At 64.2% G+C, this 56206-nt stretch carries 54 protein-coding genes, 1 pseudogene and 1 riboswitch (2 of these 56 cut by a window edge); of the genes and pseudogenes, 24 read left to right on the top strand and 31 right to left on the bottom strand.

Features of this window, described 5'->3' with window-relative positions; genetic code table 11:
* On the top strand, positions 1-630 hold the 3' portion of the coding sequence (locus tag DIC66_RS09885) for an alpha/beta hydrolase (protein WP_117176576.1). 234 nt of this gene lie to the left of the window's left edge; the window shows 630 of its 864 coding nt (coding positions 235-864); its start codon lies beyond the left edge, outside the window; the stop codon is at positions 628-630.
* A gap of 15 nt (positions 631-645) precedes the next feature.
* Positions 646-1527: a DUF6279 family lipoprotein gene (locus DIC66_RS09880; RefSeq protein WP_147321283.1), complete on the top strand. Its 882-nt coding sequence runs from the start codon at positions 646-648 to the stop codon at positions 1525-1527.
* Here DIC66_RS09880 and DIC66_RS09875 read toward each other — a convergent pair.
* The 6 genes from DIC66_RS09875 to DIC66_RS09850 form a co-directional block, all read right to left on the bottom strand.
* Positions 1524-2264: an aspartate/glutamate racemase family protein gene (locus tag DIC66_RS09875; protein WP_117176572.1), complete on the bottom strand. Its 741-nt coding sequence runs from the start codon at positions 2262-2264 to the stop codon at positions 1524-1526. The genes DIC66_RS09880 and DIC66_RS09875 overlap by 4 nt on opposite strands.
* Before the next feature lie 9 nt (positions 2265-2273).
* On the bottom strand, positions 2274-3011 hold the full coding sequence (locus tag DIC66_RS09870) for a GntR family transcriptional regulator (RefSeq protein WP_117176570.1): 738 nt from the start codon (positions 3009-3011) through the stop codon (positions 2274-2276).
* On the bottom strand, positions 3008-3892 hold the full coding sequence (locus DIC66_RS09865) for an ABC transporter permease (RefSeq protein ID WP_117176568.1): 885 nt from the start codon (positions 3890-3892) through the stop codon (positions 3008-3010). Before DIC66_RS09865 ends, DIC66_RS09870 begins: the two co-directional genes overlap by 4 nt.
* 2 nt (positions 3893-3894) lie before the next feature.
* Positions 3895-4806 (bottom strand): ABC transporter permease, encoded by a 912-nt coding sequence (locus DIC66_RS09860; protein WP_117176566.1) that lies wholly within the window; start codon positions 4804-4806, stop codon positions 3895-3897.
* 171 nt (positions 4807-4977) lie between these two features.
* A complete protein-coding gene (locus DIC66_RS09855; protein WP_117176564.1) occupies positions 4978-6258 on the bottom strand; it encodes an ABC transporter substrate-binding protein in 1281 nt (426 codons plus the stop codon).
* A gap of 76 nt (positions 6259-6334) precedes the next feature.
* Positions 6335-7372 (bottom strand): ABC transporter ATP-binding protein, encoded by a 1038-nt coding sequence (locus tag DIC66_RS09850; RefSeq protein ID WP_117176562.1) that lies wholly within the window; start codon positions 7370-7372, stop codon positions 6335-6337.
* Positions 7373-7591: 219 nt separating this feature from the next.
* On the opposite strand from DIC66_RS09850, the gene DIC66_RS09845 reads away from it, so the two are divergent.
* Genes DIC66_RS09845 through ggt form a run of 3 tightly spaced genes read left to right on the top strand, consistent with a single transcriptional unit; the run spans position 7592 to position 10508 of the window.
* The gene (locus DIC66_RS09845; RefSeq protein ID WP_117176659.1) at positions 7592-8005 is read left to right on the top strand and encodes a nuclear transport factor 2-like protein; all 414 of its coding nucleotides are present in this window, start codon (positions 7592-7594) and stop codon (positions 8003-8005) included.
* 11 nt (positions 8006-8016) lie between these two features.
* Positions 8017-8931 (top strand): polysaccharide deacetylase family protein, encoded by a 915-nt coding sequence (locus tag DIC66_RS09840; RefSeq protein ID WP_117176560.1) that lies wholly within the window; start codon positions 8017-8019, stop codon positions 8929-8931.
* A complete protein-coding gene (gene ggt / locus DIC66_RS09835) occupies positions 8928-10508 on the top strand; it encodes a gamma-glutamyltransferase (RefSeq protein ID WP_233505862.1) in 1581 nt (526 codons plus the stop codon). Before DIC66_RS09840 ends, ggt begins: the two co-directional genes overlap by 4 nt.
* Before the next feature lie 19 nt (positions 10509-10527).
* Here the strand turns inward: ggt and DIC66_RS09830 are convergent, their stop codons facing one another.
* Both DIC66_RS09830 and DIC66_RS09825 read right to left on the bottom strand, forming a co-directional pair.
* Complete coding sequence (locus DIC66_RS09830; protein ID WP_233505861.1) at positions 10528-11436, bottom strand: DMT family transporter; 909 nt, start codon at positions 11434-11436, stop codon at positions 10528-10530.
* Positions 11433-12140, bottom strand: coding sequence for a glutathione binding-like protein (locus DIC66_RS09825; RefSeq protein WP_117176653.1), 708 nt, complete (start codon positions 12138-12140; stop codon positions 11433-11435). Before DIC66_RS09825 ends, DIC66_RS09830 begins: the two co-directional genes overlap by 4 nt.
* 304 nt (positions 12141-12444) lie before the next feature.
* On the opposite strand from DIC66_RS09825, the gene DIC66_RS09820 reads away from it, so the two are divergent.
* The 4 genes from DIC66_RS09820 (at position 12445) to DIC66_RS09805 (ending at position 15967) form a co-directional block, all read left to right on the top strand.
* The gene (locus DIC66_RS09820) at positions 12445-14463 is read left to right on the top strand and encodes a multiheme c-type cytochrome (protein WP_117176558.1); all 2019 of its coding nucleotides are present in this window, start codon (positions 12445-12447) and stop codon (positions 14461-14463) included.
* Positions 14464-14524: 61 nt separating this feature from the next.
* Complete coding sequence (rquA, locus tag DIC66_RS09815; protein ID WP_233505860.1) at positions 14525-15271, top strand: rhodoquinone biosynthesis methyltransferase RquA; 747 nt, start codon at positions 14525-14527, stop codon at positions 15269-15271.
* Between the two features lie 82 nt (positions 15272-15353).
* A complete protein-coding gene (locus DIC66_RS09810; RefSeq protein WP_117176554.1) occupies positions 15354-15635 on the top strand; it encodes a type II toxin-antitoxin system ParD family antitoxin in 282 nt (93 codons plus the stop codon).
* Positions 15632-15967, top strand: a complete 336-nt coding sequence (locus DIC66_RS09805; protein WP_199534699.1) for a type II toxin-antitoxin system RelE/ParE family toxin — start codon at positions 15632-15634, stop codon at positions 15965-15967. Before DIC66_RS09810 ends, DIC66_RS09805 begins: the two co-directional genes overlap by 4 nt.
* 9 nt (positions 15968-15976) lie before the next feature.
* Here the strand turns inward: DIC66_RS09805 and icmF are convergent, their stop codons facing one another.
* Entirely contained in the window at positions 15977-19273 is a 3297-nt protein-coding gene (gene icmF / locus DIC66_RS09800; protein ID WP_117176551.1) for a fused isobutyryl-CoA mutase/GTPase IcmF, read from the bottom strand.
* Between the two features lie 174 nt (positions 19274-19447).
* Here icmF and DIC66_RS09795 point away from each other — a divergent pair, with 174 nt between their 5' ends.
* Both DIC66_RS09795 and DIC66_RS09790 read left to right on the top strand, forming a co-directional pair.
* Positions 19448-20773 carry a hypothetical protein gene (locus tag DIC66_RS09795; protein WP_117176549.1) on the top strand — a complete coding sequence of 442 codons (1326 nt, stop codon included), beginning with the start codon at positions 19448-19450 and terminating at the stop codon, positions 20771-20773.
* A gap of 10 nt (positions 20774-20783) precedes the next feature.
* Complete coding sequence (locus DIC66_RS09790) at positions 20784-22553, top strand: MORN repeat-containing protein (RefSeq protein WP_147321282.1); 1770 nt, start codon at positions 20784-20786, stop codon at positions 22551-22553.
* Between the two features lies 1 nt (position 22554).
* Here DIC66_RS09790 and DIC66_RS09785 read toward each other — a convergent pair whose 3' ends face one another.
* Positions 22555-22797, bottom strand: a complete 243-nt coding sequence (locus DIC66_RS09785; protein ID WP_338052487.1) for a hypothetical protein — start codon at positions 22795-22797, stop codon at positions 22555-22557.
* Positions 22798-22827: 30 nt separating this feature from the next.
* Positions 22828-24288, bottom strand: coding sequence for a cytochrome c oxidase accessory protein CcoG (ccoG, locus tag DIC66_RS09780; protein ID WP_420820487.1), 1461 nt, complete (start codon positions 24286-24288; stop codon positions 22828-22830).
* Positions 24289-24585: 297 nt separating this feature from the next.
* Between ccoG and DIC66_RS09775 the strand changes: the two genes are divergently transcribed.
* The 4 genes and pseudogenes from DIC66_RS09775 (at position 24586) to DIC66_RS09765 (ending at position 26861) form a co-directional block, all read left to right on the top strand.
* Complete coding sequence (locus DIC66_RS09775; protein WP_117176543.1) at positions 24586-24876, top strand: metal-sensing transcriptional repressor; 291 nt, start codon at positions 24586-24588, stop codon at positions 24874-24876.
* 98 nt (positions 24877-24974) lie between these two features.
* Positions 24975-25475, top strand: a pseudogene (locus tag DIC66_RS23705) (MBL fold metallo-hydrolase); the annotation flags it as partial.
* A gap of 174 nt (positions 25476-25649) precedes the next feature.
* A complete protein-coding gene (locus DIC66_RS23700) occupies positions 25650-26084 on the top strand; it encodes a rhodanese-like domain-containing protein (RefSeq protein WP_338052489.1) in 435 nt (144 codons plus the stop codon).
* A gap of 9 nt (positions 26085-26093) precedes the next feature.
* Complete coding sequence (locus DIC66_RS09765; RefSeq protein ID WP_117176539.1) at positions 26094-26861, top strand: type III pantothenate kinase; 768 nt, start codon at positions 26094-26096, stop codon at positions 26859-26861.
* A gap of 7 nt (positions 26862-26868) precedes the next feature.
* On the opposite strand, the gene DIC66_RS09760 is transcribed toward DIC66_RS09765, so the two are convergent.
* Positions 26869-27261, bottom strand: coding sequence for a hypothetical protein (locus tag DIC66_RS09760; RefSeq protein WP_117176537.1), 393 nt, complete (start codon positions 27259-27261; stop codon positions 26869-26871).
* Positions 27262-27493: 232 nt separating this feature from the next.
* On the opposite strand from DIC66_RS09760, the gene speB reads away from it, so the two are divergent.
* Positions 27494-28543, top strand: coding sequence for an agmatinase (gene speB, locus DIC66_RS09755; protein WP_117176535.1), 1050 nt, complete (start codon positions 27494-27496; stop codon positions 28541-28543).
* Positions 28544-28624: 81 nt separating this feature from the next.
* Here the strand turns inward: speB and DIC66_RS09750 are convergent, their stop codons facing one another.
* The 7 genes from DIC66_RS09750 to DIC66_RS09715 all read right to left on the bottom strand — a co-directional run bounded on the left by DIC66_RS09750 (position 28625) and on the right by DIC66_RS09715 (position 34275).
* Positions 28625-29134 carry a DUF1993 domain-containing protein gene (locus DIC66_RS09750; RefSeq protein ID WP_117176533.1) on the bottom strand — a complete coding sequence of 170 codons (510 nt, stop codon included), beginning with the start codon at positions 29132-29134 and terminating at the stop codon, positions 28625-28627.
* A 213-nt stretch (positions 29135-29347) separates the two neighbouring features.
* Entirely contained in the window at positions 29348-29608 is a 261-nt protein-coding gene (locus DIC66_RS09745) for an ACT domain-containing protein (RefSeq protein WP_338052486.1), read from the bottom strand.
* 318 nt (positions 29609-29926) lie between these two features.
* Positions 29927-31192: an MgtC/SapB family protein gene (locus DIC66_RS09735; protein ID WP_117176531.1), complete on the bottom strand. Its 1266-nt coding sequence runs from the start codon at positions 31190-31192 to the stop codon at positions 29927-29929.
* Between the two features lie 26 nt (positions 31193-31218).
* Positions 31219-31926 (bottom strand): cytochrome c3 family protein, encoded by a 708-nt coding sequence (locus tag DIC66_RS09730; protein WP_117176529.1) that lies wholly within the window; start codon positions 31924-31926, stop codon positions 31219-31221.
* Positions 31923-32501: a hypothetical protein gene (locus DIC66_RS09725; protein ID WP_117176527.1), complete on the bottom strand. Its 579-nt coding sequence runs from the start codon at positions 32499-32501 to the stop codon at positions 31923-31925. The genes DIC66_RS09730 and DIC66_RS09725 overlap by 4 nt, the downstream gene beginning before the upstream one ends.
* A 5-nt stretch (positions 32502-32506) precedes the next feature.
* Positions 32507-33748, bottom strand: a complete 1242-nt coding sequence (locus DIC66_RS09720) for a 2Fe-2S iron-sulfur cluster-binding protein (protein ID WP_117176525.1) — start codon at positions 33746-33748, stop codon at positions 32507-32509.
* 83 nt (positions 33749-33831) lie between these two features.
* Positions 33832-34275: a hypothetical protein gene (locus DIC66_RS09715; RefSeq protein WP_117176523.1), complete on the bottom strand. Its 444-nt coding sequence runs from the start codon at positions 34273-34275 to the stop codon at positions 33832-33834.
* Between the two features lie 269 nt (positions 34276-34544).
* Here DIC66_RS09715 and DIC66_RS09710 point away from each other — a divergent pair, with 269 nt between their 5' ends.
* Positions 34545-34679, top strand: a complete 135-nt coding sequence (locus DIC66_RS09710; protein ID WP_117176521.1) for a DUF3149 domain-containing protein — start codon at positions 34545-34547, stop codon at positions 34677-34679.
* 11 nt (positions 34680-34690) lie between these two features.
* Here the strand turns inward: DIC66_RS09710 and DIC66_RS09705 are convergent, their stop codons facing one another.
* Positions 34691-35392, bottom strand: a complete 702-nt coding sequence (locus tag DIC66_RS09705; RefSeq protein WP_117176519.1) for a Crp/Fnr family transcriptional regulator — start codon at positions 35390-35392, stop codon at positions 34691-34693.
* 113 nt (positions 35393-35505) lie between these two features.
* Between DIC66_RS09705 and DIC66_RS09700 the strand changes: the two genes are divergently transcribed.
* On the top strand, positions 35506-35856 hold the full coding sequence (locus DIC66_RS09700; protein WP_117176517.1) for a carboxymuconolactone decarboxylase family protein: 351 nt from the start codon (positions 35506-35508) through the stop codon (positions 35854-35856).
* Positions 35857-35902: 46 nt separating this feature from the next.
* On the opposite strand, the gene DIC66_RS09695 is transcribed toward DIC66_RS09700, so the two are convergent.
* Both DIC66_RS09695 and DIC66_RS09690 read right to left on the bottom strand, forming a co-directional pair.
* Complete coding sequence (locus DIC66_RS09695) at positions 35903-36637, bottom strand: SDR family oxidoreductase (RefSeq protein WP_117176515.1); 735 nt, start codon at positions 36635-36637, stop codon at positions 35903-35905.
* Positions 36634-38145: a Do family serine endopeptidase gene (locus tag DIC66_RS09690; RefSeq protein ID WP_117176649.1), complete on the bottom strand. Its 1512-nt coding sequence runs from the start codon at positions 38143-38145 to the stop codon at positions 36634-36636. Before DIC66_RS09690 ends, DIC66_RS09695 begins: the two co-directional genes overlap by 4 nt.
* A 142-nt stretch (positions 38146-38287) precedes the next feature.
* On the opposite strand from DIC66_RS09690, the gene DIC66_RS09685 reads away from it, so the two are divergent.
* The 3 genes from DIC66_RS09685 (at position 38288) to DIC66_RS09675 (ending at position 40685) form a co-directional block, all read left to right on the top strand.
* On the top strand, positions 38288-38749 hold the full coding sequence (locus DIC66_RS09685; protein ID WP_117176513.1) for an RT0821/Lpp0805 family surface protein: 462 nt from the start codon (positions 38288-38290) through the stop codon (positions 38747-38749).
* Positions 38746-39318 carry a nitroreductase family protein gene (locus tag DIC66_RS09680; RefSeq protein WP_117176511.1) on the top strand — a complete coding sequence of 191 codons (573 nt, stop codon included), beginning with the start codon at positions 38746-38748 and terminating at the stop codon, positions 39316-39318. Before DIC66_RS09685 ends, DIC66_RS09680 begins: the two co-directional genes overlap by 4 nt.
* A gap of 176 nt (positions 39319-39494) precedes the next feature.
* Positions 39495-40685 (top strand): MFS transporter, encoded by a 1191-nt coding sequence (locus DIC66_RS09675; RefSeq protein ID WP_158558887.1) that lies wholly within the window; start codon positions 39495-39497, stop codon positions 40683-40685.
* On the opposite strand, the gene DIC66_RS09670 is transcribed toward DIC66_RS09675, so the two are convergent.
* Together DIC66_RS09670 and DIC66_RS09665 are read right to left on the bottom strand one after the other, a co-directional pair.
* Positions 40682-41905: a tetratricopeptide repeat protein gene (locus tag DIC66_RS09670; RefSeq protein WP_117176507.1), complete on the bottom strand. Its 1224-nt coding sequence runs from the start codon at positions 41903-41905 to the stop codon at positions 40682-40684. The genes DIC66_RS09675 and DIC66_RS09670 overlap by 4 nt on opposite strands.
* Before the next feature lie 56 nt (positions 41906-41961).
* On the bottom strand, positions 41962-43149 hold the full coding sequence (locus DIC66_RS09665; RefSeq protein WP_117176505.1) for a M20 aminoacylase family protein: 1188 nt from the start codon (positions 43147-43149) through the stop codon (positions 41962-41964).
* A gap of 37 nt (positions 43150-43186) precedes the next feature.
* On the opposite strand from DIC66_RS09665, the gene DIC66_RS09660 reads away from it, so the two are divergent.
* Both DIC66_RS09660 and DIC66_RS09655 read left to right on the top strand, forming a co-directional pair.
* On the top strand, positions 43187-45265 hold the full coding sequence (locus tag DIC66_RS09660) for a molybdopterin-containing oxidoreductase family protein (protein ID WP_117176503.1): 2079 nt from the start codon (positions 43187-43189) through the stop codon (positions 45263-45265).
* On the top strand, positions 45262-46674 hold the full coding sequence (locus DIC66_RS09655) for a hypothetical protein (RefSeq protein WP_117176501.1): 1413 nt from the start codon (positions 45262-45264) through the stop codon (positions 46672-46674). Before DIC66_RS09660 ends, DIC66_RS09655 begins: the two co-directional genes overlap by 4 nt.
* On the opposite strand, the gene DIC66_RS09650 is transcribed toward DIC66_RS09655, so the two are convergent.
* The 5 genes from DIC66_RS09650 to DIC66_RS09630 form a co-directional block, all read right to left on the bottom strand.
* Positions 46671-47759, bottom strand: a complete 1089-nt coding sequence (locus tag DIC66_RS09650) for an FAD-binding oxidoreductase (RefSeq protein ID WP_199534698.1) — start codon at positions 47757-47759, stop codon at positions 46671-46673. The genes DIC66_RS09655 and DIC66_RS09650 overlap by 4 nt on opposite strands.
* Positions 47760-47769: 10 nt before the next feature.
* Complete coding sequence (locus tag DIC66_RS09645) at positions 47770-49041, bottom strand: aromatic ring-hydroxylating oxygenase subunit alpha (protein WP_233505859.1); 1272 nt, start codon at positions 49039-49041, stop codon at positions 47770-47772.
* Positions 49042-49172: 131 nt separating this feature from the next.
* Positions 49173-49382, bottom strand: a riboswitch (cobalamin riboswitch).
* Between the two features lie 97 nt (positions 49383-49479).
* Complete coding sequence (locus DIC66_RS09640) at positions 49480-50472, bottom strand: LLM class flavin-dependent oxidoreductase (RefSeq protein WP_233505858.1); 993 nt, start codon at positions 50470-50472, stop codon at positions 49480-49482.
* Positions 50469-51131 carry an EcsC family protein gene (locus DIC66_RS09635; RefSeq protein WP_117176499.1) on the bottom strand — a complete coding sequence of 221 codons (663 nt, stop codon included), beginning with the start codon at positions 51129-51131 and terminating at the stop codon, positions 50469-50471. Before DIC66_RS09635 ends, DIC66_RS09640 begins: the two co-directional genes overlap by 4 nt.
* 22 nt (positions 51132-51153) lie before the next feature.
* Positions 51154-51474: a single-stranded DNA-binding protein gene (locus DIC66_RS09630; protein WP_117176497.1), complete on the bottom strand. Its 321-nt coding sequence runs from the start codon at positions 51472-51474 to the stop codon at positions 51154-51156.
* A 148-nt stretch (positions 51475-51622) separates the two neighbouring features.
* Between DIC66_RS09630 and DIC66_RS09625 the strand changes: the two genes are divergently transcribed.
* On the top strand, positions 51623-52741 hold the full coding sequence (locus DIC66_RS09625; protein ID WP_117176495.1) for an S-(hydroxymethyl)glutathione dehydrogenase/class III alcohol dehydrogenase: 1119 nt from the start codon (positions 51623-51625) through the stop codon (positions 52739-52741).
* 177 nt (positions 52742-52918) lie between these two features.
* Here DIC66_RS09625 and DIC66_RS23610 read toward each other — a convergent pair whose 3' ends face one another.
* Both DIC66_RS23610 and DIC66_RS09615 read right to left on the bottom strand, forming a co-directional pair.
* Positions 52919-54727 carry a methyl-accepting chemotaxis protein gene (locus DIC66_RS23610; RefSeq protein ID WP_117176493.1) on the bottom strand — a complete coding sequence of 603 codons (1809 nt, stop codon included), beginning with the start codon at positions 54725-54727 and terminating at the stop codon, positions 52919-52921.
* A 159-nt stretch (positions 54728-54886) separates the two neighbouring features.
* On the bottom strand, positions 54887-56206 hold the 3' portion of the coding sequence (locus DIC66_RS09615) for a DUF3422 family protein (protein WP_117176491.1). Its footprint extends 24 nt past the window's final position; the window shows 1320 of its 1344 coding nt (coding positions 25-1344); its start codon lies off the right edge, out of view; the stop codon is at positions 54887-54889.

Genomic DNA, 56206 nt, shown 5'->3' with positions numbered 1-56206 from the left:
GGCGGCTACTGGCGCGCCCTCTCCAGCAAAACCTTCAGCGGCGTGGCACTCGGCCTGCAGGCCTGTGGCATCACCACCGTGGTCATCAACTACGCGCTGTGCCCGTACGTCACCATCGACGAGATCGTGCGCCAGACCCGTTCTGCACTGGCCTGGACGCTGCGCAACATCCAAACCTATGGCGGCGACCCGGCGCGTGTGGCCCTTGGCGGCCACTCGGCCGGTGGCCACCTCACCGCCATGGCCTTGCAAACCCCATGGGCCCAAGACTACGGGCTGCCGCAGGACCCGTTTGTGGCGGCCATTCCCTTCAGCGGCCTGTTTGACCTGGAACCCCTGCGCTACAGCTACCTGCAGCCCGCCATCCAGCTCGACGACGGCACCATCCGCCGCAACTCACCTGCCTTCGGCGTGCGCGCCTGCAAGACGCCACTCTGGATCACCTGGGGTGGCGCTGAGACCACCGAGTTTGCGCGCCAGTCCAGCATCTACCACCAGGCCTGGCTGGCAGCGGGCAACCACGCGGAACTGCGTGACGTGCCGGGTGCGAACCACTTCACGGTGATTGCGGGCCTGGAGGACAGCAAGAGCAATGTCTGCCGCTGGCTGGCGGACAAGCTGCAAGCCTGAGTGTCGGCAAACCACGTGCCCTTGCTCCCCCCGCACAGACGCCTGTCCACAGCGAAGATCGCCGCCCTGGCCTTGCTGCTGGTGTTGCTGCAGGCCTGCAGTGCGGTGAAGGTGGCCTACGGTCAGGCACCGGCGCTGCTGTCCTGGCAGCTGGACAGCTACCTGGACCTCAGCAGCCTGCAAAAGGCCCGGCTCGCAGGCGATATGGATCAGTTGCATGCCTGGCACCGCAAAACCCAGCTGCCGCTGTATGCAGAATTTTTGGCGAAGAACCGGCCCCGGTTTGCGCAAGATTGGTCCAAGGCGCAAGCCTGCACCGCCTTCTCCGAGGCCAAGACCCAGTTGCAACCCGCCCTGGACCAATTGGAGTCGGTGGGCAGTTGGCTGCTGCCCGACCTGTCCAAAAAACAGCTGGCCTATCTGGAGAACAAGCTGGCGGACAGCAATGCCAAATGGCGCGACGAGTGGCTGGACGTCTCGGCCGAGGCACTGCTAAAGACGCGCTACAAGCAACTGCTGTCCCGCAGCGAGTTTCTGTATGGCGACCTGGCCGCAGAGCAGAAGAAAGCCATCCGCTCGCTGCTGGAGAAGTCCAGCTTTGATGCACGCAAAAGTTATGCGTTGCGTATCGCCCGCCAGACGGAGTTTCTGGAGTTGGTGCGCCAGGCAAGCCCCGCCACCGCAGAAGCAGACCGCTTAAAGGCACAGGCGCTGGTGCAATCCCTGCTGGCCCGGGATGCGCAAACCACCACGCCCTACCAGGCCGACCTGCGCGATGAAGGCTGTGCGCTGTTTGCAGATATCCACAACCTGACCACGCCCGCGCAACGCCTGAGGGCCGTTTCCACGCTCAAGGCCTACGAGGAAGACCTGCTGGCTTTGGCAGTGCGCGGTTAGTCCCGACCGGTGGCTGCCAGTTCGCTGGTAACACCGCCCCAGGCAAAACCAAACACCTTGGGCGCTTGCAGAGTCTCCTGCTGCGCTTCGCGCAAAGCATGGGCCACACCGGCCAGCACGCTGTCGATCACCGGCACGGCCACTACGGACTGTATCTGCGCGGCCATGCCAGCCAGGCCCGCGCCACCCAGAATCACAGCACCCACACCAAACTTTCGCACCGCCTCATTGCAGGCACGCGCCAGCAGCACCTGTGCGGCCAGCGGGTCGGCGGCGAGTTCGGCGCCGGTGGCCTCCACCGTGTGGATACCGGCCAGTTGTTCACCAAAGCCCAGGCTGTGGGCCAGGCGCTCCAGTATGGGCTTCCAGCGCGCGCCACCCGTGACGATGGCAAAGCGGCCTTGCGCGGCGGCAGCAGCAAATGCGGCTTCGGCCAGGCCGGTGACCGGCAACTGGCTGACCTGGCGCAGTGCCAGCAGACCAGGGTCACCAAAGCAGCCAATCAGCACGGCATCAAAACGTGGCTGGCCGGGTGCGATGGCACAGGCCCAGGCGTCCAGCACCGCGTGCGCGGCCACGGCGTAGCTGGCCTCGCAGGCAATATAGGGCGCGCCAAAGCGCGCAGTCACCGTGGTGATTTCCACCTGGGGCCCGGCTGCGGCCTGTGCGTGCCTCTGCATCAGCGCGGTAATGGAAGGCGAGGTGTTCGGGTTGATGAGCAGCAGGCGGCGTGACATGTTCTGAGCTTATCGGTTCAGCGTTGGCCAGGCCTGTTCCAGATGCACAGGCTCAGAGCCAAACAGCGATAGCAGATCCGGCACATCCGCATCGGCCTGGCTGAATTGCAGCTGCGACTCCAACTGCGCCAGGTGCTCCTGCATCAGGCGTGTGGCCTCTTTGGCATCGCGCAGACGAATCGCGTCCAGCAGAGCGCGGTGCTCCTGGCAACCGCAGCGGCTGGCATCGGACTGGGGCTGCACATCGGCGCGGTAGGTCATGAGAATCAGCGAGGTGCGTGACACCAGCTTGCGCAGGATGCGCCCCAGCGTTTCGTGTTGGGATGCTTTGGCGATGTGCAAGTGGAAATCGCCCGAGAGGCGGATCGCGCGGCGCATGTCACCGGCACGGCGCGCTTCCTCTTCCTGCTCAATGCACTGCGACAGCACGGCAATGTCGGCGGCGCTGGCCTTGGCAATAAAGCAGGCCACCAGCGTGGGCTCAATCAGGCGCCGCACCTCGAACACCTCGCGTGCCTCGGTCTCGGTGGGCTGGGCCACGGTGGCGCCGCGGTTGAGCGTGAGCGTGACGATTTGTTCATTGGCCAGGCGCACCAGCACCGGCCGTATGCGGGTGCGCGACACGCCAAAGGCCGTGGCCAGCCGGTCTTCAATCAGCTTGGTGCCGGGCGGCAGGCGGTGGTCGAGAATGGTCTCGACCATGCGCTCATAGATCTCGTTCTCGGTGAGAACGGCTGGCTCACTCATGGGGACTGCCTGGCTTTCTGGCGTGCGGCCAACAGGCCCGACAGGCCCACGGCCAGGCCCATGACCACAAAGGACACCACCATGGTGACCGTCCCCAGCGCGTAGATGGAAGGCGTGGTGACCGTGGTGGTCAGGCCCTGCAGCTCCAGCGGCAAAGTGTTCACGTCACCAATGGCCTGCGAGGTGCGGGCAATCTCGTCCCAACTGAGCGTGAAGCCGAACATGCCAATACCCACGACCGACGGCGCAATCAGCGGCAGCACCACGTGCCTGAAACCCTGCCAGGGTGTGGCACCCAGGTCGCGCGCGGCCTCTTCATAGGCCGGGTTGAAACGGTTGAAGATGGCAAACATGATGAGCAGGCCAAACGGCAGCGTCCAGGTCAGATGCGCACCCAGGGCCGAGGTGTAAATCCCTAGGGCTGTGCCATAGTTGTCCAGCGTGTCCTGCAGGCCAAAGACTTCCAGCACTTTCTTGATGGCGGTGTCGAGCAGGCGGAACTCCAGACCAATGCCCAGCGACACAATGATCGAAGGCATGATCAGGCTGGCCACCACCACAAAGAACAGAATGCTGCCGCCTGTGAGCTTCTTGCGAAAGGCCAGACCTGCCAGCACTGAGAACACCACGGTGAACGCCATCACGGTCAGGCCCAGGCCCAGCGAACGCCAGAGGGCCGAGCCAATGTCCACCACGCCCAGGCCGTCGGCCAGTTTATAGAACCAGTGCAGCGACCAGCCCCGCATCGGGAAGGTCAGCCCGCCCTCAGGGCCTTGAAAACTCAGCACCACAATCACCAGCATGGGGCCGTAGAGGAACAGCACATAGGCGGCGAAGAAGATGGCCAGGGGCCAGAAACCGGCGGCGCGTTTGGTATCCATGATCAAAGCTCCTTGCGGATGTCGACCATACGGGTCAGTGCCCAGATGATCATCAGCACAATCGACAGCAGGATGACCGCATTGGCCGCCGCCAGCGGGAACTGCAAATAGGAAGTCTGCACCTGGATGATCTTGCCCACCGAGGCAATCTGCTGGCCTCCCATCACACCGATGGTGACGAAATCGCCCATCACGATGGTGATGACAAAGATGGAGCCGATGATGATGCCGGTGCGGCACAACGGCACGATCACATTCCACAGCGTCTGCCAGGCGGTGGCGCCACTGTCCGCTGCGGCCTCCAACAGGCTGCGGTCAATGCGCATCATGGAGTTGAAAATGGGCACGATCATGAAGGTGGAAAACAGGTGCACAAAGGCCAGCACCACCGAAAACTGCGAAAACAGCAACCACTCCACCGGCTGATTGACCGCACCCAGGCGCATCAATGCGTCATTGACCAGCCCATTGCGGCCCAAGAGCGGCACCCAGGCAATCATGCGAATCACATTCGATGTCCAGAAGGGGATCGTGCACAGCACAAACAGCACCACCTGCATGCCGCTGGACTTCACATGGAAGGCCAAAAAATAGGACACGGTAAAGCCCACCAGGAGGGTGAGCAACCAGACCAGCACGCTGAACTTGAGCGTGGACAAATAGGTCTTGAAGGTGACGCACATGTCGTCACCCGAGAGGCAGCCGTCAAACACGGCCACGTAATTCTTGGAGGTGAAGTCCGGCAGCATTTCGTACTGGTTGTAGTCCCAGAAGCTGACCATCAGCACCAGCGCGAGCGGTATCAAAAAGAACAGCACAAAAACAGTCGTGAGCGGCAAAGCCTGCCACCAGGCGGCAATGCTGCGACCCGGCGCGGAGCCCGTAGGCGGCAATGAAGTTGCAGGTGCGCTCATAAAAATAAATAGTTAACTACAACAGCAGGCCCACCCACCCCCCAACAGGGTGAGCGAAGCGAAACCCCTACCAGGAACACCGCGGGACCGGCTTCGCCGGACCGCTGGTGTTGCCCCCTGCAAGGGGGGAACAGGCGACACGCAGTGCGCCTGGACGGGGGTGTTCAACAGTTACGCTGCGACGAACTCATTCCACTTTTGGATCATGTAGGCGTTCTCGTCCATCACCGCATTCCAGCAGGCGATGCCGCCCATGCGCTGCTCGTAGCTGCCGCCGTCACGGCTTTCGCCCTTCTTGGCCAGCAGGTCGCCATGCGGGCTCTTGATGTCTTGGCTTGCTGGCTTGCCTTCCATCCAGTAGGCCCACTCGTAGGCTTCCATCTTGGACTTGGCGGTATCCAGCACAGCGCTGTAGTAACCCTGGCGGTTCAAGTAGGCACCAGCCCAGCCGTCCAGGAACCAGTTGATGAATTCATAGGCGCCGTCGAGCTTCTTGCCAGACAGGGTTGCGGGCAGGCCAAAGCCGGAAGCCCAGGCGCGATAGCCCTCTTTGAGCGGCTGGAAGGTGCATGCAATGCCCTTGGTGCGCACGGCCGTCACAGCAGGCGACCACATGGACTGGATCACCACTTCACCGGAGGCCATCAGGTTGACCGACTCATTGAAATCTTTCCACAGGCTGCGGAACTGGCCTTGCTTCTTGGCTTCAATCAGGGTCTTGATGGTCAGGTCAATTTCCTTCTTGGTCATGTTGCCCTTGTCGGGGTACTTGTAGATGCCCATGGCTTCCACGACCATGGCAGCGTCCATGATGCCAATCGACGGGATGTTCAGGATGGAAGCCTTGCCCTTGAATTCGGGGTTCAGCAGTTCGGCCCAGGAAGAGATGGGGCGCTTGATCAGGTCGGGGCGGATGCCCAGGGTGTCGGCGTTGTACACGGTGGGGATCAGCGACATGAACTGGGTGGGCGTGGCCGAGAACTTCTTGCTGCGCTCGCCTTCCAGGTAGATCACCTTCTTGGGCGCAGTGCCCTGGTCGCCCACGGCCTTGCCAGCCACCTTGCCGGTGGTAAACAGGGTGGTGATCTTGTCAGCATTCTTGATGCGCTTGGTGTCAATGCCCTTCAGGTTGCCGGTGGGCACAATGTTCTTCAGCGAGAAGTACTCGGAGTCGATCAGGTCGAAACTGTTGGGGGCGGTGACAGCGCGCTTGGTGACGTCGTCGGTGGTGACGGCCACGTACTGGATCTCGATGCCGGTGTCGGCCTTGAATTTTTCGGCAATGTCCTTGTCCTGGTTCACTGCCGTGCCCAGGTAGCGCAGCACGATGGGTTCGGCTGCGTGGATGGACGGGAACACGCCCGCGGCCAAAATGCCGGCCGTACCTTTGAGGACCGAACGGCGCTGCAGGGTGAGCGCATCAAGCGCTGAGTCTTTATTGACGTCTGACATGGGAGTAACTCCTTTTTGGGGGGGTGGTGAGACTTCTTGCGAAGGTTGGGGGAAACGGGGTGTAGGGGCGCGGGCTTCAGGCCTGCAGGGCGTGGGCGGACTCGGGCGTCCAGGCCAGTTGCACGGCGTCGCCCACGGCGAAGGGCGTGGCGGCGAACTGTTGCTCGGACAGCATCACCGAGTACTCGGCGCTGCTGACCACAGCATGTGCGGCGTTGGGGTTTTGCAGACCCAGCAACACATAGGTGCCCTGGTATTCCACATCGCTGACCAGCGCGCCAATGCTGGGCAGGCCCGCGATGTGCGCGGCGTCAGCCTTGGCCACACGCGTCTGGTCGGTGCGCACACCGATCTTGCCGGCAGGCGTTTCAATCACGTTGTGGCCACCCATGAAGCGCGCCACGAATTCGTTGAGCGGCTTGTTGTACACCGTGTGCGGCGAGCCGCTTTGTTCGATGATTCCGTGGTTCATCACCACCATGGTGTCGGCCAGGGCCATGGCCTCTTCCTGCGAGTGGGTCACATGGATGAAGGTCAGGCCCAGTTCCTTTTGCCAGCGGCGCAGCTCGGCGCGCATCTGGATGCGCAGGAAAGGGTCCAGCGCCGACAGCGGTTCGTCCAGCAGCAGGGCGCGGGGCTGGGTGATCAGGGCACGCGCCAGGGCCACGCGCTGTTGCTGGCCGCCAGACAACTCGCCGGGTTTGCGTGCAGCCAAGTGACCCATGGCCACACGCTCCAGCAGGTCCTGCGCCTTGGCCTGGCGCGCGGCTTTGTCCACGCCCTTCATCTTCAGACTGAAGGCCACGTTGTCCAGCGCGCTCAGGTGCGGGAACAGGGCAAAGCTCTGGAACATCATGGCCGTGCCGCGCTCGGCTGCCGGCAGGTTGGTGATGTTGCGGTTCTCCAGCAGCACGTCGCCGCTGCTCACCGACTCGTGGCCGGCAATCATGCGCAGCGTGGTGCTCTTGCCGCAGCCCGAGGGGCCGAGCAGACAGCAGTAGCTGCCGCTGGCAATGCGCAGGTTGATGTTGTCGACCGCCGGCTTGCCCGCGCCATAGCGCTTGGTCAAACCAACAACTTCAATGGCACTGGGGATGGGGGCGTCTGCATTCATATGCCCATCCCTTACGCAAACCCCGTGCCAGCACTTTGTACGCAATCCGTGGCGGAACTGTATGCAAAATGCACTGCCGTTGTGCGGTGCGCGCCGCTGTGCATCGCCATGCAGCGTGCGCTGCGCTCAAAGCGGTGCGCCCGCAAGCTCACACCGGTGCAGGGCACCATGGAACAAAATCTGCTTGGAAACAGTGCACACCACCACGAAAGAACCCGCATGTCCCAAGACAAGAACCCCGGCCCCAAGGAAATCGTGGAGGAGTTTCTGCGCATCGTCATGATTCCCGACCCGGTGGCCGCGCGCGCCTTCACCTCGCCCGACTTGCGCATCCGCTTTACCGGTGGGCGCCCCATGCGCGACCCAGCAGAAGCCAGCGCCTTCAACGCAGCCCGCTATGCCTGGGTGAAGAAGCGCTTTGAGCAAACTGACCTGGTGGCAGGTGCTACCGAGGACGAGGCCATCGTCTACAACATAGGCACCCTGTATGGCGAATGGCTGGATGGCACGCCCTTCGAGGGCAACCGCTATGTGGACCGCTATGTGGTGCAGCGCGGCAAGATCACCAAGATGGAGGTGTGGAACGACAGCGCCGAGTGGATGCTGGTGCGTGCCGGCCTGGCCACGCTGTGAATGCATTTGCCATGAACACCTTCCCCGCCATTCCCGCCAGCGGCCGTTTTGGCTACAGCGCCATCCACCAGCGCCCGGACTTCAGCTGGCCAGAAGGTAAACGGCTGGCGGTCTATATAGGCCTCAATCTGGAGCACTTTGCCTTTGGCGAGGGCCTGGGCGCAGGCATTGGCCCGGCTTCGCCCCAGCCCGACGTGCTGAACTACAGCTGGCGCGAGTACGGCAACCGCGTGGGCGCCTGGCGCTGCCTGGAACTGTTTGACCAGCTCTGCCTGCCCACGGCCGCCCTCATCAACACCGCGCTCATAGACCACTGCCCGGAACTGCTGCAGGCCGTAGTAGAACGGGGCGACGAACTGGTGGGCCACGGTCACAGCAATTCCTGGCGCCAGTCTGACTACAGCGAGGAGCAGGAAGCTGCGCTGCTGGCCGGCTGCCGTGACCGCATCACCCAGCTGCAGGGCAAGCCGCCTGCGGGCTGGCTTTCGCCCTGGATTTCCGAGAGCCGGGCGACACCCGACCTGCTGGCTGAGACGGGCTACAGCTACAACCTGAACTGGTGCCACGACGACCAGCCCACGCGCATGCACACGCGCAGCGGCCAGGCACTCTGGTCCATCCCCTACCCGCAGGAGCTCAATGACATCCCCATGGTCATGGGCCGCCATCTGGACGCTTGTGCCTTTGCCGACCTGGTGATCGACAATTTTGATGAGATGCTGCAGCAAAGCCAGGGCCAAAGCCTGGTGATGGGCATTGCCCTGCACCCCTACATCGTGGGCCAGCCCTACCGCCTGCGCCACCTGCGCCGCGCGCTGCAGCACATTGCCGCCGCACGCGATGCCGGCTCCATCTGGGTGACTACACCGGGGCAGATTTGCGCGCACATGCAGGGCCTGCGAGGCCCGCACGGCACTGCCGCATGAAGGAATCTGCCCGCTCCAGCCGGGGCATGGTCACCAGCCCGCATGCACTGGCTACCCAATGCGGTGTGGACGTGCTGGCCAGCGGTGGCAATGCGATTGAAGCGGCGATTGCCACGGTGCTCAGCCTGTGTGTGACCTACCCGCACTTCTGCGGGCTGGCGGGTGATGCCTTCCTGCTCATCGGGGACGCACAGGGCCAGGTGCAAACCATCTCCGGCATAGGCCAGGCCGCAGCCGATGTCAGCGGCTACCAAGGCAGCATTCCCGTGCGCGGTGCGCGCTCAGCACTGAGCAGCGCGGCCACGGTGGATGCTTTGGGCCAGGCCCTGGAGATCAGCCGCAGCCAGCTGGCGGGCCGCAAAAGCTGGGGCGAGTTGCTGGCGCCGGCCATCCGCCTGGCGCGCGAGGGCTTTGAGATCAGTGCCTCCGAGCGCTTCTGGCTGAACTTCCGCCTGCCCGAGGCAGAGGCTCTGCCCGACGTGTACCGCGCCTTTTTGCACGACGGCCAGGTGCCGCCCGCAGGCTTTGTGCGCCAGCAAGCCGCCCTGGCCCACACCTTGGAGACACTGGCCGAGCGCGGCCCGCGCGATTTCTATGAAGGGGCCTTGGCCCAGCGCATCGCCCAGGGCCTGCGGGAAGCCGGTTCGCCCCTCACCGCTCACGACGTGGCGGCTACGCGCGCCCGCATCGAGCCCCCTTTGTGCATGCCCTACCGCGGCGGCGAGCTGCTGGCACACCAACCGCCCACCCAGGGCCTGAGCACCCTGCAAATCATGGGCCTGCTGGAGCGCTTTGACCTGCAGGCCGTGGCCGAGGGCAGCGCCGACCACTACCACCTGCTGGTGGAGGCGGTGAAGCAGGCCTTTATGGACCGCAACCGCCATGTGGCCGATCCGGATTTTTCCCAGGTGCCGGTGGCCCGCCTGCTCTCGCCCGCGCACCTGGACACGCGTGCGAAGGCCATCGACATGGCCCACGCCCTGCCCTGGCCGCATGTATTTCAGACGGGTGACACGGTGTACGTGGGCGCGGCCGATGCGGCGGGCAACACGGTGTCACTGCTGGCCACGGTGTATTACGACTGGGGCAGCGGCGTGCTGGTGGGCGACACCGGCATGCTGTGGCACAACCGCGGCGCCTCGTTTTCGCTGGACCCGGCGCACCCGAATGCGCTGGCACCGGGCAAGCGCCCTTTTCACACCCTGAACCCCGGCATGTACCGCAAGGACGGCCGGGTGCAGCTGCTGTATGGCACGCAAGGCGCCGATGGCCAGCCGCAAACCCTGGCTGCCGTGCTCACCCGCCTGATTGACTACGGCATGAACCCGATGGACGCGCTGAGCAGGCCCCGCTTTCTGCTGGGCAAGACTTTTTCCGATGGCAGTGATTCGCTCAAGCTGGAAGAGGATGTGGCACCCGACGTGGTGGCAGAGTTGCGCCACCGCGGCCACGCCCTGAGCCTGCTGACCGCCCACAACCCGCTGATGGGCCACCCAGGCGCCATCCGCATAGATGCCGGGGGCCACATGACGGGCGCGCACGACCCGCGCAGCGACGGCCTGGCGCTGGGGCTGTAGGCAGGCCTGCGCCTGGGCCTCAGGCCTGGCGCAGCTCGCCCCGGCGCAGCCGCGCCTCATGCAGCGTCAGCAGCGCCCCGGCAATGCCGCAGGCCGCCACCATCCCCATGCCCACGGCGGCCCAGTGGTCCGGCACATGGTCAAACACCAGCCAGCCGCCCAGAATGCCAAAGCCAATCTGCAAATACATATAGGGCATCAGCGTGGCCGCCGGTGCGCGCTCAAAAGCCAGGATGAAGAGCAGGTTGCCGCCGGCAGCCGCCAGCCCCATCAGCAAGAGGCCGCCCCACAGGCTGGCGCTCCCCACCGCAACCCACACCCAGGGCAGCGACAGGCTGATCAACAGCAGTGCGGTCAGGCTGGAAAAAAACAGGGTGGTGACGGCGTCTTCCGTGCGCGCCATCTTGCTGGCCAGCAGCTGGTAGGCCGAGTTGACCAGCACCAGGCCCAGGGGCAGCAGAATGGCCCAGCCCAGGCTGTTGCCGCCGGGACGCACGATCACCAGCGTGCCGGCCAGGCCACCGCCCACCAACAGCAGGCGCAGAGGCGACACATGCTCGCCCAGTACGCGCGAGGCCAACAGCGTCACCAGCAAGGGCGTGGTCATGGCCAGTGCCGTGAACTCACCCACCGGCAAGACCATCAGGCTGAAGAAGGCCAGCATTTGTACCGCCAGCAGCAGACTGCCGCGCACCATGTGCAGCCCCAGGCGCGTACTGCGCAGGCTGCCCACCCCACGGGCTGCCAGCAGGTAGCCGCCGCTGGCCAGCGCCTGCACACCAAACAGCACCCACAGGGCCATGAGGGGCGGCACCTCGGCGGTCACCACCTTGGTGGTGGTGTCCAGCACCGCGAAACAGGCCAGCGCGGCCATCAACAGGAACAAGCCGCCCAGTGCCGAATGCGGGACGCGCCGCTCTGCCTTCAAGCTGCAGCCTTCGGTATCTCCAGGCCGGCCACCACGGCGGGGCGCGCTACAAAGCTCGCCAACACCCGCTGCACCTCGGGGAAGTTGTCAAAGCCCACCAGATCACCGGCGCCGTAAAAGCCCACGAGGTTGCGCACCCAGGGGAAGATGGCAATGTCGGCAATGCTGTAGGCATCGCCCACCATCCATTGGCGCCCCGTCAGGTGCTGGTTCAACACCGACAGCAGGCGCGTGCTCTCGGCCACATAACGGTCACGCGGCCGCTTGTCCTCATAGTCTTTGCCAGCGAACTTGTGGAAGAAGCCCAACTGGCCAAACATGGGGCCAATGCCGCCCATCTGGAACATCAGCCACTGCAGCGTCTCGTAGCGCTGCGCCGGGTCTTGGGACAGCAACTGGCCGGTCTTCTCGGCCAGGTAGATCAGGATGGCGCCGGACTCAAACAGGGCCAGCGGGCGGCCGCCCGGGCCAGCGGGGTCCAGGATGGCCGGTATCTTGTTGTTGGGGTTGAGTGACAGAAAGGCAGGCGAGGTCTGGTCATTCGTGGCAAAGCTCACCAGATGGGCATCGTAGGGCAGGCCAATCTCTTCGAGCATGATGGACACCTTCACGCCATTGGGTGTGGCCAGTGAATACAGTTGCAGGCGCTCGGGGTGTTGGGCGGGCCATTTCTGGGTAATGGCAAATTCAGAAAGCTGGGTCATGGGGCGGGATGGTTGGAAAATGGGGCTGCGAATCAGGCCAGCACCGATTTTGGCACCCAATGCCAGGGCCTGCCGCGCAGCAGCCAGCCGACCCCTGGGGCCTCGGGACTCTTGCCGTAACTTGATGTACCTCAAGCAGCACGCAATGCCCTGGTTGCAGATGGCCACACTAAACCCATAATGTGCGAAGGGCCATGTACGGTCGTATTCAACGTACAGTAGGTCAAGGGCTGGCGGGTGCGATGGAATGTCCGGCGGACCCACAAAGAATGTGCATAACAACACCGATCCAAGAACAAATACCATGCAAATACACAACGCCCTGCTGCGGTTTCTTCTGAAGTGCCTGTTCGCGGTCTGCCTGCTTCCTGGACTGCACGCACAAACCCCACCTCCCGCAGCGGCCACGGCCCTGGACAACGCCAGTTGCCAGACCTGCCATGACGGTGCCAAAGGCAAGCTCAAGATGGCCGACGCCGATGGCAAGACCCGCGACCTGCACAGCGTGGCGCCAGACGCCTTTGCAAAGGGCGTGCACGGCAAGATGCAGTGCGTGGCCTGCCACACCGACATCAGCGACCTGGCCGCCACAGGCAACGCCCACCAGAAAAACACCGCCCAGCCCTTGAAGAAGGTGGACTGCGCCAGCTGCCACCAGGCGCTCTGGGACAAGGTACAAAAAGACGGCAAAACCGCCGAGCACCCGCGCCTGGGTGTGGTGGTGCAGAACATCGAGCTGTACAAGAAGTCCTTCCACGCGCGCCCCAACGCGGACGACGAGACCAAACCCAACGCCTCCTGCGACAACTGCCACGACACGCACAGCTTCAACGTGCCCTCGGCCAGCCTGCCCAAGGAATCCCCTGAGCGCGCGGCCTGGCGTTTGGGGCTTGCACAACAATGCGGCAGCTGCCACGAGGACCAACTGGAGGCCTACACCGGCTCCATCCACGGCCAGGAAGTGCTGGAAAAGCACAACCCCAAGGCGGCGGTCTGCAGCGACTGCCACAACGCGCACGCAGTGGCCAACACCTCGGGTGATGCATTCAAGCAGACCATCTCGGCCCAGTGCGGCTCCTGCCACGAGGCCAACCTGGCTTCCTACAAGGCCACCTACCATGGCCAGATCAGCACCCTGGGCTACACCTACACCGCCAAGTGCTACAACTGCCACGGCAGCCACGACATCCTGAAGGCGGACGACCCGAACTCCAAGGTGCATGCCGACAACCGCATGAAGACCTGCAAGAGCTGCCACAGCGGCAAGAAGGACCTGCCCGAGGCCCCCGCAGGCTTTATCTCGTTCCAGCCGCACGGCAACCACCACGACTTCAACAAGTACCCGCAAATCTGGATTGCCTTCCAGATCATGGTGCAGTTGTTGGTGGGCACCTTTGGCTTCTTCTGGCTGCATACCCTGCTGTGGTTCTTCCGCGAGTACAAGGAACGCAAGCAGCGCATGAGCCAGCCGCACATCGCGGCCGAGCCCTTGCCGGCCGGCATGGCGGGCAAGCACATCCAGCGCTTCAGCCCGATCTGGCGCCTGGCCCACATCACCTTTGCGCTGAGCCTGATGATCCTCACGCTCACTGGCATGCCGCTGTTCTATCCGGATGCGCCCTGGGCCTCGCACCTGATGGGCGCGCTGGGCGGGCCCCACATTGCAGGCAGCATCCACCGTGTCTGTGCCGTGATCTTTGCCGCGGTGTTCTTCTGGCACCTGGCCTACATTGCCTGGCGCATTGCGCGGGACTGGAAGAACTTCAAGTTCTTCGGACCCAACTCCATGATCCCCAACCTGAAGGACGGCCGCGACATGGTCGGCATGTTCAAGTGGTTCTTTGGCAAGGGTCCGCGTCCGAAATTCGACCGCTGGACCTATTGGGAAAAGTTTGACTACTGGGCTCCGTTCTGGGGTGTGACCATCATCGGCGTGAGTGGCCTGGTGATGTGGCTGCCCAACTTCTTCGGCACCTTCCTGCCGGGCTGGGTGTTCAATGTGGCGGCCATCTTCCACGGTGAAGAAGCCTTCCTGGCGGTGGTGTTCCTGTTCACCGTGCACTTCTTCAACAACCATTTCCGGCCCGACAAGTTCCCGCTGGAGGTGGTGATGTTCACCGGCACCTTCTCGCTCGAAGAGTTCAAGCACGAGCATCCGCTGGAATACCAGCGCCTGCTCGACAGTGGTGAGTTGCAAGGCCGTCTGGTGGATGCACCGTCGCCCGCCAAGATGAAGGCATCGCGCATACTCGGCTTTACCCTCATCGTGTTTGGCCTGTCCCTGCTGACCATGGTCGGTATCGGCTTCTTCACCAGCCTGTGAGCAAGCTGCCATGTTTTTGCCGGGGTGTAACCCACCCCGGCCTCCTTTTGAAGGTCTATCTGTGAGTCCCAAGCAATCCGCAGCCGTCGTGGAAACCCAGGCCCTGCATGTCCGTGCACCGGCCAGCATTCCCGCTTATTTGCAGAACACCTATTGGTGGGCCTATCTGCACCCCCGAGCGGTGCATATTTTTGAGCGCCAATGGCTGGTCAACCTGATCCTGTGGGGCAACTTTGCGCGCCTGCGCGACGCGGCCCTGGCCGAGATGGGCCCCGTGGTCAACGGCCGGGTGCTGCAGGTGGCCTGCGTGTATGGCGACTTCACCGAACACCTGGTGCGCCGCCTGGGCCCCAAGGGCAGCGTGGATGTGATTGATGTGGCCCCCATCCAGATCCAGAACCTGCACACCAAGCTGCGGCAAGCCGGCTGCGATGCCAGCCGCGCCAACGCCCTGCTGCAGGACTCCAGCGATCTGCACTTTGCCGATGGCAGCCACGACGACGTGGTGGTGTTCTTCCTGCTGCACGAGATGCCCGCCGACGTGCGCCGCAAAACCATTGCCGAGGCCCTGCGCGTGACCAAGCCCGGTGGCAAGCTGATCTTTGTGGACTACCACAAGCCCAAAGCCTGGAGTCCCTTCCGCTACCTCATGGTGCCGGTGCTCACCTACCTCGAGCCCTTCGCCATGGACCTGTGGAATGGCCAGATTGTCGACTGGCTGCCGCAGAACGCAGGCATCGCCAAGATCGAGAAGCAGACCTATTTTGCGGGGCTTTACCAGAAAGTGGTGCTGACCAAGGCGGGTTAGGCAGCAACGCGCTTGCTTGTCTCCCGTGGCGTACCCGAGTCACGATTGGCATAATGTGCCAATCAACCTTCAGGAGTTGCCCATGCCCACCCGCAACATCGTTTTGACAGACCACCAGTCCAGCTTTGTGGAGGGCTTGGTGGCGTCGGGGCGCTACCAAAACGCCAGCGAAGTACTGCGTGAGGGTTTGCGACTCATGGAGCATCGCGAGGACGAAACCACTGCCAGGCTGCTCGCATTGAGGGCACAGGTACAAGTGGGCTTGGAGGACATGGCTTCGGGCCACTTCACAGAGTTCGCCTCAACCGAGGCGCTGAGTGCCCACCTGCAGGCACTGGCAGACCGCATCACCAGCATTGCATGATGCCGCGCTGGTCGGTTCGACTGGCACGCGCCGCAGAACAGGACTATGAAGACATCCTGCTCTGGACACATCAGCAATTTGGCCCGATCCAGGCGCAAGCGTATGCGGCAACGCTATCCCAAGCCATCAGTGCCCTGGTCGATGGCCCCAAGATAGCTGGAGTCAAACCCCGCGAAGACATTGGCCCAGCCATCCACACCTTGCACGTGGCACGGTTGGGTCGCAAAGGCCGTCACTTCGTGGTATTCCAATGCACGGGCAACAGCAGCATCGACATCCTGAGACTGCTGCATGACAGCATGGATTTGCCGCAACACGACCTGGGCGAATGATTCATCCTGCTACATATTCCTGCGGTACTGCCCACCCACCTCGAACAGCGCATCCGTAATCTGGCCGAGTGAGCACACGCGCACCGCATCCATCAGCACAGCGAACACGTTCTGGTTGTCGATCACGGCCTTCTGCAGGGTCTTGAGCATGGCCGGGGCCTTGTCTGCATTGCGGGCGTGGAAGTCTTGCAGGCGCTTCAACTGGCTTTGCTTTTCATCGTCGGTGGAGCGGGCCAGTTCCAGCTTGTCCTGCACCTGGTCGCCATGCGGGTTGCGGAAGGTGTTGACGCCGATGATGGGCAGCTCGCCAGTGTGCTTGAGCATCTCGTAGGTCATGCTCTCGTCCTGGATCTTGCCGCGCTGGTAGCCGGTCTCCATCGCACCCAGCACGCCGCCGCGCTCGGCAATGGCTTCGAATTCTTTCAGCACGGCTTCCTCTACCAGTTCGGTGAGTTCTTCGATGATGAAGGCGCCCTGGCCGGGGTTCTCGTTCTTGGCCAGGCCCCACTCGCGGTTGATGATGAGCTGGATGGCCATGGCCCGGCGCACGCTGTCTTCGGTGGGCGTGGTGATGGCTTCATCAAACGCATTGGTGTGCAGGCTGTTGCAGTTGTCGTAGATGGCAATCAGGGCCTGCAGCGTGGTGCGGATGTCGTTGAACTGGATTTCCTGCGCGTGCAGGCTGCGGCCACTGGTCTGGATGTGGTACTTCAGCTTTTGGCTGCGCTCGTTGGCGCCGTAGCGCTCCTTCATGGCCACGGCCCAGATGCGGCGGGCCACGCGGCCCATGACGGTGTATTCCGGGTCCATGCCGTTGCTGAAGAAGAACGAGAGGTTAGGCGCGAAGTCGTCAATGTGCATGCCACGCGCTAGGTACGCCTCCACAAAGGTGAAGCCGTTGGACAGCGTGAAGGCCAGCTGGCTGATGGGGTTGGCACCCGCCTCGGCAATGTGGTAACCGCTGATGCTCACCGAGTAGAAATTGCGCACGTCGTGGTGCACAAAATACTCGGCGATATCGCCCATCACTTTCAAGGAAAACTCGGTCGAAAAAATACAGGTGTTCTGGCCCTGGTCTTCCTTCAGAATGTCGGCCTGCACCGTGCCGCGCACATTGGCCAGCACCCATTCGCGGATTTTTTCAATCTCGGTATCCGTGGGTTCGCGGCCGTTGTCGGTCTTGAATTTCTCGATGTTCTGGTCAATGGCCGCGTTCATGAACATGGCCAGAATGCTGGGCGCCGGGCCGTTGATGGTCATGCTCACGCTGGTGGCGGGGTTGCACAGATCGAAGCCGCTGTACAGCACCTTCAGGTCGTCGATCGTGGCAATGCTCACACCGCTGTTGCCTACCTTGCCGTAGATGTCCGGACGCGGGTCGGGGTCGTTACCGTACAGCGTGACCGAGTCAAAGGCGGTGGACAGGCGCTTGGCCGCCATGCCGGAGCTGAGCAGCTTGAAACGCTTGTTGGTGCGGAAGGCATCGCCCTCGCCGGCGAACATGCGCGTGGGGTCCTCGCCCTCGCGCTTGAAGGCAAAGGTGCCGGCGGTGTAGGGGTAGCTGCCGGGCACGTTGTCGAGCATCAGCCACTTCAATATTTCGCCATGGTCTTCGTACTGCGGCAGGGCCACCTTGCGGATGGTGGTGCCACTCAGCGACTTGGTGGTGAGCGCGGTGCGGATTTCCTTGTCGCGGATCTTCACCACGTATTCGTCACCGGCGTAGGCCTTTTGCATCTCCGGCCACTGCACCAGCAACTTGCGGGCTGCAGCGTCCTGGTTGGCTTCGCGCTGTACGGCCAGGTCAATGGCGGCCTCGGACGCCCGGGCCTTGCCGGGCTTGCCCACTTCCAGCATGGCCGCTGCTGCGCGCAGTTGCTGGATCTCGCGGGCCAGCGTGGCCTGGGCGCGGGCACGCGCCTTGTAGCCGCGCACGGTGTCGCTGATGTCGGCCAGGTAGCGGGTGCGTGCTGCGGGCACCACCGGGGTCTGGTTGGAGCTGAAGCGCACCGCCACGCGCGGCAGCAGGCCTTCTGCGCGGGTCTGCAGGCCCAGTGCCTGCAGGCGCAGCAGCATCGCCTGGTACAGGGCGGTCACGCCGTCGTCGTTGAAACGCGCGGCCATGGTGCCAAACACGGGCATCTGTTCGGTGGGCGTGTTCCAGGCTTCCTGGTTGCGTTGCACCTGCTTGGCCACATCGCGCAACGCATCGGCCGAGCCCTTGCGGTCGAACTTGTTGATGGCCACAAACTCGGCAAAGTCGAGCATGTCGATTTTTTCCAGCTGGCTGGCCGCGCCAAACTCGGGCGTCATCACATACAGGGGCACATCCACCAGCGGGACAATGGCCGCATCGCCCTGGCCAATGCCCGAGGTCTCCACCACGATCAAGTCGAAACCCGCAGCCTTGCAGGCGGCAATCACATCGGGCAGGGCTTTGCTGATTTCGCTGCCAAAGTCGCGCGTGGCCAATGAGCGCATGAAGACACGCGGACCTGATTTCCAGGGAGAAATGGCATTCATGCGGATGCGGTCACCCAGAAGCGCGCCACCACTCTTGCGGCGCGAGGGGTCAATCGAGATCACGGCCACGCGCAGGCTGTCGTCCTGGTCCAGGCGCAGGCGGCGAATCAGCTCGTCGGTCAGCGACGATTTGCCCGCGCCGCCCGTGCCGGTGATGCCGACCACCGGAATGCTGCGGGTGGCGCCTTGCGCCCGCAGCGCGTCCAGCAGCGCGGCATCGGCCTTGCCCGCTTCCACGGCGGTCAGCAACTGCGCCAGGGCGCGCCAACTGGCCTCGGTGTGGCCCTGGATGGCCGTGAGGTCTTTGGGTGCCAGGGCGGTGATGTCCTGGTCGCAGCGCATCACCATCTCGCCAATCATGCCGGCCAGGCCCATCTTCTGGCCGTCTTCGGGGCTGTAGATGCGGGCCACACCATAGGCGTGCAGCTCGCGGATCTCGGGCGGCACGATCACACCACCACCGCCACCAAACACCTGGATGTGCGCGCCACCCCGGCTCTTGAGCAGGTCCACCATGTACTTGAAGTACTCCACATGCCCGCCCTGGTAGGAGCTGATCGCAATGCCCTGCACGTCTTCCTGCAGCGCGGCGGTGACCACCTCTTCCACGCTGCGGTTGTGGCCCAGGTGGATGACTTCGGCGCCCATGCCCTGCAGGATGCGGCGCATGATGTTGATGGCCGCGTCATGCCCGTCAAACAGGCTGGCAGCGGTGACAAAGCGCACCTTGTGGGTGGGGCGGTAGTTGGCTAGGGCCTTGAATTCGGCGGACAGGTCGGTCATGGTCTTCCTCGGGTGGCTTGGGGGACGTGGGGATGCGTCTGGTGCGCACTTGACGTTTACGTAAACGTCAACTGTAAACGATTTACGCCAACACGGCGTTTACGCCCGGAACCGTCATCCCGGACTGCAATAATCAAACCGTTCGTAACAAAATAAATTGCCAGGGGTAGGACCATGCGTCAACTTGTCGCACTTTTTTTCATCGCCTTGCTGGCCGCCTGTGCCGGGCCGAAGTACACCGTGGACGATGGCCGCAAGGTGGACGAGGTTTTGCTGGGCAACATCCGCAGCTACGGCTCGGGCGAGCGCGCCATGCGCGCTGCCATTGGGCGCGCAGCCACCCTCAAGGACCCGGATTGCAGCACCCAATGGGAACTGCCCTTCTCCGTGGAGTCCAGCTACAACATGGCGACCGATGACCGGGTGGCCTGGGTGCGCGCCCTGGGCGTGGACGAACGCCTGACCGTGGTGGGCGCGGCCTACAACAGCGCCCTGAAAATAGGCGACAAAATCCAGGAGCTTGACGGTTACTCCCGCGAGAACGCGGAGAAGATGATGCTGCGCCTGGCCGAACTGCGGGACGATGGCGACCCCTTCAAGGTCAAGCTGTTTGGCGGCAAGACAGTGACCGTCACCCCCTTGAAGGTCTGCCGCGGCTATGCCCGCCTGGCCCCTCCGGCCACACCGCTGGCGCAGGACTACCACTGGCTGCTCGCCGTGCACCCGCTGGAAGTGGCCCGCGCCGACCTGACCGACGATGAAGCCCTGTGGGCCGTGCTGTGGAGCGAAGGCGTATCGGAGGAAGGCGGCGCCCGCATGAAGACCTATGCCTATGGCACCAAGGTGGCCAACACGCTGTACCAGCTTTTCACCATCGCCTCCGGCATCCAGGGTGCGGCCGTAGCGGCCAATGCAGCGGTGCAGGCCGCCCAGACCGCGGCCAGCAGCGTGGCCACCGAGGTGATCAAACGCCAGTTGCTGGACCAGGCCACGGCAGCCGCCACCAACCGCATCCGGGACGAAGCCACCGGCGTAGTGCGCAAGCTGACGCAGGCCCAGGTAGCCAATGCCATGCAGCAGGCCGCTGCCAACCGGGGTTCGCTCTCGGGCGTGGCCTGGGTGGCCTCCACGATTTTCGAGAAGGCCGACGCCTGGGCCTATGCCCGCATGGAGCAACTCAAGGCCGACCCGCTGGCCAGTTTCACCCTGCACCAAAAGCTCATTGAGCGCGGCCTGACCACCAACTCCATGGCACTGGACCCGGACCGGCTGAACGCCCTCAACACCCTTGCCGAATCCCGCGGACGCCGCGAGGACGTGGTGGCCATCCTGCAGGGCCTGCGCCCGGAAGACCTGCAGGTGGCCATGGCCGACATGCCGGTGGCCTCCGCGCCCGGCGCTTTTTCGTACGAATCAGAGGATGACCCGGCGCAGCGCCTGCAACCCTTTGCCCGTGGTCTGGTCGATGGCATGTTGAACATGCCGGTGCAATCCCATTGAAGGAAATGTTGTGCGTTTGAATCTTGCTGCCCTGTGTTTGTTGTTTCCCTTGTGCGCCCTGGCGCAGTCCCCGGCGGCAGGGGTACCCGCCCCGGCGACGGCACCTGCCGCTGCGCCAACAGATACACCCTCTGATGCCACCGCCGCCGTGCCTGCCGAAGCTGCAGCGCCGCCGGAGCCGGTGGCGCTGGAGAGTTGCCGCTCGCTAACCGACAAGGCTATGGCCGCCGACCTGCGCGCCTTGACCGCGCAGGCAGAAAAGCAGGAAGGCACGGCCCTGCTGCCCCTGCATGCCGCAGCCCAGGCGCTGTGGAGCCAGGCCATCGAGCGCTGCGAGGGCCGCGCCAAAGACCGGGCCCAGCGCAACCTGGCCGAGAGCCAAAAGGCCAGCGCGGTTCTGAACGAGCAACTGGGCGACGGCCCTGAATGCACGGCCGCCCACAAGGACGCAGCGACCCTGCAAAACCTGGCCCGCACGGCACTGGGCGAGCGGCGCTGGAATGACGCAGCCACGCTGTTTCACAAGTCCGAAGACATGTGGGACGTCGCCAGCGAGCGCTGCACCGGCTCGCAAAAGGAGCTGGCCATCAAACGCCAGGAGCAGTCCGAGATCGACGGCTTCAACGCCGAGTTCTGTGCGCCCCAATTTGACCGGGCCCGCGAGCAGACCCAGAAGCTGCGCGCAAGTGCTGCCGGCATGACACGCGAAGACAAGCAGGACGGCCTGATGGTGGCCGAGACCCTGTGGCGCGAGGCCCTGGCGCAGTGCAAGGGTGCTGCCGCACAGGACTCGGCCCGCAACAACGCCCAGGCCCTGGCCCGCGAACGCGGCACGCCGTGGGTGGCGCGCAGCCCGGCCGTGGCGGCAGCGGCTGTGCCGTTGAACAAGCCCGCCACTGCGGCCGCCGCCAGCACCCCGGCCAAGGCCGTGGCGCAGGCCGCAGCCCCCGTGGGCTCCACAGCGCTGGCGGCAGCAGCATCCACCACCTCAACCGCGTCCACTGCGGCAGCCAGCACCGCCAGCAGCACTTCCTCGTTGGGCGCCACACTCAGCGGTGCCTTTGCCTCTGTGACGGCAGCCGTGCAGCAAGCCGCAGCACCTGCCAAGCCCCAGGCCCAACCCGAAGATTTCGCGGTGGGCGACATGCACTTCAAGGGCCAGTTCGTACGCGATGTGGACACCCCCACCTACACCGGAAGTGGCAAGCTCACCTGGGCCAATGGCGATGTGTTTGAGGGCAGCCTGCTGAATGGCAAGCGCCACGGCAAGGGCCGCTTTGCCTGGGCCAACGGCCACCGCTACCAGGGCGACTGGGTCAACGACGTGGCCACTGGCCAGGCCGTGGTGGACTTTGCCAACGGCAACCACTTTGAGGGCGCAGTGGAAAACGGCGTCCCCAAGGGCACAGGCAGCATGGCCTATGCCTCGGGCGACCGCTACACCGGCCGCTTCATCGCCGGCGAACCCCATGGCAATGGCAGCTACACCTGGAAGAACGGCCAGAAATTTGAAGGTGACTGGAAGGCCGGCAAACCCGAGGGCCAGGGCACGCTGCTGTTTGCCAATGGCGACCGCTACGAAGGCCAGGTGACAGGCGGTGTGCCCCACCAGACCGGCACCTTCACCTGGGCCAGTGGCGACCGCTACGCCGGCCAATGGAAAGCCGGCGCCAAACACGGCCAGGGCACTTTCACATGGACCAGCGGCGACCGCTGGGAAGGCCTGTATGAGGCCGATGTGCAGACCAGCAGCGGTACGCTGATCCGCAAAAATCCTTAGTTCAGAGGGGGCTCTGGTTCACCTCGTTGGGTGGCAGGGACAAAAAAAGCGTGAGCGCACCGGCCAGTGCGTTCACGAACCAGAACACAAAAAACCCCAGGGTGTACACCGTCTGGCGCGACATTTCGAAGGCATGTCCAAACCAGTTCAGGTCTTGCGGGTCCACCACGGCAAACACCAGCAGTTCCAGCACCCCGGCCATCAGGAAGGCGGGCCACACTATCCACATCGTCTTCTTCATCATTGTTGTCTCCTGTCGTCTCTTTATGGCTGCCTAACGGGGAACAATAAAGACGGACTTTTCAGTCACGCTCTTGCCCAGTTCAGTGGCTGCTATCTTGAAGTGGATGGTGTGCGAGCCCGGCTCAGCACCCTCGTAGGGCAACTGCAGGCGCACCGGCACCCAGCGTGACTGGGTGGACTCCACGCTGATATCGGGATCGGACGCGATGGAAAGGCCCGGCATGCCCTCCACCGAAACGTGAAAACGCTGCGTGGACTCGGACGCATTCATCACCTGGATGCGGAACACGTTCTCGATACGGCCGCCCTCGGCAATGCGCGCCAGCGATCCGCGGTCGCGGTCCACGTCCACCTTGAAGGGCAGGCGCAATGCCAGGCTGGTCGCCATGGACAGCACCACCACCGCCAGAATGCCGGTGTAAATCAGCACGCGCGGCCGGAACACGTGGCTGATGGTTTGCGCCTTGGTCCACTTCTGCTCCAGCGCATGTTCGGTGGTGTACTTCACCAGGCCGCGGGGGTAGCCCACCTTGTCCATCACCGTGTCGCAGACATCGGCGCAGGCACCGCAGCCTATGCACTCGTACTGCAGGCCATTGCGGATATCGATGCCGGTGGGGCAGACCTGCACGCACAGGCTGCAGTCCACACAGGCACCCAGGTTCAGGGTGGACAGGTCGGCCTTCTTGCTGCGTGCACCGCGCGGCTCGCCCCGGTCCTTGTCATAGGTGACGATGAGCGTGTCCTTGTCGAACATGGCGCTCTGGAAGCGGGCATAGGGGCACATGTACTTGCACACCTGTTCGCGCATGAAGCCGGCGTTGCCGTAGGTGGCAAAGGCGTAGAAGAAGGTCCAGAAAATTTCCCAGGAACCCAGATTCCACTGGATGAACTCCAGGGCCAGCAAATGGATGGGCGTGAAGTAGCCCACAAAGGTAAAGCCGGTCCACAGCGCCAGCACAACCCACATGAACTGCTTGGCCGCCTTGCGGCCAAACTTCTCAAAAGTCCAGGGTGCGGCGTCGCGGCGCATGCGCATGGAGCGGTCGCCCTCGGCCAGCTTCTCCAGCCACAGGAACATCTCGGTATACACGGTTTGCGGACAGGCGTAGCCACACCACAGGCGCCCGGCCACCGCAGTGAACAGGAACAGTGAATAGGCCGCAATCACCAGGATGCCGGTGAGGTAGATGAAGTCCTGCGGGTACAGCACCAAGCCAAAGATATAGAAGCGCCGCGCACCCAGGTCAAACAGCACCGCCTGGCGCTGGCCCCACTCCAGCCAGGGCAGGCCGTAGAACACAATTTGGGTCAGAAACACCAGCGCCCAGCGCCAGCGCGAGAACAACCCGCTGACACTGCGCGGGTAAATCTTCTTGTGCGCCTGGTACAGCGACACCATTTCCGCATCCGCTCCGGGTGGCGGCTCTATGGGTGCCTTGGAAACGGTAATGGGAATGTTCTTGAGAACCGTGGGTTTTGAATCAGACACGTAAAACTTCCAACCTTTCGCTTGTTACTTTCATCATACACATACCCCCATTCAAGCGAATGACTTAAATCAACGCGTTGCCAATGGTAAGTAACGCATCAAACATACCCATACCTGTATTGAACAACACAAAAAAGGCTAAACTGCGGGCATGCTTATGCTTCTCTTGCCTCTATTGTGCGCGCGAGTGCCACTGCGCGCTGCCGCGACTGCAATGGCGTTTTTCCAGGCATGTAGCCCAATGGGACAAGGCGTCCCGTTTGTCCTTGGTAGCCCCGTTTTTTGGAGACCCACGCCATGAGCGTTTTAAAAGACCAACTGGCCAGAACCGATGTGCTCAACCGTTTGCGCCGGGCCGAAGGCCAGCTGCGCGGCATCCAGCGCATGGTGGAAGAAGGCGAGAACTGCCTCAAGATAGGCCAGCAGTTCTCGGCCGTGCGCAAGGCACTCGACAGCACCTATCTGCGCATGACGGTGTGCTTTCTGGAGCAGGAGCTCAACACCCGCATCCAGCCCGATGCAGCCCAGAAGACGGATCTGGACCTGATGCTCAAGGACATGGAAACCCTGCTGGCACGCATCGGCTAGGCATAGTTCGAACAGAGCGAGGGTTAACCGCAGGTCGATATCCCGTTCACCCGGGTTTTTGATGCCTGCAAGTGGCTACACTGCCTACCGAATCAGCCATGCAACCTATTCAGCTTTTTGACCCCCCATCCAGCACCTACACCTACGTGCTGGTGGATCCGCTCACGCGTGAGGCCTTGCTGATTGACCCGGTGGACGAGCAGCTTGAGCGGGACCTGCAACTGCTGCAAACCCAGGGCCTGCGCCTGCTGTGGACAGTGGAAACCCATGCCCATGCCGACCACATCACCAGCGCTGGCCTGCTGGCCGAACACACCGGAGCCCAAACCGCCGTGCCCGCAGACTGCGGCATCCACAACGCGGCCGTGCAGTTGCAGGACGGCGATACGCTGCGCTTTGGCGGCGAGACCCTCCAGGCCCTGCACACCCCCGGGCACACCCGGGGCAGCATGAGCTACCTCTGGCGCGACCATGTGTTTACCGGTGATACGCTGCTGATCAATGGCTGTGGCCGCACCGACTTCCAGTCCGGCAGCGCCGCTGATCTGTACCACAGCCTCACGCAGATTCTGTTTCAGCTCCCCGCCAGCACCACGGTCTGGCCGGGCCACGACTACCATGGACGCAGCCACTCCAGCATTGGCGCCGAGAAGACGCATAACGCCCGCGTGGCCGGCAAAACACAAGAGGAATTCATAGCCACCATGGACGCACTCCATCTCCCCAAGCCCAAACGCATAGACGAGGCCGTCCCGGCCAACCTCAACTCCGGCCTGCGCCACGATGCCGAGTCCCAAACCGGCACCGCGGTGCGCGCCGCAGAAGGCTATGCCGGCGACATCTCCAACACCCTGGCCCACGCCTGGTGGCAGGCCGGTGAAGCCGTGCTGGTCGATGTGCGCACCGATGCCGAGCGCGAGTGGGTGGGCTTTGTACCCGGCGCCGTGCCTGCGGCCTGGAAGCAGTGGCCCGGCATGGCCATGAACCCCGACTTTGACGAAGCCGTCAAGGCGGCTGCGGGCAACAAGAAGGTGCTGTTGCTGTGCCGCAGCGGCGTGCGCTCGATTGCCGCAGCCAAACGTGCCACCGAACTCGGCCTGGAGGCCTACAACATTCTGGAAGGCTTTGAGGGCGACGCCGACAGCAACGCACAGCGCGGCAACAAGGGCGGCTGGCGCCTGGCCGGTCTGCCCTGGCGCCAGGGCTGAAAAGCAGCCATGACCTTTCTTGCACTGGACATTGGCAACACACGCCTGAAGTGGGCGCTGTACGACGCCGCCCACCGTGACGCCAAGCTGTTGGACAGCGGCGCCGAGTTCCTGGAAAACATCGACAAATTGGCCGAAGGCCCGTGGAGCTGCATCCAGGCGCCCACCCATGTGCTGGGTTGTGCTGTGGCCAGCGACGTGATCCGCCGCCGCGTGGAAGAGCAGATGGAAGCCTGGGACGTGGCACCCCAATGGGTGGTGGCCAGCGAGGCCGAGGCGGGTTTGCGCAACGGCTACGACCACCCGGCCCGCCTGGGTGCCGACCGCTGGATCGCCATGATTGGCGCCTACCAGCACATGCTCACGCAAGGTGCGGCGCAACCCATGGTCGTGGTGATGGTGGGCACCGCCGTCACCGTGGAAGCGGTGGACGCCAGTGGCAAATTTCTGGGCGGGCTGATCCTGCCCGGCCACGGCATCATGCTGCGCGCGCTCGAGTCGGGTACCGCCGGCTTGCACGTGCCCACCGGCGAAGTCACGCCCTTCCCCACCAATACCAGCGACGCCCTCACCAGCGGTGGCACCTACGCCATTGCCGGTGCGGTGGAACGCATGGTGCAGCATGTGCGTGCGCACTGCGGCGCCGAGCCCAAATGCATCATGACCGGGGGTGCTGCCTGGAAGATGGCACCCAGCATGACGCGGCCTTTCGAGCTGGTGGACAACCTGATTTTTGACGGCCTGCTGTTTATTGCACAAAAGCGGTTTCCCGCCTGACGCCGGTTCAATGCCAATAGGCGCTGGAGGTCAGGCAGGGGTCAATCTTGCGGTGCTTGCGCTGCGTCACCGCCACTGCCGGACGCTGGGCTGAAGCTGCACCACCCGTCGCACGCGACATCGCAAAGGACTCGCCGCGCCCGGTCACACTGGCCCGGGCTATGGCGGTTTCCACATCCTCGAAGTTCAGCGTCTGCGCCTCCGACCCGTTGATGCGCACGTAATCGCCCGCGTGCGTCCTGGCCAACAGGCCAAACTCCATGCCCCAGCGCACGATACCCATCACGTACACATCCTTGGGCGCTGTGACAAAGGCCTTGATGGTATGGCTGCCGAGTACGACTTCGAGCTTTTGACGGGGAGCTGTGCGCGGTTTGGCGAAGGTGAAGGTATGGGGCATCTGTGTGGCTGGGTCTTGAAGACCGTCTCCTGAAATCTGATGGAATCCATTGGAGCAGGCCGGGCTCCGTTGCCGATGTCCCGTGTGTCTTGGCTTTGTGAAGAAATGTGGCTTCCCTGTAAGCAAGCCCCTCACGCCTTGGAATGCCAAAACGTAACCGAGGATTGCGGAATTGGAATGTGTCACGTTACTTGCTTGCACTCCCGTTTTGTCCAACTTCCGAAAGTCCCACATGGCCCTCACCCCCGAACAGCTCGAAGCCCTGCGCAGCCGCTACACCGGCGACGCCTCCCAGATGCACGACCCGCGCTTTGCGCAGGTGGCCTCCACCATCTTTTCCGAAGGCGGCAAGCGCGCCGCACCCTATGCGGGCATTCCCACCCTGCTCTCGGCCCCCAGCCTGCCGGTGGACCCGCGCGCTCCTGACTTCGGCAACCTGCAAGTCGCCCTGATGGGCGCACCCATGGACCTGGGTGCGAGCAACCGGCCCGGTGCGCGCTTCGGGCCGCGCGCCCTGCGCACCATCGAGCGCATAGGCCCCTACAACCATGTGCTGGACGTGGCGCCCGTGCACAGCCTGCGCGTGGCCGATGTGGGCGACGTGCCCTTTCGCAGCCGCTACAGCCTGCCCCTGTGCATAGAAGACATCGAGGCCTGGTACCACCACGTGGTGGACCAGGGCGTGCTGCCGCTCACCGCGGGTGGCGACCACTCCATCACCTACCCTATCCTCAAGGCCGTGGGCCGCAAGGCGCCAGTGGGCATGATCCACATTGACGCCCACTGCGACACCGGCGGCGCCTTTGACCAGACCCGCTTTCACCACGGCGGCCCGTTCCGCCTGGCCGTGCTGGACGGCGTGCTGGACCCCACGCGCTGCATCCAGATTGGCATCCGTGGCTCCTCCGAATATCTGTGGGAGTTCTCCAAGGACTCGGGCATGACCGTGGTGCATGCCGAAGACATCAACAAGCTCGGTATCGAGGAAATCATCCGCATGGCCCGCGCCGTGGTGGGCGATGGCCCGACCTATCTGACCTTTGATGTGGACGGGCTGGACCCGGTGTTTGCGCCCGGCACCGGCACGCCCGAGATCGGCGGCCTGAGCACGCGCGAGGCGCTGGCCATCTACCATGGCCTCAAGGGCCTGAACATCTGCGGCGGCGACGTGGTGGAGGTGTCACCCCAGTACGACAGCACCACCAACACCGCGCAGGCCGGGGCACAAATGCTGTTTGAGACACTGAGTTTGATGGCGTTCAGCCCGGCGCTCAAGCGCTGAGGGGCCGCAACCTGCTGTCCGCTGCAGCGGCGAAGGCTTGCGCTGCCTCGCCCGTCTGCGGTGATGCGTCGCAGCTCGGGCTCAGTAGGTGCCCATGAAGTCGCGCTTGCCGATATCCAAACCGTTGTGGCGCAGCAGCGTGTAAGTGGTGGTGACATGGAAGAAAAACTGCGGCAGTCCGTAGTTGGACAGATAGGCCTGGCCGCTGAGCTTCTTTTCCTTGGGGGTACCTGGGCGCAGCACCACTTCCTTGATTTCGCTGCCCTCGAATTGTGCGGGGTCCAGCCCGTCGATAAAGGCCAGCGTCTGGTCCAGCAGGATATCCAGGTCGGCGAAGCTTTGCTCCTTGCCCTCAAAAACCGGAACAGCCACGCCCGCAAGCCTGGCCGAAATGCCGCGCGCAAAGTCGGCAGCAATTTGCACCTGCTTGATCATCGGAAACATGTCGGGAAACAGGCGTGCGCGCAACAGCGCCTCGGGCTCTATCGATTTGGCAGCCAGGTGTGCGTCAGCACGCGCCAGGATGGCTTTTAGGGCTGTCAGCATTTGCTTGAGGACGGGAACGCTGTGGGCATACATCGGGCTTGTCATGGGTGTTTCCTGGGGATATGAAGATCGGCGTGAAGGGGCAAGACGGTTGTCTGCCGCGGCGGTCATGGTACATGGCATTGCTCCGGAGCCAATGCCCGGCCCTGCACTCGCCGCCCCCTCTGCGCGATGGCCACCCGTGCGACTTATGCGTTTTGCAATTTCTTCAAGACCGCCAAGGACTTGTCTGCCAGTTCGGCGGGGTCAAAGATGTGGTCATGATAGGCCCCTGCAACGACGTTGCAGCTGATTGCCTCCTGCGCCAGCGCAGCGGAAAAGAATCGACCATCCGTTGGCAAGTGCTTGGCGTTCGGGAACAACCAGCGTAAGCCCCTCGGCTTCACGGACCGTGGCAATGCAAGGCACCATGGACGTGTCGGTTCCCTGCGGGACCGAGGTGTAGACGTAGAAGCCCTCATTCAAGACGGGCTCCATGCCCGAAATCATCAGTTGGAGGTCAGAAACGGGGCGGTTCATGCGCGCACTTTATCGTGAGGAGCCGGGTCAGCCTGGCTGAGCCGATGGTGCGTTACGCGCACGGAGCGCCCGGTGACATGTTGCACATCGGCACCACGAAGCTCGGGCGTACCGTGCGCCCCAGCCACCGGGTCACAAGCAACCGGCGTGAAAGCCTGGAGGGGCTGGCTGGGAGGTGCTGCTCGTGGCCATTGATGACCCCGCCTGGGACCACTGGAATCACCATAGCAACTGGCACCGTCCGCATCAAGGCCTTGGTGGTGCAACACCCAGGTCCCGTCTCGACCAATCAAGAAACAAGCTCTTGACTCTTCACACCTAACGCACGAGCAAGAACCCAAACCAGCAAGCCCCCACCATCAGAACCAGGCCCGGCACGATCTTGCTGGCAAAGCGCAGGCCCCCCGCATGGAAGGCCAGCACCGCCTTGGTTACGGCATTGGTCGTCAGGCCCAGCAGGATGGGCGCCATCGCCTGGCCCCCTGCAATCTTGCCAGCGGCTACCAGGGACGCGGCAGACGCAGCCGTTGCATGCGCATCGGCCAGGCCGGCCACAGCAGCACCCAGTAACAGGCCCGCATTCCCCAGCCAGGCGTTGAGGCCGGCTGCCACCACCATCACCCCGCCCAGCAAACCGGCAAACCCGATGGAGGCCTTGAGGTCAAAGGCCCGGCCAGCCTCCACCGCCTCCAGGGGCCGGGCATCCTTGACGCTCTGCAGGAAAAACACCAGGCCATACAGCGAAGCCGCTGCCCCGCCCAGCCCCAAAGGCCAGGCCATGGCCAGCAGCAGGTCCGGCTGCACCAGGCCAATGACAAGCGACATCTGCAGCATGGTTGCAATCGACGACAACACCGCCCCGGCCACGGCAGAGGCCGTGAGCGAGGGGCTCTGCCGGGCGCGCCTGCCCATGGCGTGGATGGTGGCGGCGCTGGACACAAAGCCGGAGGCAAACCCGGCCAATGGCAAGCCGTGCCGTGGGCCCAGCCAGCGCACCCCCATGTAGCCCGCGGCGCTGGCGGTCATGACGGCCACTACCAGGGTGATCAAGGCACGCGGATTGAGCGCATCAAATGGCCCCAGAAAGCGGTCTGGTGCGAGTGGCAGGGCGATCAGGGCCACAGCCGCAAACAGCAGGATGTCGTGCAATTCCGGCTCCGTCAGCACGGTGCTGACAAAGTGGTGCATCCGGTTGCGGGCCGCCAGTATCAGCGCCAGGCCGACCCCGGCACCGGCTGCCAGCACACCGTCGCGCATGGCCATGCCACCCAGCATGCAGGTCAGCACCAGGGCGAATTCGGTGGTCAGGCCCGGGTCCCGGGAGCGCGATTTGTAGTAGGCCACCAGCGTGCCGGCACCCACCGCCAGCACGGCCAGCGCCAGCAGCTCCATGCCACCGAGCGTGATGCCCACGGCCCCCATCAGCGCGGCCACAGCAAAGGTGCGGATACCGGCGGCGCTGCGCGAGGGCGAGCTGTCCTTGCGCCGCTCCCGCTCGGCGCCTACGAGCAAGCCAATGCCCAGCGCCACGCACAGGCCGATCAGCAGACTTTGCGGCTCTGCAAGGGGTGGGAGCAGGTTCATGGCGTGTGTCCGTTTGGGGCCTGGTGTCAGTCGTCGCCCCGGCCGCCTTCATCGTCTGCACTGCGGTGGCAACGCACACAGTTGTCCAGGTCACGGATGCCCTCGTCGCGGTGCTCGCGCAGGATGTTTTGCACCGTGTGCTCGTGGCAGCCGTAGCAGGTGTAGCGGCTGTAGTCGTTGCCGACATGGCAGGTTGCGCACTCCACGTTGTGGTCCCGGTCCAGCACGAAGGATTTGTCGTGGTCGAAGCTGGCGGGCTTCCAGGCCGTCTGTGCGTGGCACTGGCTGCAGTTGCCGGCAATACGGGTGTGCAGTTTGTCGCTGGGTGCGCGGTGGCAGTTCTGGCACTGGGTGCGCACCGCACTGCGCAACAGTTCGTGCGAAAACGGCTTGCGGCTCTTTTGCTGCAGTTTGGGGCCGGCATGCTCGCTGTGGCAGGCCATGCAGCTTTGCTCCACCAGGTCCTGGTGAAACGAGACCTTCAGCGTCTTGTGGACGATGGGCTTGCCCTGGGTGCTGCGCAGTCCGATATCGGCCAGTGCGTGGCAGGCCACGCAACGGCTTGCAGAGGCGCCGCGCAGGGGCGCATGGCAGGCAAAGCAGTCGGTGGCTATCTCTTTGTGGCCTGCAACCACCTGCCCCGGGCTCACCATCAGGTGCGGGTAGACAAACACCAGCGCCAGCAGCAGCACCAGGTTCAGGCTCACCAGTATCCAGACCCAGCGGCGGCTCATTTCCAGCCCCAGAAAAGAAACACCGCAAGGATGTGCGCCAGCGCCAGCACCGCAAACGCCAGCGTGATGGGGAAGTGCACGGCATGCCACTGCTTGACCACATCGAAGGTCATGGTGTCCAGATAGACCCGCTCTTCGAGTTCGGCCTCCGGCACGCCTTGGCGCAGCATCGTCTGGCGCGCTGCCAGCATGCGCTTGCGGGCGCGCTCCAGCAAAAATTTGCCGGCCAGTCCGCTGCCAATATTGACCAGCATGGCCCACACCGCCAACCAGCCCAGTATGGAATTGAAGTGGATGCCCGCATGCACCAGGATCAGCAGCGACCCGAGCCAGGCCAGGTACTCATGCTGGCGCAGCAGGGTGACCGGGTTGCCGCTGCGCAGGAGCTTGCGCTTGCGCAGCGAGTAGCGGAATGAGAAGGCGATCAGCAGCGTTCCCACAATGCCCAGGTAGCGCCCTATCCAAACCAGTTGGTAGAAGTGCAGCAGGGCATCGAGCAACAGCGCGGCCGCTGCCAGCGCGGCAAACGACAGCGTGAAGGGAATCAGTTCGCGGGTGATGAGCTTGGGTCGCATGGCAGTCAGGCGTCCAGGGCCAGGGCTTCGCGCGGCCGGCCCACGCACAGCAGGCATTGGCCGGGTGCCAGGTCGTAGTCGGGCGGGCTGTCATAGTCCACGGCGCCGCCAAGCAGGGTGCTCACGCAGCTGCCGCAGCTGCCCGAGCGGCAGCCGGACTCCACCGGTATGCCATGCAGCTCGGCAAAATCCAGCAGGTTGGCTTGTTTGCCATTCCAGTCCAGCGTTCGGCCGCTGCGCTGGAAGTGCACGGGAATGGAAACGGCTCCACCCGCAGCCTGGGCCTTGGCGCCGTCGGCGGGCTGGCGCACCGAGGCCGGACCGAAGGCTTCGAAGTGGATGTCGCTGCTGGCCACCCCCCACCCGGCCAGCCCCGGCACCAGGCTCTCCAGCATGGCACCGGGGCCACAGATATAGAACGCATGCGCACCATGCGGCAGCGTCTGTTTGAACAGGACCAGGTCCACATGCCCCGGGTGCTGGTAGTCCACGCCCAGGCGGTCGGTGGGCAAGGGCTTGCTGTAGACCACGTGCAGTCGCAGCTGGGGCAGCGTTGACGCCATGTCCTCCAGTGCTGCCTTGCAGGCCTGCTCGGCACTGTTGCGCACGCCGAAGTACAGATGCACCGCGCGCTGCGGCTGGTGCTGTGCGCACCACAGCAGCATGCTCAGCATGGGCGTGATGCCGATGCCACCGGCCACCAGCACCACCGGCGTGAGGGACTGGGTATCCAGATGGAAATGCCCCGAAGGTGCCCGAAGCTGCAGGATGCTGCCCACGTGCACATGGTCGTGGAAATACCGGGACCCAAGCCCATCGGGCAAGCCCGGCGGCTGCGCCGGTGCCAGTACGCGCTTGATGGTGACCCGGTAGTGATCAGGCGCAGGGCTGTCGGAGAGTGAGTAGCAGCGCGTCAGGGTACGTGCCACCTCGCCCGGCTGCGCTGGCAGCGGCAGACTGAAGGTCAGAAACTGCCCCGGCTTGAAGGCTGGCAGTGCCAGGCCGTCCACCGGCTCCAGATAGAAGGAGCACTGGGTTTGCGCCGCATCCTCAAACACGCGGCGCACCACGTGGAAGGCGCGCAAACCATTCCAGGCTGCAGACGTGCGACCGGTTTGCTGCGCCCGTTCCTCAACGGCCGGCAGCGCTGTGGCGGCAGACTTGCGCAGCACACCATACGCAATGCCCAGCAGGATTTGCGCGCCCAGAAACAGGCTGATGTAGAGCAGTAGCGTGGAGGCAGTCACAGGGTCAGTCTAGTCAGGGGCAGGTCACACAGATTGACGTGGCGCAACGAAGCCTGCATTGCGGCCGCAATGGGCAAGACGGCCTAGCGCTCACGCAGCGTCTGGCCATAGCTGGCAGCGCCCGGCTCGATGGAGTTGCGCTGGATACTGTCCTTTGATGGCAGTCGTGTCTTGAGGCATCTTGCTGTCACATAGGCAAGCTTCATATCCGCTATAGCTGCGTGCGACGCCAACCTGGCTTTGCGTGTGAAACGCCACACATTGACGCAGTGTCTTGCCAGCAGCCTGACAACTTGGTCCCGGTCACCCTTCAAAGCGGGGTAGCTTCTGGCCACGTCTTCACGCGAAACAATCATGCGCTGTCGGCTGGTTGTGTACATGGACCAGTGGGTGTCGTCGAAGAGCCAGCAATCGAAGCCATACAGGTTCCACTGGAGCGCCTCTTCGCACATCTGGACGATCTCGTACTGGTCCTGGCTGCGGTAAACCCATTGGCCCGCCACCTTCCGCATCAAAGTGAGATTCATTGCCAGAACAAAGCCTTTCCCTGAAATATGGAGGCGCCTTTGAACGCCGCGCCAGCCGCCTGGGCACGCTGCACCAGCCTCCAATACAAGCTGGCGATTGTGCAAACAGTTGGGGAAATTTGGCTTAAGGTTTGATTAAAGCCACGCGCTTCTGTCAGGCGGCACAGGGCACTGCTGGCCCCAAAAAATGCCCCCTCGCGAGTGATTTAAATCAGTCGATTGCGCCCACCGCACTTCCATACTGGTGTCTCCATCCACAGGAGATCACCATGAAACTGCTGACAGACCTCTTCACCACCGACTATGGAATCATGAGCATCAGCGGCATTGGCTTCATGCTGGGCATGGCGGCTTTTTTCATCTGGTATTTCAACCACAAGATGCATGAGGCGGACGGCAAATAAGCCTGGAACTTTTACGTCACCAGACCTGCGGGCTGCAGGATGCGGTAGGCGCGGCCCTGTTTGTCCAGCGGCTGCAGCACCTGCTCGCGCACCAGGGCGCTGACTTCGCGGCTGACGGTTTCCATTTTCAGGTCGAGCATGGAGCCCATGTCTTCGCGGCTGAACAGGGTGACCAGATCGCGGTCGGTGGGGCTGCGCATTTTCAATATGCAATTGCAGACCCGCTGGCGGGCCGAGCCAAAGTTCAGGTCGGCCAGCCAGTCTTCCGCTTCCCTTTGGTTGTGCGACCATTTCTTCATCAGGCTCTGGTGCAGCCGGGGTGACTGGGCGCCCAGGGTTTGCAAAATATCCAGCGGGATGCGGCACACCGAGCTGGCCGTCAGAGCGACAGCATCGGTTTCAAACTTGCCGTGCACCAGGGCTTCGAGGCCAATCACGTCGCCCTGGCGCATGACCCGCACAATGCGCTCGCGGCCATCGCTGGTGCTGCGGACCAGCTTGACCATGCCGCTGCGCAAGCTGAAGAGCCCGGTAGCGCGCTCACCCTCCTGCGCCAGACGGGCGCCCGCTTCAAAGTCCAGGTCATCAATGGGCGCATGCATGCTGGCGAAGTCGGCTTCGTTCAGATCGGCGAACAGCGCCAGATCGCGTATGGCGCAGGCGCGGCAGTCGGAGATGCCGCGCCACGCCGAGGCTGCCTGGATGGGTTTCACGATGGGGCTCCCTGCTGGATTGGTTTGCAGATACTGCTACTTTTTTTCTTGAATTGTATACCCTATGGGGTATACAATTTCAATCCATTCACACCCCCACATTGCGAGTCGCCATGAGCACCTTTGAGCACAGCAACCTGATACAGAACATCAATGCCAACCTGGCGCCCTTGCGCAAGGCGCAGCCCGACGCCATGGCAGCCTTTGGCCAGTTGGCGCGTGCGGCCATGGCCGAGGGAGCCATCAGCGCCAGGAACAAGGAGCTGATGGCCCTGGCCATTGGCATTACGCAGCACTGCTCGGGCTGCATCGGCTTTCACGTCAAGGCGCTGATCAAGCTGGGCTGCAGCAAACAGGAGCTCGAGGAAATGCTGTCCGTGTGCGTCTACATGGGCGGCGGCCCGGCCCTGATGTATACAGCCGAGGCCCTGGCGGCCTTTGACGCCATGTCGGTACCCGCCTGAGGGACATGCCGGGGGTGGTGCTTCAGCCCCCGCGTGCCGTATGCGTTCAGTCCTGCTGCATGGCACGCGCCAGCAGCCCGGGGGCCAGACGCAAAAACACCGGCATCCAGCATGCCCTCCCTATCCACAAGCGGCTTTTGTGCGTAGCCAAGCCCGCGATGATCTGGCGCGCAGCTTCTGCGGCTGGCAGCTTGTTGCGACCGCGCCCGGCGGTCATGGGCGTGTCCACCATGGGCATGACGGCTTCCACCACGCGCACGCCACTGCCTTGCAACTGCACGCGCAAGGCATCACCAAACAGATGCAGCCCGGCCTTGGTGGCGCTGTATACCGCCCCGCGGCTCTTGGGCACATAGGCCAGGAGCGAGCTGATGTGAACCACCAAGGCCTGTTGCTGTGCCAGCAGATGCGGCAACAAGGCCTGCGTGAGCACCATGGGTGCGACCAGGTTGATGTCCACTTCGGCGCGCACGTTGGCAGCGCCATAGTCCACAGCGTCCAGACGCAGGTTGTGTTGCACACCGGCGCAGTGGATCACGCAGCCCAGGTCCGGGTACCTGGCCGCCCACAGAGCGGCCAGGCCCGGCAGGGCGGCCACATCGCGCAGGTCGCAGGCAGTGGTGTCCACCAGCGGATGGGCTTTTTGCAGGGCCTGCAGGCGCTCCACGTTGCGGCCCAGGGCCAGCACCGGCACACCGGCCTGTGCCAGCTGCCGTGCCAGCTCCAAGCCAATACCGGAACTGGCGCCGGTCACCAGCGTGCGTCCCGGTTGTCCGCTCACTCCAGCTCCACGGGCACAAAGATGCGGTTGCCGTCATGCCACAGCAGCAGGGCCACCTGCTTGGGCTTTTTGTCCATCACCCTCCTGACCTGATCGGTGGAGCTGGTGGCCACGCCGTTGATGGCCAGCAGCACATCGCCGGGCTGCACACCGGCGCTGGCGGCCGGGCCTTGCACACCCTCAATCAACAGGCCGGCCTTGAGCTGCGTGGCGTTGAGCTCATCGCGCGTGAGTGGGCGCAGGCGCAGCCCCAGGCCACCCGGGCCTGTGTGTTCCGCTGTGCTGGCCGTGCTGTTGCCGGGCTCTTGCGCCCGGCCCAGCTTCACCGTCAGCATTTTGGCCGCGCCGTCGCGCCAGACCTTGAGCCGCACCGTCTCGCCCGGCAGGGCCTGGCCTATGCGGCTACTCAGATCGCCCGAGCGCTGCACCGCCTCACCGTTTACTTCGGTGATCACATCGCCGGGCTGCAGGCCGGCGTCTGCTGCCGCACTCTTGGGGTCCACACCAGCCACCAGTGCACCGTCGGGTTGGCTCAGGCCGAAGGACGAGGCCAGACCCTGCGTAAGGTCCTGCACCGACACGCCCAGGCGCGCATGCTCGGCGTGGCCGCTTGCCAGAATCTGGTCCTTGACTTTGAGCGCCACGCTGATGGGTATGGCAAACGACAGGCCCTGAAAGCCGCCCGACTGCGAATAGATTTGCGCATTGATGCCTACCACCGCGCCACTGGCATCAAACAGCGGGCCGCCCGAGTTGCCGGGGTTTACCGCAGCATCGGTCTGTATGAAAGGCACGGCCGCATCCCCCGGCAGCGAGCGCCCCTTGGCACTCACAATGCCCTGCGTGGCCGACTGCTCAAAGCCAAAGGGCGAGCCAATGGCCAGCACCGGGTCGCCCACCTGCAGCTGCTGCGAATCGCCCAGGCGCACCACCGGCAGGTTTTTGGCATCAATGCGCAGCACGGCAATGTCGGTGGCGGCATCGGCACCCAGCACCCGGGCGCGGAACTCGCGCCTGTCGCTGAGCTTTACCGTGACCTCCTTGGCCTCGCGCACCACGTGTGCGTTGGTGAGGATGAGGCCGTCACTGGCAATGATGAAGCCCGAGCCCTGGCTGCGAAACGGCACGTTGCCGCCCTGCCCCGGGCGTGGAATGCGAAGCTGAAAGCCCGGCAGGCCGCGGAAGAACTCGAAGAAGGGGTCGTTCATGTCCGGTGCCATCTGGTCCGCACCCACGGCGTGCTGGCCGGCCACCGTCACGCCCACCACGGCAGGTGCGGCCTGCTGCACGATGGCGCGGAAGTTGGGCGTGGTGCCGGGTTGCACCGGCGCCGCCGGCACCGCGGGCGCAGTCAAGGCACCGGTGACCGCAGGGGCGGGGCTGGCCGCGCGCGTTGGGCTGCCGTCCATAGCCAGCCAGTTGTCATTGCGGTGGTTGTAGGCCGCCGCCGTGGCGGCCAGTATCAGCACGGCGCCCACCAGTGTCAGCATCCAATTTTTTGCTTGCATGGTCATTCCCCTTACGGCAAAGGCATCCGGGTTGCCAAGTGAAGTGGATGGTAGGAACCTGCAGTGGCCGTGAATTGCGAAAGCGCAATTCACCGCGGCACAGCGCGCCTAGATTTGCAGGCAGACGCGAAGGAGTTTTGCCATGCAAACATTTTTGTCGTTGGGTGCAGCGGCACTGTGCACCACACTGCTTGCCGGATGCGCCAGCTACCAGTCGCCCCAGGAGCAGTCGGGCATGGTGATAGGCGGCGCCTTGGGTGGCCTGCTGGGCTCGCAAGTAGGCCATGGCAGCGGGCGCACGGCAGCCGTCATTTTGGGCACGCTGGCGGGTGCCGCAGTGGGCGGTTCGGTGGGCCACTCGATGGCCGAGACCGACCGCCTGAAAACCGCCCACGCGCTGGAGAACGTGCGCACCGGCGTGCCCACCTCGTGGCGCAACCCGGACAGTGGCAACCAGTACACCGTGGTGCCCACCCGCACCTATGACGAGCCCAACGGCCCCTGCCGCGAGTACACGGTGGATGCAGTGGTGGCCGGGCGCAAGGACAGGGTCTACGGCACGGCCTGCCGCCAGACCGATGGCAGCTGGAAGGTGCAGCCATGAACCAGGCCATGACAGTGCACGACGCCATCTTCGGGCGCTGCTCGGTGCGCGCCTTTCAGAGCAGTCCGCTGGAACGCAGCACCCTGCAGGCGCTGCTGGCAGCCGCGGTGCGTGCACCCACGGCCATGCACAGCGAACCCTGGCAGTTTGTCATCGTGGAAGAGGTCGCCTTGCTCAAGCGCCTGTCCGAGCAGGCCCGGCTGAGCTTTGTTGCGGAGACCGCGCGCCTGCACCCGGGGCGTGCCGGTCTAGAGATGTTCTCCAGGCCCGGCTTTGATATTTTTTACGACGCCCCTTGCCTGGTGGTGATCTGCGCAAAGGTGGACACGCCCTTCGCCGCGGCCGACTGCTGGCTGGCCGCACAGAACCTGATGCTTCAGGCCCATGCCATGGGTCTGGGAACCTGCGTCATCGGCTCGGCCGTGACCGGGCTCAACGCACCGGCTACCAAGCTGGAGTTGGACATCCCTGCGGAGACAGTGGCGATTGCACCCGTCATTGTCGGCAGGCCGCGTGGTGAGACGCCGCGCAGTGCGCGCAGCGAGCCCCATGTGCTGGCCTGGCGCTAAGTGACGGCTGCAAGAATTTGCAGTACCAGAAGCTAACGGACCGGCCCATGGTTTGCGAACTGGCTCCAGCAAGCTGGCGTCTGGCGGGATATGCTCAATCCACACGCACAACCCACCGCCTGCCGATTCAACATGCACCCCCATTCAACCTCAGCGGACAAAGCGGCATAGCGGGAATGCGCGACGAACCCGTATTTGACTGGCGCACCATAGGCGCGCTGAACGCCGTCTCTACTCTGGCGCAGGTCGGGCAGTTCGGCATTGCGTTTGTCATGCTCCCCGTGTGGCTGGCCCAGCAGGGGCTGGACGCCTCGCAGCTGGGCCTGTTTGCCGCATCCCTGTGGCTGGGCCAGTTGCCCGGACTCGCGCTTGCGCCCCGTTTGTGCCAGCGCCTGGGTGAACGCCGGGTCATCGTGCTCGGACTTCTGTGCACCCTGTGCGCCTTGGCTTGGATATCGCTTCTTGGATGGCCCTATTGGCTGGCCGGCGGATTTCTTTCGGGCTTCGGTCTCGGGCTGCGATGGATTGGCGTGGAGCCCTGGCTCTACCGCATCGCACCGGCGCAAGCGCGCGGCAGGTTGGTCGGCTTCCACGAAACGCTGATTGCACTTGCACCCATCATCGCGCCCCTGCTGGCCAATTTCTTCGGTATGCACGGACAGGCGGTGTTCTGGATAGGCGCCGCATTCACCGTGGCGGCCTTGTTGCCCTTGGCCTTGGCGCGTGCCCCTGTAGTTGAGCCAGCCCCGCAGGCCGCCCGGGGTCCGTGGGTCAATCCACTGCGGCAGGCGCGGGAGCATGTCTTCAAGCAGGGGCTTGTCATTGCCTCGGTCGGTGGAATGATAGAGGCCGCTGTTTCCGGCCTGTTTGCCCTGTTTACCCAAGGCCACGGCATGACGGTCAACCAGACGGCTGATTTGCTGGCTGTGTTTGGTCTGGGCGGCTTGCTGATGCAGTACGCCATTGGCTGGCTGGCAGACCATCGCGGTGTGGGCAAGGCAGCGCTGGTTTGCGCCCTGGGCACCGCCACCGTCTGCATTGCGCTGGCACTGTCCATGCCCTATGCCTTGGTAGTGGCCGCGGTCTTTCTGCTAGGCGGCTTCATCACTTCGTTTCTTACCCTGGCACTCATTGCCAGCACCCTGGCTACATCGGGCAGCATGGCTGGCAACGTCAGCACCATGTCCATGGTGTACACAGTGAGTGCTGTGGCCGGGCCGCTGCTTGCGGGTGCAAGCATCAAGGCCAGCCATGGTGATGCACTGATGTGGCTCACAGCGGCTGCGGCATCTGTGATGGCGTTGCTGTTGACCTGGTGGCTACGGGAGCCTCTGCCGGCTGGACCGGTGCAGCCTGCCGGGCGCTAAGGCGCATGCCCCACACGGCGGCGCAGATCGGCCAGGGCCTGCGCCACGCGCGCCATCACCACAGCCCAACTGTCGCCAGCGCCGCGTCTGAACAGATGCACATTCGGGTACCAGGGCGTGCGCTCGCCGCTCAGACCCCAACGCCAGTCGGCCACTTGGGGCAGCAGCAGGAACACGGGCTTGCCCAGGGCTGCGGCCAGATGGGCTACGGCCGAGTCGATGCTGACCACCACATCCAGCGCCTGCACCACGCGGGCCGTCTCCGAAAAGTCTGCGCACAGGGCCATGCTGTCGGGCAGCCAGGCGGGCAGGTCCTTGGCGTCTTTCTGCAGGCTCACCCACGACAGGCCGGGCAAGTCAAAAAGAGGCTGCAAAGTGGCCGCCGAAAGCGAGCGCAGCCTGTCATCCGGGTGTGTGGGCCGCCCTTGCCAGACCACGCCGACTTTGAGCACGGACGCATTCGCATGCGCACCAGTCCCGCCACCTGACCCGGCACGGGATGGAGCGTACTGGCTGCCCACGATGGAAGCCGACCCCGCTGGCGGCAGGCTCAGATAGGGCACGGGCATGGGCAGATAGGGCAGCAGGCCCGGCCCCACGCCGCCCCAGCGGTTGGGCAGATCCATGAGGGGCAGGTGTGCATCGAAGTGCCCGTGCAGCTCGCCTGCTGCGGCCACTTCGAGCGCGGGCCAGCTCTGCTGCAAAAGGTGCTGCAGGGGCTTGGGCACTTCCAGCACCACCGTGGCACCGTGGGCCTTGAATTCCTGCTGCAGCCAGGGCGCGTAGCGCGCAAATTGCAGGCTGTCGCCAAAGCCCTGCTCACCCCACAGGAGCAGGCGCATGCCTGCGCTCACGCGGCCCTGCCACAGCGCCTGTGCGGGGTAGCGCAGACGCTCGGTCCAGTGCGGGCTGCGCCAGCGTGCCTGGTACAGCGGCCAGCCCTCGTCCTGGCGGCCCTGGGCCAGGCGGATCATGCCCAGGTGCACCTGCACGTCGGCGCGGCCGGGTTGCAGTTGCAGGGCTTTCTCGAACGCATCAGCCGCGTCATCCAGGCGGGCTTCAAAGCGCAGGGCCACGCCCAGACCGGCCCACAGCGCGGGGTGGTCTGGCGTCTGCTGCAATGCTTCGGTAATGATTTGTAAGGCCTGGGCGCTACGGCCCTGGCTCAGGCTGGCCTGGGCTTGGGCCAGGATGGTGTCGGGGGTCAAGGCTTTGGCCAAGGCGGGCTCCTGTGCTCCGGTGCGTTTGTGCAATTGCTGCACACGCTAGCAACAACTCAGGGTTTAAGCCAGCGCTCGGCCAGGCGCACCCAGTAGCTGGCACCCAGCGGAATCAGGTCGTCATTGAAGTCGTAGCTGGGGTTGTGCAGCATGCAGGGGCCGCCACCGTGGCCCATCTCGCGGTGGGCGCCGTCGCCATTGCCCAGGAACACATAGCAGCCCGGCTTCTCCAGCAGCATGTAGGAAAAATCTTCGGCGCCCATGGTGGGCTCCTGTGCGCTCACACGCTCGGGGCCCACCAGCTCGGCCATCACGCCGCGGGCAAAGTCGGCCTCGAAGGCCGTGTTGATGGTGGGCGGGTAGTTGCGCACAAACTCAAAGGTGCAGGTCAGGCCAAAAGCCGCTGCCGTGTGCTCGGCCACCACGCGCATGCGCTGCTCGATCAGGTCCAGCACGGGGATGCTGAAGGTGCGCACCGTGCCCTGCAGCTCGCAGCTGTCGGGGATGACGTTGGTGGCTTCACCGGCGTGGATCATGGTGACGGAGATCACACCGGCATCAATGGGTTTGACGTTGCGGCTGATGATGTTCTGGAAGGCCTGCACCATGCTGGCAGCCACTGCCACCGGGTCTTGCGCGAAGTGCGGCATGGCGGCGTGCCCGCCCTTGCCGTGGATGGTGATCTTGAACTCGTTGCTGCTGGCCATCACCGGCCCGGCGCTCACTGCAAACTGCCCCACCGCCGCGCCCGGCCAGTTGTGCAGGCCAAACACGGCCTGCATGGGGAACTGCTCAAACAGGCCCTCTTTGATCATCTCGCGTGCGCCGCCGCCGCCTTCTTCGGCCGGTTGGAAGATCAGGTACACCGTGCCGTCAAAGTTGCGCTCGGTGGCCATGTGTTTGGCCGCTGCCAGCAGCATGGCGGTGTGGCCGTCATGGCCGCAGGCGTGCATTTTTCCGGGGTGCACACTGGCATGGGCAAAGGTGTTGAACTCCTGCATGGGCAGCGCGTCCATGTCGGCACGCAGGCCGATGGCTTTGTCACTGGTACCCGCCTTCAGGATGCCCACCACGCCGGTGGTCCCCAAGCCGCGGTGGATGGGGATGCCCCACTCGGTGAGCTTGGCGGCCACCACGTCAGCGGTGCGCTGCTCCTGAAAGCACAGCTCCGGGTGGGCGTGCAGATCACGGCGGATGGCGGCGATTTCGGCCGCAGCGGAAACTATTGGGTCAATCAGGTTCATGCGAACATTATGGCGCTGAGCGCTTTACCATAGCGCCATGGACGTCTCTTCCTTCCCCCCTGCTGCCCTTGGTTCATTTGAAGTGCTGGGCGCCTGCCCGCACGACTGCCCGGACACCTGCTCGCTGGTCACCAGCGTGCAGGACGGCGTGGCCATCAAGGTGCATGGCAACGCGGCGCACGCCCACACCGGCGGCGTGCTGTGCACCAAGGTCTCGCGCTACACCGAACGCAGCTACCACCCCGAGCGTCTGCGCACTCCCTTGAAGCGCAACGGCCCCAAGGGCAGCGGCCAGTATGTGGAGGTGAGCTGGGATGAGGCCCTCACCGACATTGCCGCGCGCCTCAAAACCATTGCCGCGCGCGACCCCGAGGCCATTCTTCCCTACAGCTACGCGGGCACCATGGGCCTGGTGCAGGGCGACGGCATGGCGGCGCGTTTTTTCCACAAGCTGGGCGCGTCCCTGCTGGACCGCACCATCTGCGCCGCAGCCGGTGCGGCCGCCCTGGAGTACACCCTGGGTGGCAAACTGGGCATGAAGATCGAGCGCTTTGCCGAGGCCGACCTGATCCTCATCTGGGGCAGCAACGCCATTGCCAGCAACCTGCACTTCTGGCGCCACGTGCAAACCGCCAAGCGAGGCGGCGCCAAAATCATCTGCATAGACCCACGCAAGACCGAGACGGCCGAGAAGTGCCACACCCACATTGCCCTGCGCCCCGGCACCGACGCCGCCCTGGCCCTGGCCCTGATGCACGAGCTCATCCGCCACGACTGGCTGGACCATGGCTACATTGCCCAGCACACCCTGGGCTGGGAAGCCCTGAAAGAACGCGCCCTGCAGTGGACGCCCGCGCGCGCGGCCGAGGTCTGCGGCATCAGCGTGGAAGAAATCGAGAGTCTGGCGCGCGACTACGGCCTGGCCTGCAAGGCTGGCAAGAACGCCGCCATCCGCCTGAACTACGGCATGCAGCGCGCGCGTGGCGGCGGCAACGCGGTGCGCGCCGTGGCCTGCCTGCCCGCACTCACCGGCGCCTGGCGCAGGCCGGCCAGCGGCCTGCACATGTCCAACTCCGGGGTCTACCCCACCGACAAAGCCACGCTGCAGCGCCCCGATCTGCTGGGTGGGCGCACGCCGCGCACCATCAACATGAGCGCCATTGGAGACGCCCTGCTCGCCCCCGCCAGCGCCACCTTTGGCCCGCAGGTGGAGGCCCTGGTGGTCTACAACAGCAACCCGGTGGCGGTGGCACCCGACTCCGGCCAGGTGGTGCGCGGCTTTATGCGCGACGACCTGTTTACCGTGGTGCTGGAACACTTCAAAACCGACACGGCCGACTACGCCGACTACATCCTGCCCGCCACCACGCAGCTGGAGCACTGGGATATCCACACCACCTATGGCCACACCGATGTGGTGCTCAACCGCCCGGCCATTGCACCCGTAGGCCTGGCGCGCAGCAACACGGCGGTGTTCCGCGAACTGGCCGCACGGCTGGGGTTCGATGAGCCCTGCTTTGCCGATGACGACCTGGCCATGGTGCGCCAGGCCTTTGGCGACAAGATTCCCTTTGACGAACTGCTGGCCAAAGGCTTTGCCAGCGTGGCCGTGCCGGACGCGCCCTTTGCCAACGGCGGCTTCCCCACGCCCTCGGGCCAATGCGAGTTCTTCAGCCAGCGCCTGGCGGACGCCGGCCAGGACGGCCTGCCCGACTACCTGCCCAATTTTGAAGAGGCCAAACCGGGCGACCTGTACCCGTTGGCCATGATCTCGCCGCCCGCGCGCAACTTTTTGAACAGCAGCTTTGTGAATGTGAAAAGCCTGCGCGACATCGAAGGCGAGCCGCTGCTGGAAATGCACGCCGATGACGCCGCCGCGCGTGGCATAGCCAGCGGCGACACGGTGCGTGTGTTCAATGGCCGCGGCTCCTACCGCTGTGCCGTGCGCATCAACCAGCGCGCACGTGCGGGCGTGGTGAACGGCCTGGGCGTATGGTGGCGCAAGCTGGGGCTGGACGGCAACAATGTGAATGAGCTGACCAGCCAGCGCCTGACCGACATGGGCCGTGCTGCCACGTTTTATGACTGCGCGGTGCAGGTGGAACGCGCGGCATGACGACGGCCAACATCAACCGCTTTATCCAGCACCTGTGCTCGGCGTTTGAAGCCCTGGGGGCACAGGTGCCCATGGAACGGGCGGAGCACATGGCGGTGCTGGTGCACAGCGCCATGGAAAGCCCCAGGCGGCGCTACCACGTGTCGGACCACGCGCTCTACATGTGCGAGGGCATGGCGCCACGCCAGGTGCTGGCCGCCATCTTCCACGACGTCATCTATGTGCAGCTGGATGACGGCATTGCGCCCCACCTGGCTGAGCTGCTGACGCCCATCATCAGCCGCCAGGGGCAGGAACTGGTGCTGCTGAAAACCGGCGCCGATGACTATGGGCTGCAGCTGTGCCTGGACCTGTTTGGCTTCAAGCCCGGCCAGTTGCTGACCCTGGCGGGTGGCCTGAACGAGTTCCTCAGCGCCGCTGTTGCGGTGCAGTTGTTGCAGCCCTGGCTGAAGCCGAGCGACCTGCTGGCCGTGGTGGCCAGCATAGAAGCCACGGTGCCGTTTCGCCCCCTGCAGGTCGATGGCCAGGACTGCAGCATGGTGCTGGCAGCGCGGGTCCGCGCGCAGGCCTGCCGCGTGATGGGGCTGGCTGAAGGAGCAGTGCTCGACGACTTGGTCCATGCCGTAATGTGCGATGCCGTGGCCATTGCCAACCGGGATCTGGGCAGCTTTGCCGAGCCCGATGCAGGCAAATTTGTTGCCGCCACCTGGCTGCTGATTGAGGAATCCAATGCGCCCCTGGCCGCTGTAGGGTCCTACACCTTGAAGGACTACCGCGAAGCGCTGACCCGCATGCAGGTGTTTCTGGACGGGCTGGAGGCGGCACACGTGTTCCGTCACTTTGGTGGCATTCCCGAAGCGCAGACCTACGCGCGCATGACCAGCACAGCGGCGGCCAACGTGGGCTTTGCCTCGGTGTTGCTGCAGCTCAAGATCATGTCCGTCACCCTCATCGAGGCCCTGGCGCTGCAAAGCGGTGGCGATGGCCCGGTGTCCATGTTTTTGGGCGACCTGAGCGCTGCAGGCGGCAAGCCCGAACGCATTGACGACTACCTGCCGGCCTGCAAAGGCGCAACGGGCCTGGACCCGCTGTTGCTGCAACTAATGGAACAGGGCAGGCCCCAAGACCCGCGCAGTGACCTGACCGTGTCACCGCTCACGGCCTACATCTACCGCTGCCTGGGCCCCGAGGGCTGTGCCTCTGTCATGGCCCAGGCCAGGCGCATGGCCAATGGCGAGCTGTCAGCCCACGCCTTGCTGCGCACCCTGCCTGCACCCATGCTGGAGGGCATCATCGATGCCTGTGCCCGCATTGCGGTATCGCGGCGCGAGCGCTTGCAGGGCTTGAAGGCGGAGCTGCTGGCCACGCCAGCGGCAGCGCCCACGCATCTGGCCCGGCCTGCGCCCTAGCAGTCCAGCACCACGTCCCCCAGCGGGCGCGAGCAGCAAGCCAGCAGCCAGCCATCGGCCACGTCCTCGTCGGTGATGCCGCCGTTTTGCAGCATGTGCACTTCGCCCGAGATCTTCTTCACCTTGCAGGTGCCGCAGACGCCAAACAGGCAGGCGCTGGGGATGGACAGTCCCGCCTCGCGCGCCACATCCAGCACGGTCTGGGTGCCGCTGCAGGTGGCCTCGCGGCCGGAGGCGGCAAAGCGCAGCACCGAGGTCTGGGTGGCGTCCACCTTTTCATCGGCGTGCTGGCGGGTTTCGGCATCCACATGCACCGGTACCTGAAAGCTCTCTTCGTGGTAGCGGGCCATGTCAAAACCGGCCGCCTGCAGCACGCCGCGCACCGCCTTCATATACGGCTCGGGGCCGCAGCAGAAGATCTCGCGCTCAAAGTAGTCGGGCGCAATCAGTTCCAGCATCAGCTGGTTGAGGCGCCCGCTGTAGCCGGTCCAGGCGCCAAAGGGGTTGGGCCGCTCGCACACCAGGGCCACGCGGAACTCGGACACGCGGGCGCTGATGGCCTCCAGCTCGCTGCGAAACAGCAGGTCGGAGGGCGTGCGCGCGCACTGCACAAAGCAGACGTCGGTGTGACGGCCCTGGTCGAACAGCCAGCGCGTCATGGACATCAGCGGCGTGATGCCCACGCCACCTGCCAGGAACAGGTATTTGGGCGCCGGGCTGTGCTGCACGCTGAAGATGCCAGAGGGCCCGCGCGCCTGCACATGGTCGCCCACCTTCAGATGCTGGTGCAGCCAGTTGGAGACTTTGCCACCCGGCTCGGCCTTGACGGTGATGGTCAGGCACACCGGGCGCGAGGGGCTGCTGGAGAGCGTGTAGCAGCGCGTGTGGGTGACGCCTTCAATCTCCACCTGCAGGGTGATGAACTGCCCGGCCTGGTAACGGAACCAGGAGGGCTGCTCGGTCTGGAAGCAGAAGGTTTTGACGTCCGCGCTGTCGGAGAGCACCATGGTGCAGAGCAGGCGCTCGGAGTCGCTGTCCCAGGCCTTGATGCCGCTGTCCGCCCGGGGTTTGAGTATGGCGTTCATGCGCTGTGCCTCAAGCCGACGCCACCAGATGGATGGGCTGGATGGGGATGGCCGCGCGCGCGGGTGGCACCATCTCGGCCATCTGGCCGGTGTACCAGTCGATGAAGTTCTGCACGCCGAACTCGATGGTCTGCGAGTAGGGGCCGGGCTCGTAAGCCTTGCTGTTGATGCCGGCCTGGTTGTTCTCGGCCAGCACGCGGTCCTGGTCGTTGGTGGCAGCCCAGACCTGCATCATCTCTTCGGGGTGATAGTCCACGCCTTCCTGCGCGTCCTTATTCACCAGCCACCAAGTGGTGACCTGGGTGAGCTGCGGGCCCAGGGGCAGCACGCGAAAGGCAATCGCGTGGTCGGCCTGCAGGTGGTTCCAGTTGTTGGGCAGGCTGAGCATGCGCACCGAGCCCAGGTCCTTGTTCTGCAGATTGCCCAGCAACTGCTTCACAGCGGGCTTGCCGTCCATGGTCATGGACTCGCCATGGGCCAGGGGCAGGCGCACCACCCGGAAGCGTTTGTCGGGTGAGTTTTGCGAAGCGTGCGGCAGGCCTTCGGCATCCCACTCGGCCGCCTTGGCGCGTATGCGGTCGGCAAAGGCGGGGGCCACGCGCGGGTCATCGGTGCTGTCGAACTCGGACAGGGTGCGCAGCAGCTCGGGGTGGTTGCCGGTGCAGTGGTAGCACTCGCGGTTGTTCTCGATCACGAGCTTCCAGTTGGCCTGCTCCACCAATGTGGAGCTGCAGGCCACCTTGGCGTTTTCCAGGTCGTGCGGCTGCATATAGGGCTGCACCATTTGCGAGAAGGCATCAAAGTCCGGTGCCTCATCGGCCAGGCAGATGTAGACGTAGCCACCCACGGTGCGGCAATGGGCCTGCTTCAATGAAAAGTCAGCGGCCTTGAAGTCCGGGCCCATCTCGCGGGCAAACAGCAGGCGGCCGTCGAGCTCATAGGTCCACTGGTGGTAGGGGCAGACCAGCTTGGCGGCCTTGCCCGCATCGCCCACACAGACCTTGGAGCCACGGTGGCGGCAGGTGTTGTAGAAGGCGCGCACCACGCCATCGGCCCCGCGCACGATCACCAGCGAGCTGGTGCCCACCTCCAGGGTGAACCAGTTGCCCGCAGCGGGCACGGCGCAAGCCGGGCCGGCGAACAGCCAGTTGCGGTACCAGATCTGCTCGATGTCGAGCTGGTGAAAATCGGCGTCGTTGTAGAAGGGCTGGGGCAGGCTGTAGTCGGCCCGGCGTGTGGCCAGCAGGTCTGCCATGCGGCTGCGGGAGGCTTGGAGGTTCACGGTATGTCCTTTGGGTTCCAGTCAAAAAATCGGGACCGGACCACGGGGACAAAGCGCTGGCACAACACGGACCATCGAGCGCGATAAGCACAGGCCTGCATTGCGACCGCGCGACCACCCACCGTAGTCCTGCATCAGTGCACACGCGGGCTGGTTTCCGGACTGGCGCACGGCACCCGTTGTCTTCAGGTGCCGTAGGCGTTTACCTTCCCGGGCTGGAGGCCCAGTGGCTTGTTTGAACGCCGCTTCTCTGCGCTAACCGTTGCGGGGGCAGTTTCGGCTTCACACCGAATTCCCATTTAACCGGACGTGTGTCCGGAACCTGCGCATGCCCCGGTCTTTCGACCGGGCATAGGCACAGTTTATGGGGCCGTCTGGTTGGACGGGCGTGGTGCTGCGACCCAGGCTTATGCCGTGCCGACACGCACCCAAAAACCCTCAGGCGGCCATGGCCTGGGCGGCAATATCCAGCGAGCGCAGACGCAGCTCCGTATCGAAAATATCGCAGACCAGCATCAGCTCATCGGCCTCGGTCACGTCCACGATTTTCTTCAGGTGTTCAGCCACGGTGGCGGGCCCGCCGATGACGGCCATGGCCAGGAAGTCGGCAATGGCCTCGCGCTCCTGCGCACTGCGGCTCTCCAGATAATTTTCCGCCGGCGGCTGCAGGGCACGGCGCTCGCCGCGCACGATGCCGCTCACGCGCTGGAAGATGCTGCTGGCCAGGTACTGGGCCTCTGCATCGGTAGCGGCAGCCACCAGTGGAACACCCACCACCACGTGCGGTTTGGCCAGCGTGGCCGAGGGCACAAAGGTGCTGCGGTAAATATCAATAGCCTGCATCAACATCCGCGGCGCAAAGTGCGAGGCAAAGGCATAGGGCAGCCCGCGCTGTGCGGCCAGCTGGGCCGAGAACAGGCTGCTGCCCAGCAGCCAGATGGGCACATGGGAGTTAGCGCCGGGCGAGGCAATCACACGCTGGCCCGGCTGCGGAGCACCCAGCAGTTGCTGCAGCTCGGCCACCTCGCGCGGAAAGTCTTCTTCGCTCTCTGCGCGGTTGCGGCGCAGGGCGCGCATGGTGACCTGATCGGTGCCGGGCGCACGGCCCAGCCCCAGGTCGATACGGCCGGGGTACAGGGCCTCCAAGGTACCAAAGGCCTCGGCCACCACCAGCGGCGCATGGTTGGGCAGCATGATGCCGCCCGAGCCCACGCGGATGCGCTGGGTGCCGCCGGCAAGATGGCCCACCAGCACGGCCGTGGACGAGCAGGCCAGGCCCGGCATGTTGTGGTGCTCGGCCAGCCAGTAGCGGGTGAAGCCCAGGCTTTCAGCGTGCTGTGCGGTCTGCAGGGCGATGGCAATGGCCTGGCCCACGCTGCTGCCTTCGCGTACGGCAACCAGATCGAGCATGGAGAGGGTGGTGTGGGTCATGGGCCATTATCGGCACCGCGTCCACGGTGCGCAGGCGCCTGGCCGGATGCCTGGTCTTCAAAAAGGGCAATGGCACTGGCCGCCACCTGCCGCGTGTCATACCAGGCATAGCCGCCCACACCCACAGCGCCCAGCAGCGGCACAAAGCGCGCCGCGCCCGAGCCCAGCAACTTCTTGCCGAGGCGCGCACCCAGGCGTTTGACCACCGACTGCAGCAGCGCGCCCGAGGCCTGGCGTATCAGCCAGCGCTCGCCGCTGCGCACGGCCAGATCGCGCACGGCCTGTGCTGCACTGTGCTTGAACAGGCAGTAGAGCATGTGCTCGGTGGTGAGCGTGGCGCTCTGGCCATAGACGGCGGCAATGTCGCTCACCATCTGCGACTGGATCTTCCACACCGCCAGCAGGTCGGGCAGCACCATGAGCAAACCGAATGGCCCCGGCGCCATGGCCAGCGAGCCCGACACCATGGCGGCCTTGTTGGCAGCCGCCTGGGACAGGGACTTGGCCGCCTGCAAAGGCTGCAAGGCCGCTTGCCGGGCGCTGGGCGGCACCTGACCGGCCAGGTCGAGCAGCACATGGCCAATCGTGTCGGCCGAAATGCCTTGTCCACTGCCCCCGTTGTTGCTGGCAGTGGCGGGAACCGAAGAGTTGTCAGTCATAGCGCCTCGCTTTCATGGAGCGTCACGCTCCGTGTTCATCCGCAGGCGCTGCATCCAGTGCCAGCACCCGGGTTGCAATCATGTCCAGCGCGGCGCGGCTCACGCCCTGCTTGTCGATCCAGACCTTGGGCAAGAGGCTGCCCGCCAGCGACACGGCATCGCCATCGCGCAGTGCCAGCAGGTCCTTGCAGGCCCCGGTGTCAAAGGCGATCACATTGGCGATGACCAGCTCCGGCTGCGTGCCCTGCGCGCGCACCTTGGCCACCACAAAGATGCTGTTGTTCTTGCCCACACGCTTCTCCGGCTCGCCCCAGATGTGGCCCGCCACCAGTCCTTCTATCATTCCTGCTCCTGTCGATGCGAACCATACGCCGCACACGCTGCGAGCTTAACGCGGTGCCCATGTCCTTCAAACTGCCTGGCGGCCACACCATAATGTCGGCCATGCCGCGCATGCGCCCATCAAAATTCCGCCCCCAAAGAAAGCCCCCATGAAAACCAAAGCCGCCGTCGCCTGGAAAGCAGGCCAACCCCTGACCATTGAAACCGTGGACCTGCAGGGCCCCAAGCTGGGCGAAGTCCTGGTGGAAATCAAGGCCAGTGGCATTTGCCATACCGACTACTACACCCTGAGCGGCGCCGACCCTGAAGGCATCTTCCCGGCCATCCTGGGCCATGAAGGCGCAGGCATTGTGGTGGATGTAGGCCCGGGTGTCACCACCCTCAAGAAGGGCGACCACGTCATTCCCCTCTACACGCCCGAGTGCCGTGGCTGCAAGTTCTGCCTCTCGCGCAAGACCAACCTGTGCCAGCTCATTCGCGGCACCCAGGGCAAGGGCCTGATGCCCGACGCCACCAGCCGCTTTAGCCTGAATGGCGAGCCCATCCTGCACTACATGGGCACCAGCACCTTCAGCAACTTCACCGTGGTGCCCGAGATTGCACTGGCCAAGATCCGCTCCGACGCACCTTTTGACAAGGTCTGCTACATCGGCTGCGGTGTCACCACCGGCATTGGCGCGGTGATTTTTACCGCCAAGGTGGAGGCCGGTGCCAACGCCGTGGTGTTTGGCCTGGGCGGCATTGGCCTGAATGTGATCCAGGGCCTGAAGATGGTGGGTGCCGACAAGATCATCGGCGTGGACCTGAACCCTGCGCGCGAAAAGATGGCGCGCGAGTTCGGCATGACGCACTTCCTGAACCCCAAAGACATCGAGGCAGCAGGCGGCAACATCGTGGACGCCATCGTGCAACTCACAGACGGCGGCGCCGACTACAGCTTCGAGTGCATTGGCAACACCCGGGTGATGCGCCAGGCGCTGGAGTGCACGCACAAGGGCTGGGGCCGCAGCATCATCATCGGCGTGGCAGAAGCCGGTGCCGAAATCAGCACCCGCCCGTTTCAGCTGGTGACCGGGCGCAAGTGGGAAGGCTCAGCCTTCGGCGGCGCCAGGGGCCGCACCGATGTACCGAAGATCGTGGACTGGTACATGGAGGGCAAGATCAACATCGACAAGCTCATTACCCACACCATGCCGCTCGAAGACATCAACAAGGGTTTTGATTTGATGAAGAGCGGTGAGTCCATCCGCGGCGTGGTGTTGTTCTAGAGAAGGCTAAAAGGTTCAGCCGCCGCGCCGCCCCAAGGCTGAACACGGCCCCCTGGGGGCAGGGAGCCACACGCAGTGGGCGACCGTGGGGCTAAAAGGTTTCGCCGCCGGGCCGCCCCAAGGCGAAGCAGCCCCCCCGGGGGGCAGCGACCCACACGCAGTGGGGGAGCGTGGGGGCTAAAAGGTTTCCCACTCGTCGTCACCGCCACTGGCCACTGCCACGGGTTTTGGTGCTGGCTTGGGTGCGGCCGGTGGCAACGCAGCCTTGGCTGCTGCAGGCCTGGCACTGGCGGCCTTGGGGGCTGCGGCTTTGGGCGCAGCAGCCTGCGGACGCGGGCTGCTGGCCACATCGCCCCGGCGCTCCTGGCCCTTGAAGGACAGTGCTGTGGCTCCGGTGGCGCGCACCTGGGTCTTGGGCAGGGCAGCCAGGTGCTGGCCTGCCCCCAGCTTGAAGATGGCAACCGTCTGCAGCAGCTCACCGGCCTGACCCTTCAGGCTGGAAGCGGCGGCCGCCATTTCTTCCACCAGAGCGGCGTTTTGCTGGGTGACCTGGTCCATTTGCATCACGGCTTCGCCCACCTGGGCGGCGCCAGCAGCTTGCTCGGCACTGGCGGCACTGATCTCGCTCATCAGATCGGTGACATGGCGGATGGAGTCCACCAAGTCGGTCATGGTGGAGCCAGCCTGGTCCACCAGGGTGGTGCCCTGTTCGACACGTTCCACGCTGGCGCCGATCAGGCTCTTGATTTCCTTGGCGGCTTCGGCCGAGCGGCCGGCCAGCGAACGCACCTCGCTGGCCACCACGGCAAAGCCACGGCCCTGGTCGCCGGCACGGGCGGCTTCCACGGCGGCATTCAGCGCCAGGATATTGGTCTGGAAGGCAATGCCATCAATCACGCTGATGATGTCGGAGATCTTGCGTGAAGAGTCGTTGATGCCCTTCATGGTCTCCACCACCTGACCGACCACCTCACCGCCCTTGACGGCTACCGTGGAGGCATTCATGGCCAACTGGTTGGCGCGGCGCGCCGTGTCGGCGTTTTGTTGCACGGTGGAGCTCAGCTCTTCCATGCTGGCGGCCGTCTCTTCCAGGGCGCTGGCCTGCTGTTCGGTGCGCGCCGAGAGGTCGTTATTGCCCTGGGCAATCTGGGCGCTGGCGGTGGCCACGCCTTCAGAGCCCTGCTGTACGCTGCCCACGATGCGCACCAGGTTCTCCTGCATGTTGAGCAAGGTGGTGAGCAGCACGCCGGTTTCATCATGCGTCTTGACGGCCACCTTGGAGGTCAGGTCGCCATCGGCCACCTTGGTGGCAAAGGACACCGCCTCGGAGAGTGGCACGGTAATGGAGCGCGCTGTCAGGAAGGCGATGGTGGCTGCAATCAGGGCTGCAGCCAGTGTGAGCACCTCCGTGATGACTTTGGCGAAGCCGCCATCGGCCTCCATCTTGTCACCGTCCTGCGTCATCAGTTCTTCCTGGAACTTGGTCAGTGCGGTCACGACGTCAAAATAGTCCTTTTGCGGGGCCTGCAAGTCATTCAGGATAAAGGCACCGGCCTCATCGCCCTTGCCTTCTTCCAGCAACGCAACCAGCTTGCCACGCGCCTCGGCATAGGCCGCGCGCTTGGGCACGGTGGCCTCCATCAGCGTCAGTCCCTTGGGGCTGGTGATCAGGGGCTTGAGTTTTTCAAAGATAGCCGTGTTGACCCGGGTTTCCTCATCCGACTTGGCCAGCCAGGCCTTTACCTGCGCCGGGTCCTTGATGGCCAGGGCGGCATTGCGCAGGAAGCGGGCCTGGTTGCTCTGGTGTTCCTGGATTTCATTGAGCATGACGACCTTGGCGTAGCGGTCATTGAGAACCAGATCGGCCGTGCTGTTGATGCTGTTGATGCGGCTGACCGCGACAACGGCGACGATCACCAGCAGTGCGATAACGATACCAAAGCCGATCCAAAGGCGCTTGCCGATGTTGAGGTTGGAGAAGTTCATTTTGTTTCTATTCCTGAAGTTGGAAGTGACTGCAGCAACGCCCCCCTGCATGGTGCCCATTGTTCCCGCAGCCGCGCTGTGCAAACTGATGCAAATCAATATATCCGCTCAATGTGCGAATAGGAGCCCAAATCAGGGGGGAATTTTGTCAACCCAGGGCTATTCGGGTCGGACCATATGCATCGCGCTGTGGTGGATGCGCCGACTGGCAGCCCATACGCCCCACAGTACCAGCGGGATCAGCGCACCCACGGCCATTTCCGGGTTGAGTGGCACGCCCACGGCCTTCAGGGCCTTGCCCGCATACAGCAACAGGCTCACCACATAGTAGGAGATGGCCGCAATCGACAGGCCCTCCACCGTGGTTTGCAGGTGCAGTTGCAGCTCCTGGCCGCGCGTGAGCTTGGCCAGCAGTTGCTGGTTTTGCAGCTCGGCGGCAATGTCCACACGGGTACGCAAGAGCGCACTGGCGCGTGCCACGCGCTCGGACAGCGAGCCCAGGCGCTGCGCCGTGGCCGCCACCGTGGCCATGGCCGGTGACATGCGGCGTTGCAGGAATTCGCCGAGGGTCTGTATGCCGGGAATGGTCGCTTCGCGCAGCTCTGCAATGCGTTGCGTAACCAGTGCTTCATAGGCCCGCGTGGCAGAAAAACGGTACATGTGGGTAGCCGTGGCCCGCTCCACCCGGGCCGAAAGCGACACCAGCGTGTCCAGCAGTTCCTGGTCATCGGCCGACTTGTTTTCCAGGCGCGAGGTAATGTCGGCCAACTCCCCCTCGGCTTGTGCCAGCATGGGTGAGAGCTCCTTGGCCACCGGCAGCCCGCGCAGGGCCATCAGACGGTAGGTCTCGAGTTCGAGCAAACGCTGCGATACCCGCCCGGCCCGCGTCTGCGAGGTATCCAGCGGCGCGATGACCACGATGCGCTCGAAGCCACTGGGGCGCAGCATGAAGTCGGTCAGGGCCCAGGAGTGTGCGCTGGCACCCAAGACAGAAGCCATCAGGGGCTGCGTTCCAAACCAGGGCTTTGCCTGCGCGAGGCAGGTGGCCGGGTCGCGCAGATCACCATGCAGCAGCAGCAACTGGATGGCGGCCACGGTGCGCCCCGGTATGCCGCCTAACCACCCGGCTGGCAGCAGCACCGAGGCCAGCAGTTCGGCGTCGCCCATGCCGGCCAGCGCCTGCTCGGGCAAGGGCTGCACCAGCGAGTAGCGGGTGAACTCGCTGTGGCGCTCCCACTTCAGCGTGCAGGGCTCCACGCGCAGGCGCAGGAAGTTGCCCTGCATCTGCTCGGTAGTGAGGTCCTGCTGGCCGGGCAGCAGGCGCAGGTGCGCGCACTCCTGCTCACGGCTCACACCTTCATTGAATACCGCCACATACAGCACCAGCGCAGGCATGCGGATGCGGGCTTGCGGCCTGGCATGCACTTCGTTGTGCAAGGTACTGCGCAGCCCGTCGTCTGGTGGCAGGAAGGGGCGGGC

This window comes from Rhodoferax lacus (genome assembly GCF_003415675.1).
In the GTDB taxonomy this organism is placed as follows: Bacteria; Pseudomonadota; Gammaproteobacteria; order Burkholderiales; family Burkholderiaceae_C; genus Allorhodoferax; species Allorhodoferax lacus.
Note: the sequence above shows the minus strand (reverse complement) of the source record. Positions and strands in the feature narration are given on the sequence as shown.

Coding starts and splice junctions, on each gene's coding strand:
- DIC66_RS09875 (WP_117176572.1), bottom strand. CDS start 2,264: ATGTCACGCCGCCTGCTGCTCATCAACCCGAACACCTCGCCTTCCATT.
- DIC66_RS09870 (WP_117176570.1), bottom strand. CDS start 3,011: ATGAGTGAGCCAGCCGTTCTCACCGAGAACGAGATCTATGAGCGCATG.
- DIC66_RS09865 (WP_117176568.1), bottom strand. CDS start 3,892: ATGGATACCAAACGCGCCGCCGGTTTCTGGCCCCTGGCCATCTTCTTC.
- DIC66_RS09860 (WP_117176566.1), bottom strand. CDS start 4,806: ATGAGCGCACCTGCAACTTCATTGCCGCCTACGGGCTCCGCGCCGGGT.
- DIC66_RS09855 (WP_117176564.1), bottom strand. CDS start 6,258: ATGTCAGACGTCAATAAAGACTCAGCGCTTGATGCGCTCACCCTGCAG.
- DIC66_RS09850 (WP_117176562.1), bottom strand. CDS start 7,372: ATGAATGCAGACGCCCCCATCCCCAGTGCCATTGAAGTTGTTGGTTTG.
- DIC66_RS09845 (WP_117176659.1), top strand. CDS start 7,592: ATGTCCCAAGACAAGAACCCCGGCCCCAAGGAAATCGTGGAGGAGTTT.
- DIC66_RS09840 (WP_117176560.1), top strand. CDS start 8,017: ATGAACACCTTCCCCGCCATTCCCGCCAGCGGCCGTTTTGGCTACAGC.
- ggt (WP_233505862.1), top strand. CDS start 8,928: ATGAAGGAATCTGCCCGCTCCAGCCGGGGCATGGTCACCAGCCCGCAT.
- DIC66_RS09825 (WP_117176653.1), bottom strand. CDS start 12,140: ATGACCCAGCTTTCTGAATTTGCCATTACCCAGAAATGGCCCGCCCAA.
- DIC66_RS09820 (WP_117176558.1), top strand. CDS start 12,445: ATGCAAATACACAACGCCCTGCTGCGGTTTCTTCTGAAGTGCCTGTTC.
- DIC66_RS09810 (WP_117176554.1), top strand. CDS start 15,354: ATGCCCACCCGCAACATCGTTTTGACAGACCACCAGTCCAGCTTTGTG.
- DIC66_RS09805 (WP_199534699.1), top strand. CDS start 15,632: ATGATGCCGCGCTGGTCGGTTCGACTGGCACGCGCCGCAGAACAGGAC.
- icmF (WP_117176551.1), bottom strand. CDS start 19,273: ATGACCGACCTGTCCGCCGAATTCAAGGCCCTAGCCAACTACCGCCCC.
- DIC66_RS09795 (WP_117176549.1), top strand. CDS start 19,448: ATGCGTCAACTTGTCGCACTTTTTTTCATCGCCTTGCTGGCCGCCTGT.
- DIC66_RS09785 (WP_338052487.1), bottom strand. CDS start 22,797: ATGATGAAGAAGACGATGTGGATAGTGTGGCCCGCCTTCCTGATGGCC.
- DIC66_RS09775 (WP_117176543.1), top strand. CDS start 24,586: ATGAGCGTTTTAAAAGACCAACTGGCCAGAACCGATGTGCTCAACCGT.
- DIC66_RS09765 (WP_117176539.1), top strand. CDS start 26,094: ATGACCTTTCTTGCACTGGACATTGGCAACACACGCCTGAAGTGGGCG.
- DIC66_RS09760 (WP_117176537.1), bottom strand. CDS start 27,261: ATGCCCCATACCTTCACCTTCGCCAAACCGCGCACAGCTCCCCGTCAA.
- speB (WP_117176535.1), top strand. CDS start 27,494: ATGGCCCTCACCCCCGAACAGCTCGAAGCCCTGCGCAGCCGCTACACC.
- DIC66_RS09750 (WP_117176533.1), bottom strand. CDS start 29,134: ATGACAAGCCCGATGTATGCCCACAGCGTTCCCGTCCTCAAGCAAATG.
- DIC66_RS09745 (WP_338052486.1), bottom strand. CDS start 29,608: ATGAACCGCCCCGTTTCTGACCTCCAACTGATGATTTCGGGCATGGAG.
- DIC66_RS09735 (WP_117176531.1), bottom strand. CDS start 31,192: ATGAACCTGCTCCCACCCCTTGCAGAGCCGCAAAGTCTGCTGATCGGC.
- DIC66_RS09730 (WP_117176529.1), bottom strand. CDS start 31,926: ATGAGCCGCCGCTGGGTCTGGATACTGGTGAGCCTGAACCTGGTGCTG.
- DIC66_RS09725 (WP_117176527.1), bottom strand. CDS start 32,501: ATGCGACCCAAGCTCATCACCCGCGAACTGATTCCCTTCACGCTGTCG.
- DIC66_RS09715 (WP_117176523.1), bottom strand. CDS start 34,275: ATGAATCTCACTTTGATGCGGAAGGTGGCGGGCCAATGGGTTTACCGC.
- DIC66_RS09710 (WP_117176521.1), top strand. CDS start 34,545: ATGAAACTGCTGACAGACCTCTTCACCACCGACTATGGAATCATGAGC.
- DIC66_RS09700 (WP_117176517.1), top strand. CDS start 35,506: ATGAGCACCTTTGAGCACAGCAACCTGATACAGAACATCAATGCCAAC.
- DIC66_RS09690 (WP_117176649.1), bottom strand. CDS start 38,145: ATGCAAGCAAAAAATTGGATGCTGACACTGGTGGGCGCCGTGCTGATA.
- DIC66_RS09685 (WP_117176513.1), top strand. CDS start 38,288: ATGCAAACATTTTTGTCGTTGGGTGCAGCGGCACTGTGCACCACACTG.
- DIC66_RS09680 (WP_117176511.1), top strand. CDS start 38,746: ATGAACCAGGCCATGACAGTGCACGACGCCATCTTCGGGCGCTGCTCG.
- DIC66_RS09675 (WP_158558887.1), top strand. CDS start 39,495: ATGCGCGACGAACCCGTATTTGACTGGCGCACCATAGGCGCGCTGAAC.
- DIC66_RS09665 (WP_117176505.1), bottom strand. CDS start 43,149: ATGAACCTGATTGACCCAATAGTTTCCGCTGCGGCCGAAATCGCCGCC.
- DIC66_RS09660 (WP_117176503.1), top strand. CDS start 43,187: ATGGACGTCTCTTCCTTCCCCCCTGCTGCCCTTGGTTCATTTGAAGTG.
- DIC66_RS09655 (WP_117176501.1), top strand. CDS start 45,262: ATGACGACGGCCAACATCAACCGCTTTATCCAGCACCTGTGCTCGGCG.
- DIC66_RS09650 (WP_199534698.1), bottom strand. CDS start 47,759: ATGAACGCCATACTCAAACCCCGGGCGGACAGCGGCATCAAGGCCTGG.
- DIC66_RS09640 (WP_233505858.1), bottom strand. CDS start 50,472: ATGACCCACACCACCCTCTCCATGCTCGATCTGGTTGCCGTACGCGAA.
- DIC66_RS09635 (WP_117176499.1), bottom strand. CDS start 51,131: ATGACTGACAACTCTTCGGTTCCCGCCACTGCCAGCAACAACGGGGGC.
- DIC66_RS09630 (WP_117176497.1), bottom strand. CDS start 51,474: ATGATAGAAGGACTGGTGGCGGGCCACATCTGGGGCGAGCCGGAGAAG.
- DIC66_RS09625 (WP_117176495.1), top strand. CDS start 51,623: ATGAAAACCAAAGCCGCCGTCGCCTGGAAAGCAGGCCAACCCCTGACC.
- DIC66_RS23610 (WP_117176493.1), bottom strand. CDS start 54,727: ATGAACTTCTCCAACCTCAACATCGGCAAGCGCCTTTGGATCGGCTTT.